This window comes from Dyella sp. (genome assembly GCF_035486915.1).
Lineage (GTDB): Bacteria > Pseudomonadota > Gammaproteobacteria > Xanthomonadales > Rhodanobacteraceae > Dyella_B.
Window position 1 is genome coordinate 1 of record NZ_DATHMR010000215.1, and the last position, 57,179, is coordinate 57,179.

The 57,179-nt window shown below is 57.6% G+C and carries 46 protein-coding genes; 25 read left to right on the plus strand and 21 right to left on the minus strand.

Going from position 1 to position 57,179, the window contains the following annotated elements; genetic code table 11:
- From VK725_RS18115 to VK725_RS18125, 3 genes are all read left to right on the plus strand, one after another.
- Positions 1-250 (plus strand): LysR substrate-binding domain-containing protein (locus VK725_RS18115; protein WP_325319461.1); only part of this gene is annotated, 250 nt, incomplete at its 5' end.
- Between the two features lie 172 nt (positions 251-422).
- A complete protein-coding gene (locus VK725_RS18120; protein ID WP_325319462.1) occupies positions 423-1,412 on the plus strand; it encodes an aldo/keto reductase in 990 nt (329 codons plus the stop codon).
- Positions 1,413-1,429: 17 nt separating this feature from the next.
- Entirely contained in the window at positions 1,430-1,756 is a 327-nt protein-coding gene (locus tag VK725_RS18125; protein WP_325319463.1) for a carboxymuconolactone decarboxylase family protein, read from the plus strand.
- Positions 1,757-1,892: 136 nt separating this feature from the next.
- Here VK725_RS18125 and VK725_RS18130 read toward each other — a convergent pair whose 3' ends face one another.
- On the minus strand, positions 1,893-3,908 hold the full coding sequence (locus VK725_RS18130) for an SPFH domain-containing protein (protein ID WP_325319464.1): 2,016 nt from the start codon (positions 3,906-3,908) through the stop codon (positions 1,893-1,895).
- Between the two features lie 634 nt (positions 3,909-4,542).
- On the opposite strand from VK725_RS18130, the gene VK725_RS18135 reads away from it, so the two are divergent.
- Entirely contained in the window at positions 4,543-5,922 is a 1,380-nt protein-coding gene (locus tag VK725_RS18135) for a M28 family metallopeptidase (RefSeq protein ID WP_325319465.1), read from the plus strand.
- A 13-nt stretch (positions 5,923-5,935) separates the two neighbouring features.
- On the opposite strand, the gene VK725_RS18140 is transcribed toward VK725_RS18135, so the two are convergent.
- The 8 genes from VK725_RS18140 to VK725_RS18175 all read right to left on the minus strand — a co-directional run bounded on the left by VK725_RS18140 (position 5,936) and on the right by VK725_RS18175 (position 13,471).
- A complete protein-coding gene (locus VK725_RS18140) occupies positions 5,936-7,105 on the minus strand; it encodes an AAA family ATPase (RefSeq protein ID WP_325319466.1) in 1,170 nt (389 codons plus the stop codon).
- 94 nt (positions 7,106-7,199) lie between these two features.
- Entirely contained in the window at positions 7,200-8,501 is a 1,302-nt protein-coding gene (locus VK725_RS18145) for an MFS transporter (RefSeq protein ID WP_325319467.1), read from the minus strand.
- 77 nt (positions 8,502-8,578) lie between these two features.
- The gene (locus VK725_RS18150) at positions 8,579-8,815 is read right to left on the minus strand and encodes a 4-oxalocrotonate tautomerase family protein (protein ID WP_325319468.1); all 237 of its coding nucleotides are present in this window, start codon (positions 8,813-8,815) and stop codon (positions 8,579-8,581) included.
- Positions 8,816-8,845: 30 nt separating this feature from the next.
- Positions 8,846-9,556 (minus strand): SDR family NAD(P)-dependent oxidoreductase, encoded by a 711-nt coding sequence (locus VK725_RS18155; protein WP_325319469.1) that lies wholly within the window; start codon positions 9,554-9,556, stop codon positions 8,846-8,848.
- Positions 9,557-9,710: 154 nt separating this feature from the next.
- Complete coding sequence (locus VK725_RS18160) at positions 9,711-10,634, minus strand: LysR family transcriptional regulator (RefSeq protein WP_325319470.1); 924 nt, start codon at positions 10,632-10,634, stop codon at positions 9,711-9,713.
- A gap of 142 nt (positions 10,635-10,776) precedes the next feature.
- Entirely contained in the window at positions 10,777-11,853 is a 1,077-nt protein-coding gene (locus VK725_RS18165) for a nitronate monooxygenase (protein WP_325319471.1), read from the minus strand.
- A gap of 141 nt (positions 11,854-11,994) precedes the next feature.
- Positions 11,995-13,260, minus strand: coding sequence for a hypothetical protein (locus tag VK725_RS18170; protein WP_325319472.1), 1,266 nt, complete (start codon positions 13,258-13,260; stop codon positions 11,995-11,997).
- Between the two features lie 25 nt (positions 13,261-13,285).
- Positions 13,286-13,471 (minus strand): hypothetical protein, encoded by a 186-nt coding sequence (locus VK725_RS18175; RefSeq protein WP_325319473.1) that lies wholly within the window; start codon positions 13,469-13,471, stop codon positions 13,286-13,288.
- Between the two features lie 359 nt (positions 13,472-13,830).
- On the opposite strand from VK725_RS18175, the gene VK725_RS18180 reads away from it, so the two are divergent.
- The 4 genes from VK725_RS18180 (at position 13,831) to VK725_RS18195 (ending at position 17,413) form a co-directional block, all read left to right on the plus strand.
- Complete coding sequence (locus VK725_RS18180) at positions 13,831-14,946, plus strand: hypothetical protein (RefSeq protein WP_325319474.1); 1,116 nt, start codon at positions 13,831-13,833, stop codon at positions 14,944-14,946.
- 123 nt (positions 14,947-15,069) lie between these two features.
- Complete coding sequence (locus VK725_RS18185; protein WP_325319475.1) at positions 15,070-15,456, plus strand: DUF2946 domain-containing protein; 387 nt, start codon at positions 15,070-15,072, stop codon at positions 15,454-15,456.
- Positions 15,457-15,753: 297 nt separating this feature from the next.
- The gene (locus VK725_RS18190; RefSeq protein ID WP_325319476.1) at positions 15,754-16,782 is read left to right on the plus strand and encodes a transporter; all 1,029 of its coding nucleotides are present in this window, start codon (positions 15,754-15,756) and stop codon (positions 16,780-16,782) included.
- 79 nt (positions 16,783-16,861) lie between these two features.
- Positions 16,862-17,413: a TlpA disulfide reductase family protein gene (locus tag VK725_RS18195; RefSeq protein WP_325319477.1), complete on the plus strand. Its 552-nt coding sequence runs from the start codon at positions 16,862-16,864 to the stop codon at positions 17,411-17,413.
- An 81-nt stretch (positions 17,414-17,494) separates the two neighbouring features.
- On the opposite strand, the gene VK725_RS18200 is transcribed toward VK725_RS18195, so the two are convergent.
- From VK725_RS18200 to VK725_RS18220, 5 genes are all read right to left on the minus strand, one after another.
- Entirely contained in the window at positions 17,495-18,817 is a 1,323-nt protein-coding gene (locus VK725_RS18200) for a histidine-type phosphatase (RefSeq protein WP_325319478.1), read from the minus strand.
- A gap of 29 nt (positions 18,818-18,846) precedes the next feature.
- A complete protein-coding gene (locus tag VK725_RS18205) occupies positions 18,847-19,842 on the minus strand; it encodes a YncE family protein (protein WP_325319479.1) in 996 nt (331 codons plus the stop codon).
- Between the two features lie 119 nt (positions 19,843-19,961).
- On the minus strand, positions 19,962-22,856 hold the full coding sequence (locus tag VK725_RS18210) for a TonB-dependent receptor (RefSeq protein ID WP_325319480.1): 2,895 nt from the start codon (positions 22,854-22,856) through the stop codon (positions 19,962-19,964).
- A gap of 166 nt (positions 22,857-23,022) precedes the next feature.
- Positions 23,023-24,372 (minus strand): HAMP domain-containing sensor histidine kinase, encoded by a 1,350-nt coding sequence (locus tag VK725_RS18215; RefSeq protein ID WP_325319481.1) that lies wholly within the window; start codon positions 24,370-24,372, stop codon positions 23,023-23,025.
- Positions 24,359-25,036: a response regulator transcription factor gene (locus VK725_RS18220; RefSeq protein WP_325319482.1), complete on the minus strand. Its 678-nt coding sequence runs from the start codon at positions 25,034-25,036 to the stop codon at positions 24,359-24,361. The genes VK725_RS18215 and VK725_RS18220 overlap by 14 nt, the downstream gene beginning before the upstream one ends.
- A 268-nt stretch (positions 25,037-25,304) precedes the next feature.
- Between VK725_RS18220 and VK725_RS18225 the strand changes: the two genes are divergently transcribed.
- The 3 genes from VK725_RS18225 to VK725_RS18235 all read left to right on the plus strand — a co-directional run bounded on the left by VK725_RS18225 (position 25,305) and on the right by VK725_RS18235 (position 29,359).
- A complete protein-coding gene (locus tag VK725_RS18225) occupies positions 25,305-25,985 on the plus strand; it encodes a response regulator (protein ID WP_325319483.1) in 681 nt (226 codons plus the stop codon).
- Position 25,986: 1 nt separating this feature from the next.
- Complete coding sequence (locus VK725_RS18230; RefSeq protein ID WP_325319484.1) at positions 25,987-27,432, plus strand: heavy metal sensor histidine kinase; 1,446 nt, start codon at positions 25,987-25,989, stop codon at positions 27,430-27,432.
- Between the two features lie 196 nt (positions 27,433-27,628).
- Complete coding sequence (locus VK725_RS18235; RefSeq protein ID WP_325319485.1) at positions 27,629-29,359, plus strand: glycosyltransferase family 39 protein; 1,731 nt, start codon at positions 27,629-27,631, stop codon at positions 29,357-29,359.
- Between the two features lie 32 nt (positions 29,360-29,391).
- On the opposite strand, the gene VK725_RS18240 is transcribed toward VK725_RS18235, so the two are convergent.
- Positions 29,392-29,766 (minus strand): DUF427 domain-containing protein, encoded by a 375-nt coding sequence (locus VK725_RS18240; protein WP_325319486.1) that lies wholly within the window; start codon positions 29,764-29,766, stop codon positions 29,392-29,394.
- Positions 29,767-30,002: 236 nt separating this feature from the next.
- On the opposite strand from VK725_RS18240, the gene VK725_RS18245 reads away from it, so the two are divergent.
- Together VK725_RS18245 and VK725_RS18250 are read left to right on the plus strand one after the other, a co-directional pair.
- Positions 30,003-31,091 (plus strand): aromatic ring-hydroxylating dioxygenase subunit alpha, encoded by a 1,089-nt coding sequence (locus tag VK725_RS18245; RefSeq protein WP_325319487.1) that lies wholly within the window; start codon positions 30,003-30,005, stop codon positions 31,089-31,091.
- Positions 31,088-32,389: an amino acid permease gene (locus tag VK725_RS18250; RefSeq protein ID WP_325319488.1), complete on the plus strand. Its 1,302-nt coding sequence runs from the start codon at positions 31,088-31,090 to the stop codon at positions 32,387-32,389. Before VK725_RS18245 ends, VK725_RS18250 begins: the two co-directional genes overlap by 4 nt.
- A gap of 143 nt (positions 32,390-32,532) precedes the next feature.
- Here VK725_RS18250 and VK725_RS18255 read toward each other — a convergent pair whose 3' ends face one another.
- From VK725_RS18255 to VK725_RS18265, 3 genes are all read right to left on the minus strand, one after another.
- On the minus strand, positions 32,533-33,207 hold the full coding sequence (locus VK725_RS18255) for a DUF4142 domain-containing protein (protein ID WP_325319489.1): 675 nt from the start codon (positions 33,205-33,207) through the stop codon (positions 32,533-32,535).
- 171 nt (positions 33,208-33,378) lie between these two features.
- Positions 33,379-34,155 (minus strand): sulfite exporter TauE/SafE family protein, encoded by a 777-nt coding sequence (locus VK725_RS18260; protein ID WP_325319490.1) that lies wholly within the window; start codon positions 34,153-34,155, stop codon positions 33,379-33,381.
- A gap of 83 nt (positions 34,156-34,238) precedes the next feature.
- The gene (locus VK725_RS18265) at positions 34,239-34,991 is read right to left on the minus strand and encodes a dienelactone hydrolase family protein (RefSeq protein ID WP_325319491.1); all 753 of its coding nucleotides are present in this window, start codon (positions 34,989-34,991) and stop codon (positions 34,239-34,241) included.
- A 251-nt stretch (positions 34,992-35,242) separates the two neighbouring features.
- Between VK725_RS18265 and VK725_RS18270 the strand changes: the two genes are divergently transcribed.
- The 8 genes from VK725_RS18270 to VK725_RS18305 all read left to right on the plus strand — a co-directional run bounded on the left by VK725_RS18270 (position 35,243) and on the right by VK725_RS18305 (position 47,883).
- A complete protein-coding gene (locus tag VK725_RS18270) occupies positions 35,243-35,629 on the plus strand; it encodes a hypothetical protein (protein ID WP_325319492.1) in 387 nt (128 codons plus the stop codon).
- Positions 35,630-35,930: 301 nt separating this feature from the next.
- Entirely contained in the window at positions 35,931-38,024 is a 2,094-nt protein-coding gene (locus VK725_RS18275) for a phosphocholine-specific phospholipase C (protein WP_325319493.1), read from the plus strand.
- Positions 38,025-38,151: 127 nt separating this feature from the next.
- Entirely contained in the window at positions 38,152-38,982 is an 831-nt protein-coding gene (locus VK725_RS18280) for an AraC family transcriptional regulator (protein ID WP_325319494.1), read from the plus strand.
- Between the two features lie 87 nt (positions 38,983-39,069).
- The gene (locus VK725_RS18285; RefSeq protein WP_325319495.1) at positions 39,070-39,213 is read left to right on the plus strand and encodes a hypothetical protein; all 144 of its coding nucleotides are present in this window, start codon (positions 39,070-39,072) and stop codon (positions 39,211-39,213) included.
- Entirely contained in the window at positions 39,210-40,091 is an 882-nt protein-coding gene (locus VK725_RS18290; protein WP_325319496.1) for an alpha/beta hydrolase, read from the plus strand. Before VK725_RS18285 ends, VK725_RS18290 begins: the two co-directional genes overlap by 4 nt.
- 243 nt (positions 40,092-40,334) lie before the next feature.
- Entirely contained in the window at positions 40,335-43,013 is a 2,679-nt protein-coding gene (locus VK725_RS18295; protein ID WP_325319497.1) for a beta-mannosidase, read from the plus strand.
- Positions 43,014-43,043: 30 nt separating this feature from the next.
- Complete coding sequence (locus tag VK725_RS18300) at positions 43,044-44,483, plus strand: glycoside hydrolase family 125 protein (RefSeq protein ID WP_325319498.1); 1,440 nt, start codon at positions 43,044-43,046, stop codon at positions 44,481-44,483.
- Positions 44,484-45,417: 934 nt separating this feature from the next.
- On the plus strand, positions 45,418-47,883 hold the full coding sequence (locus VK725_RS18305; protein ID WP_325319499.1) for a GH92 family glycosyl hydrolase: 2,466 nt from the start codon (positions 45,418-45,420) through the stop codon (positions 47,881-47,883).
- Positions 47,884-47,983: 100 nt separating this feature from the next.
- Here the strand turns inward: VK725_RS18305 and VK725_RS18310 are convergent, their stop codons facing one another.
- Positions 47,984-48,577: a hypothetical protein gene (locus tag VK725_RS18310; protein ID WP_325319500.1), complete on the minus strand. Its 594-nt coding sequence runs from the start codon at positions 48,575-48,577 to the stop codon at positions 47,984-47,986.
- 84 nt (positions 48,578-48,661) lie between these two features.
- On the opposite strand from VK725_RS18310, the gene VK725_RS18315 reads away from it, so the two are divergent.
- Genes VK725_RS18315 through VK725_RS18330 form a run of 4 tightly spaced genes read left to right on the plus strand, consistent with a single transcriptional unit; the run spans position 48,662 to position 54,150 of the window.
- Entirely contained in the window at positions 48,662-49,657 is a 996-nt protein-coding gene (locus VK725_RS18315) for a YafY family protein (protein ID WP_325319501.1), read from the plus strand.
- A gap of 3 nt (positions 49,658-49,660) precedes the next feature.
- Positions 49,661-51,154 (plus strand): oligopeptide:H+ symporter, encoded by a 1,494-nt coding sequence (locus VK725_RS18320; protein ID WP_325319502.1) that lies wholly within the window; start codon positions 49,661-49,663, stop codon positions 51,152-51,154.
- A 21-nt stretch (positions 51,155-51,175) separates the two neighbouring features.
- Positions 51,176-52,699, plus strand: a complete 1,524-nt coding sequence (locus VK725_RS18325; protein WP_325319503.1) for an FAD-dependent monooxygenase — start codon at positions 51,176-51,178, stop codon at positions 52,697-52,699.
- Between the two features lie 50 nt (positions 52,700-52,749).
- Complete coding sequence (locus VK725_RS18330; RefSeq protein WP_325319504.1) at positions 52,750-54,150, plus strand: ectonucleotide pyrophosphatase/phosphodiesterase; 1,401 nt, start codon at positions 52,750-52,752, stop codon at positions 54,148-54,150.
- A gap of 79 nt (positions 54,151-54,229) precedes the next feature.
- On the opposite strand, the gene VK725_RS18335 is transcribed toward VK725_RS18330, so the two are convergent.
- Both VK725_RS18335 and VK725_RS18340 read right to left on the minus strand, forming a co-directional pair.
- Entirely contained in the window at positions 54,230-55,960 is a 1,731-nt protein-coding gene (locus tag VK725_RS18335) for a S53 family serine peptidase (protein ID WP_325319505.1), read from the minus strand.
- 614 nt (positions 55,961-56,574) lie between these two features.
- Positions 56,575-56,901, minus strand: coding sequence for a nucleotide pyrophosphohydrolase (locus VK725_RS18340; RefSeq protein ID WP_325319506.1), 327 nt, complete (start codon positions 56,899-56,901; stop codon positions 56,575-56,577).
- Between the last annotated feature and the right edge of the window lie 278 nt (positions 56,902-57,179).

Here is a 57,179-nt window from a genome sequence, read left to right on the forward strand (position 1 = left end):
GAAAGTGCGTGTCGATGGACAACTGGTCTTGGGTAACAATTCGCAAATCGAAAAGGCTGTGTTGGCCGGCATGGGGCTGGCATGGATACCGGAAGATGTTGTGCAAACGCATGTCGCAAAAGGGCGTCTCAAGAGAGTGCTCGAGGCGTGGTGCCCTCCCTTCCCCGGCTACCATCTCTACTATCCGAATCGTCGACAGCATTCGCCTGCTCTGAATGTACTGGTCGAAGCGCTGAAATATCGCGGTTGAAGGTTTTGTCGCCGCCCACCCATCTCTCGCATTCATGAATACTATTCATAGGTTCATGCGCTTTACCCTACTTAATTCAATGCTCCCATAGCGCTAAGGTGTGTACTCCCCCTGGCGCCTCGCGCAAGCGACACGCCATGTCCTTGTTCCAATCATTTTGAAGGCGAACGTCATGAAGAAGCGCACCCTTGGAAAGAGCGGTCTGGAAGTATCGGCCATGGGTTTGGGTTGCATGGGCTTGAGCTATGCATACGGTCCGGCCACGGAGAAGCAGGAAGCGATCTCGCTTCTGCACGCGGCGGTAGATCGCGGCGTCACGTTCTTCGACACCGCCGAGGTCTACGGCCCCTATACGAATGAAGATCTCGTTGGCGAAGCGCTCGCACCGTTCCGCAAAAACCTGGTGATCGCAACGAAGTTCGGCTTCAAACTCGATTCCGAAGGAAAGCAGGTGGGTCTGGATAGCAGCCCGGCGCATATTCGTGAGGTAACGGAAGCCGCGCTGAAACGTCTGAGGACAGACCACATCGATCTGCTGTATCAACACCGCGTCGATCCGAACGTTCCGATCGAAGACGTGGCCGGTGCGGTGAAGGATCTGATCAAGGAAGGCAAGGTCAAACACTTCGGCTTGTCCGAGGCCGGCGTGCGAACTATTCGGCGCGCGCACGCGGTCCAACCGGTGACGGCACTGCAGAGCGAATATTCGCTGTGGTGGCGTGAGCCTGAAGAGGAAATACTGCCGGTGCTCGAAGAACTTGGCATTGGCTTCGTTCCTTTCAGCCCGCTCGGCCGCGGGTTCCTGACCGGCGCTATCAACGCGGACACGAAGTTCGGCGCCAACGACTTCCGCCACAACGCCCCACGTTTCGCCCCGGACGCTCTGAAGGCCAATCAATCGCTGGTTGATGTGATCGGGCGTATCGCGGAGCAGAAGCATGTGACACGTGCGCAGATTGCCCTGGCTTGGCTGCTTGCACAAAAGCCATGGATCGTGCCGATTCCGGGAACCACAAAGTTGTCTCGTCTTGAAGAAAATCTTGGCGCAGCGAACGTCGAGCTGACGACAAGCGATCTTCACGATATCGACGGTGCGCTGTCTGCTGTGACGGTGCAAGGCGAGCGTTATACGGAACGCATGCAGCAGTTGGTCGATCGCTGAGCCGTGGAGACGATGTAATGGCTGACACACCTTCGACGGCGCACAAGGCGTTTGGCGATATTGCACCTGCTCTGGCCGACATCACCGACAATGTTCTGTTCGGTGATGTGTGGCAACGTCCGGGGTTATCGCCACGCGACCGCAGTTTGATTACCGTTTCAAGCCTTATCTCGCTCTATCGCGTCAACGAACTTCCTTTCCATCTGAAGAAGGCGCTCGAGAACGGCGTTACCCGCGATGAATTGATCGAGGTCATTACGCATCTCGCCTTTTATTCGGGATGGCCGACCGCCAGCACGGCGCTTTCCATTGCACGTCGTGTTTTTGAGGAAGCGGCCGTTTGAAAGTCGTATGGCGGTGGCGTCGGAATCCGGATGCCGCCGTCGCAATGACGCGGAGATAAAAAAACCGCGCCCTTTTGGAGCGCGGTGCCACTTCCTTGTGATTCACTCCCTGTGAGTACGGCTTCCTTGTTCGTTGCTAGAGGCGATCCGCATTACCCGCCGTGCTTGTAGGAGCAGTAAGAGCCGTCGCACCCGACTCAAGTTTCTCGGCCATAAAAGCGTTGGCCAGTTGCGCAAGCGTCGAAAGCGCATTGCCACCCTCCGCACCCAGCGCAATCTTCGGAACGATGGCGATCTGGCCTTCACGCAACGCATCGGCAAACTGCTTGCCAAGATCGTTGATGATCTGCATGCGGGCACCCTCGCCCGTCAGTGCCTCAGCTTTTGCCCGAATGGCATTGGCTTCGGCCTTACCCACGGACTCGGTTGCCGCCGCCTTACCTTCGCCTACTGCGATCTGGCGCTTGCGTTCGGCTTCGGCGTTGATGTTGATCACCTGGGCATCTTTGGACGCCACAGCGATGGCTGCATCGCCTTCGTTCGTCTTGATCTTCACGTTGATTTCGGACTTAGTGAGTTCCGTCTGGATTTGCGTCGTTGCTTGCGCCTCGCGCAAGGTCCGTTCCTTCACGGCTGCCTGTTGCTGTTGGTCATAGGTTTCCATTTGTTCTTTGGCGACCTGGCGATCGCGCAGCTGGTTGAGGATCGTGTCGATGCGCTGACCCGATGCGTCACCCGTATTGCCATGCGGCGTACCAATCAGCACCTCCTGAAGCTCAAGGTTGTAAGCGGCAAAGCGTCCCTGCATATCCACGCTCGCCTTTTCCTGAATCGTCGAACGTTCTTGCAGAAGCTCGATCAATGTCTTGGTCTGTCCCGTGTTCTTGAAGTACGCAGAGACCATCGGGTCGAGCGTCTGATCGACCAGGCGCTTGATATCGCCGAAACGTTGCACGACCAGGGGCGCCTTGCGGTAATCGATGTGTACGACCACCGACAACGGCATCAGCGGTTCGAATGCATCCTTGGTGATCAGCGCGACTTCGGAAAGGTTCTCGTCATATTTGTGCGAATTGGTGACCTCCTTCGACCATTTCAAAATGAAGTTGGTGGTCGGTACCAACATGATCTTGCCGGCGTAGGTATTGAAGGCGTACTTGCCCGGCAGCAATGGTTCTTTCCACACACCGCGGCAACCGTTGTCGACGAGTTCGCCGTGCGAGTAACCATCGCCTGAGCGGTCGGCACCCGCCTTGCCAAAATACGAAACTACGACGCCGACACTGCCCACCGGAACGACTGTCTTGCGAATGAACTCCACCGTGGCGAACAAGCGGTTGATGTAGTACGTACCTTCCACCAACACCTGATGCTGACGGCCACGACGGCCTCCGGCACGCAGGAATGCGTTGATGTTTTGGAAGTTGTTGTGGAACGTGGCCCTGTCATTGGCATCGTCACCGACGCGCGGTGCGACGATTTCATCCGGCGCGAGTACCGGGCCGTCGTGAATCGTCACAACGCCGAGAACGTCGCTCGCGTTGTCGTCCACTTGATCGGACTTCTCGGCCTGAACGACGCGCGACGCAACGCCGCCGATCACCACAGGCGTGAAGCCATTCCGGTCGCGCAACACCTGACCCATATGATCGATCGTGTTTTTCTCCTCATCTGACAACAACAAGCCATGCACGCGCGAAGCGGTGATGATGACGAACTGCGCAACGTTGATCGCATGCGTACCTTCGCGGACGATCGCGCGTTGCGGACCTTTCTGACCACCGGCCTTGAGGAACGCCGAAACGTCTTCGATGCCCGCATCGACCAACACGCCGAGCGCCTGGCCATCCGTCAGTTCACGGCCGTCACGCGCAAAGATGTAACCGATCTCTCCTTGCGGAATCGTCACGAGATCGACCTTGTGCACGCGATACTGGAATGGAAAGAAGTAATGAATGCCACCGCGAACGACCTGCGGCTGGAAACCTACTTCGCCATTCAATGCAATCAGGCCATGGGTCAACGACGAGGCACCCCACAACCTTTCCACAATACCGACGCGATCGTTGGGGATGTAAACGATGGCGTTGGACATGTAGGTCAGTAACAACAGCACGACGATGCTTACGGCTACTGCAATAAGAATGATCATTTCTTTCTGTCCCTGATGGAAAAAGTGCCTGACCGAAAGTCAGGGCCGAGATAAAAGTCGATTGGAGTTAGGTCATAAAGACGACTCTTGCGAGTTCCCCCGTTGTTTTTGGACGCAGTTCGCCTTCGACCGGCGATCGACGGCCGATACGTAGTCGGTTCGTTCTGACTGTGTGCGGCGTTAGCTGTCTGGCGCGCTGCTATCCAGACGCGCGCGGAACCCTGGCGACCGCGCTTCGCCGCTTAGTACGAAAAACGCATGATTGAAGGTGCGCATGGCAATGACCCCGAGCGCGTACGCTCGCGAAGTCCTCATGGACTCAGACGTGGGAAGGATGTCGGGAATTTGTCCCTGCTAGAGGGGGCGCGTGTTCGTGGCTGTCTTTCGCGGCACGTCGTAACGAGCAGGACACTGAAAGATGCGAATCATGTTGGCGGGTCGGTTGACCTTGGGTGCGTGTATTTTACTCCCGCTTTTTGGGAGTGTGGGTGACGTTATAACAATCGCTGTAACGGACACTTCGCATAAGCTTGCGATGGCGAGGCGTTATGCAATTCATTCCTGTTTGCATTGTTGTACCGCGCTTCTAAGTCACTGTATAAGCTTGCGGTTGACCCTTCAGGTGAGATGACCCATGCGCCGCACCCTGCTATCGCTGTTGGCACTCGTGAGTTTTACCTGCGGCATTCATGCCGATGAAACAATCGTGGCGCCGCACGAACAACCAGCATTGCTTGAATTGGCCTCGGCACCCGATCAAGCCCAGTTGCGCGCGACCATCACGAAACTCGTCGGTTTTGGTACGCGGCACACCCTGTCCGACACGACCTCCGACACACGCGGCATCGGTGCCGCGCGTCGCTGGGTGAAATCGCGTTTTGATGCCATCTCGCACGATTGCAATGGCTGTCTTGATGTAGAAACGCCAACGCAAATGGTGACGGGCGAGCGCATCAAGACACCCGTCGAAATTATGGATGTGTTTGCGATCAAACGCGGCGATACCGATCCGGATCGCGTCATCGTCATCAGTGGTCATCTTGATTCGCGTGTAACCGATGTAATGAACAGTCACAGCGATGCGCCGGGCGCCGACGACGATGGCTCTGGCGTTGCGGCGGTCATCGAGGCAGCAAGACTGCTCTCGAAACAGGGCAATCACGCCACATTGGTGTTTGCCGTGCTTTCCGGCGAAGAACAGGGACTTTATGGCGGCAAATTGCTTGCCGATTACGCCGTGGCGCATAACTGGCAGGTCGAAGCGCAGCTCAATAACGACATTATCGGAAACAGCCGCGGCATGAACGGCGTGACCGACAGCACAACCGTGCGTGTCTTTTCCGAAGGAACACGCAGCACCGAAACGGCTGCGCAGGCGAAACTGCGCAGCTATCACGGCGGTGAAGTCGATTCGCCCTCGCGAAATCTCGCGCGTACGATGGCTACCATCGCCGACACGTACCTGCCCGACTTCCACGTTCGCATGGTCTACCGCACCGACCGCTTCGGCCGCGGTGGCGATCAGGTCCCCATGCTGGAAGCAGGCTTTCCCGCCGTACGCCTTACGGAAGGTCACGAGGACTACACCCATCAACATCAGGACGTGCGCGTTGAAAACGGCGTGCACTACGGCGACACGCTGGACAATATCGACTTCCGTTATCTCGCCCGTGTAACAGCACTCAATACGCTGACGATGGCGCAATTGAGCCGTGCGCCCGCCCCGCCCACGGATGTGTCCATCGAAGGCGCTGTCGCCACCGACACCACGGTTCACTGGAAAAAGATTCCGGGCGCCGCGGGCTATCGTGTCTATTGGCGCGACACCACCGCACCGCAATGGCAATACAACCGCGATGCAGGCGATGCGACGCAGGCCGTCATCAAGGACGTCGTCATCGACGACTGGTTCTTCGGCGTGTCATCCATCTCCAGCGATGGATATGAAAGTCCGGTGGTATTTCCGGGCGTCACCGGCAGCTTTACCCGTTTGCCTCCGGCGGCGGGTCACTGACGCGGATGAGCCGTCACCTTTCCGGCCAATGCCACGCCGGTTCGTCCAACATACCTAAACCAGCCACTTCTGTTTGACTCAAGTTTTTTTCCAACTGGATGGTGTTGCAGTCCGGAGAACTTTCCAGATCGGCGATCAATCGCGGCGCATGGGATATCACCCAGATCTGACTGCGCTTTGAGGCGTGCACGATCAATCGCGCCAGCGCGGGCAAGAGATCCGGATGCAGACTTGTTTCAGGCTCATTCAAGACCATCAGCGGCGGTGGCCGTGGCGTGTGGAGTGCGGCGATCCACAAGAGATAGCGCAACGTACCGTCGGATAGCTCGGCCGTGGACAGCGGTCTCAACAGTCCATGTTGACTGAAGTAAAGACTGAAGCGACCGCCATCGGCGATCACTTCGACTTTTGCGCCGGGGAAAGCATCTTGCACCGACGCGTTAAGCGACTGATCGTCGCCAATCTCACGGATGGTTTGCCATGCAGCGGCGAAATCGCGCCCATCGTGACTCAGTACGGGCGTGCGCGTGCCTAGTTGCGACAAACGCGCCGGCGCATCCGCATCCGAACGAAAGTGATCGTAGAAGCGCCAGCCCCGTATGGACTCGCGCAACGCCATGACTTCCGGAGCGCGCTCCGGATCGGCCATTTGCGAGAAGATGCTTTCGAAAACGCTGAGATGTTCGGCGATAACTCGCCAGCTGCGTCCATCCCGAACGCGCGCCATAGCTCCACGCCGCTCCACCAGCGTGTTTTGCAGCCGCAGAAACGGGCCTGCCCAGATCGACTCGCATTTGATTTCCGGATCAAACCGGAAGGCCGTCGGAAAGTCTTTGGGTGGTGGCGGAAATCCGAAATCGATCGCGTAACCGAAATCCTCGCCAGCGAATCCGAGCTTGAGTGCGGCGGGTTCTTGCCGAGCGGTACCCTGTATGGGCACCTCCCCGCGTTGCGTGCGCTGCGTTATGTGTTCTGGACCGGCCCACAGCGTCGAGAGCAGGCCGCCCTCGCGAGCCAACGCGCCGACGACATTGCCCTGCGCCGTCTCCGCCAGCAACCGCAATGCGCGATACAGGTTCGACTTTCCGCTGCCGTTGGCGCCTGTGATGACATTCAAACGTCCGAGCGGCAACGTTATCGAGCGCAACGAACGATAGTTGGCAATCGCGAGTGTGCTGAGCATGTGCAGAAACCTCCCTTTTTTCGTTACATGCTTCCGATAGTCGCCAGCGATGCTCTCACGGCTTGAGATTAACTATAGCGCTTCGGTAGAACGCTTACGCGAGCTGTCCGACATCGCGTAACTGCTGCGCTTTGGTTTGACGGGACTTTGCCCACTGATTCACGACAGCACACAGGATCAGTAGCGATCCTGTAACAAAGAAGACCTCGTGCAAACCCACGCGCGCGCCGATCTGGCCGCCGATCAGTGGCCCGATGACTTGTCCGCTGAATTGCGCTGACTGCAAATAGCCCAGTGTTTTACCCGTCTTATTTTCGCTGACGGAGTGGCGCACGAGCTTGGCGATGGCGGGAAGCAAACCAGCAATCGTCATCCCCATCAACACGCGCAAGATGGCCAATTGCCACCATTGCGTCACGAATGCCTGCGGCACCATGGCCAGGCCCGTCGCAATAAGACAGCCGATAATAACGTTCCAGCTGCCGATACGGTCCGCAAGTGCGCCGAGCTTCGCAGCGGTCAGCATGCTGCCTAATGCGGAAGCCGCCATGACGATGCCTGCGATGCGCGCGAGGTGATTCGTGGGCACATCCAATTGACCGATATAGACCGTGATGATGGGCTCGATGGACATGTTGGCCAGAAGCACCATCATCGCGGTGACAAGCAGCGCAAATAGAATCGACCCGTTCGACGTCGACTGCTTTTCTGCATTCAACGTAACGTGACGTTTCGCATCCGACTGGCGATCGAAGTCTTCCCGAATCAGAAAGATGGTGGCTGCGGCGGCGGCGACTGCAATCATCGCGCCACCGACAAAGAACGTACCGCGAATGCCCACCCATGCCGGCAGAAATCCGCCAACCAACGGGCCAACTAGGTTACCTGTCAGTGCGCCCGTAGATAAAACGCCCAACGCCCAACCCGCGCGATCCCGCGGTGCCTGTGTGCCGATCATCACGATGGATGCCGATGCGTAGCCACCCACGAGTCCGGCAATGAATCGCAGGACAACAAGTTCGACCACGCTGTGCGCCACGCCGATCAGTGACATCACGATCGCCATCCCAATTGCCGCGCGCACCAGCATGGGTTTGCGGCCATAACGATCTGCCAGATGTCCCCACATGGGTGCGGTAATGGCCGTACCAAAAAATGTCGCCCCGAACGCCACGCCGGACCATTGGATAACCGACGACGACGACGTCACGCCAAGCTGCTGTACGTATAGGGGCAGAAATGGCAACAGCATGCTCAGGCTCACCAGTGTGGTGAATGAGCCGAATACGCACACGATCAGGTTGCGCCGCCAGTGAGCCGTGTTGCGCTCGGCATAACTGGCACGAGCCGGTTTATTGTCCACCTTGTACACACCTGCATTGGCTTGCACCGACATACATCTACCTTCTCGATGCTGTGTTCGCGAACGTGGGCTGCGCGGATTACCGCGCAGCCCATATGCTTACTTCTTTCTTACTTCTTTCCAGCGCGTTGTAGCTTTCGATACTCGGTAATGCTCATGCCCTCCCATCCCCAGTTGTCGGTGTCGACTTCCTCGATCACGACAAAGGTGGAATTGAGCGGTTTGTTGAGCACGTCCAACATCAGTTGGCTGGCACCTTTGATAAGTGCGGCCTTTTCTTCCTTGGTCGTTGCATCGCGACCTGGACCCGAACCTTCGCGCGTAATCTGGATGGTGACGACAGGCATGATCGATCTCCTTACTACACAGTGACGTTATTAGTGACCCGCACTCTGACCGCCATCGACATGCAGGATTTCACCCGTCACGAAGCCGGCAGATTCGAGATAGAGAATGGCTTGCACGATGTCGCTGATCTCACCCATGCGATTGACCGGATGCAAGCCGGCCAGCGCGGCGTGTGTTTCCGCGCCATGCATCGGCGTCTTGATGATGCCGGGCGACACCGCGTTGACGCGAATGCCTCGCTTGGCATATTCGATGGCCAGCGATTTGGTCGCAGCATTGAGGCCGCCCTTGGTGAGAGAAGCGAGCACTGACGGCACACCATCCACCGCGTGTTCGGCGAGCGTCGTGGTGATGTTCACGACGTGGCCACTGCCCTGCTTTTCCATCTCGGCGATTGCGGCTTGCGTGATGTGGAAGAAGCCATCGAGATTGGTGGCCAGTGTCTTGACGTAGTCGTCCACCGTGAAGGCGGTAAACGGCTTGGCGATAAAGTTGCCTGCATTGTTGACCAACGTGTCGACGCGGCCGAAACGCTGCATCGCTTCCTTCACGATGCGCTCGGCAACGGCGCGGTCTCCGATATCGCCAGGCACCGTCACCACATCGGGATCGCTCGAGGGCTTGATGGAACGGGAGTTGGCGATGACGCGGTAATCGCGATCGCGGAAAGCCTTGACGAGACCTGCGCCGATACCTTGCGAAGCACCCGTAATAATGGCAACTTTTCGTGGACTGTTCATGATGTTTATCTCTCGAAGGGAAAGGGGATTGTCGTTGTGATGCCGAACACGTTGGCGGCACCGACAGCGCGTAATCTAGGCCTCTAGAGCACCGAAGCGAATCCCTGCTGTTCGGTAGACATTCTTCCGCGTAGCGGCAGAATCCCCTGAGAAATTATTTCGATGCGTCCTTTGCGAAGCACGCAAATTGCGCGCGCAGACGTGGGAGGGCGAAATCCACAAAAGCGCGTACTTTGGGCACCGATAGGCGACCGTACGGTGAGACAAGATGCACAGGGATAGGACCTTGCTCCGCATCCGCAAGGATCACGCGCAGCAAACCCTCCTTGATTTCCGTCGCGATGTGATACGAAAACAGGCGTGTTACACCATGAGCATCGACTGCCGACGATGCGGCGGCACGAACGCTATTGACGACGAATCGGGGCGTAAACGATACGGCGCGCGGAATGGATGAACCCGCCACGGGAGGAAAACTCCACGATTCCAAGCCAAAGTGTGTCATGGCAATGATCTGGTGCTTGCCCAGATCCGCGGGTTCCACGATACGCGGATGCTTCGATAGATAGCGTGGCGATGCTGCCACGACGCGTCGAACGTCACCGACATGATGTGCGACGAGCGTCGAATCGGCGAGGTGCGAAATGCGCAGTGCGATATCGATACCTTCGTCGATCAGGTTGACGGGCCGGTCGAGCAGATACAGACGTATAGTGACCGTCGGATACTCTTCCATGAAGTCGTCGACAATGGCCCGCAAGAATTCAACGCCGGCGACGACGGGCGCAGTGATGGTCAAGGTGCCGCGCGGTACGGATCGTTCGCCTGCCGCCTGTCTGTCGGCTTCTTCCAGGTCCTGCAGTACTTTTCGGCATGCCAGCGCATAGCGCTCGCCCGCTTCGCTCAGCTTGATGGATCGTGTGGTTCGGTGAAGCAGCGGCACGCCCACATGTGCTTCGAGAAATGCGATGGCTCGGCTCACTGCTGCCGCGGAGCGGCCTGTTTTGCGGCTGGCACCGGCAAGGCTGCCTTCGTCGAGTGCCGCGACGAAGACTTTCATGGCGTCAATGCGATCCATAAAGCATGCTCCGTTCGCTGCCGTCCGGCGTCAATGCGGATCGCCTTATTCTGGACCTTCGATTTGCCAATGCAAAATGAGAGCTGGGATCTTTATGTCCCAACCCTCCCCGTCTTCGGCACTGCCTTACATTGCCGGCGATTTATGACAGCGCCTGATCCAGCTCGTTTTTCAAGGCTTGCATCAATGCGTGCGCGGATAGCGCACGTGCGAGCGGTGCGCCCTGACCCGCCCATTGCGCGCCGTAGCCGGTCTGCCCGGCTGCCTTGCCTGCGGCATTCAACGATTTGCCCGCGTCATAGGCAATGGGGTAGTCGGGAATGCTGTCGTCTGACACGCTGCTGCCCAGTCGCGTAAAGTCGTTGGCGAGACTGCGCGCGGGACGTCCGGAAATGGCGCGCGTCATGATCGTGTGGCGTGCCGCATCGCTGAAAAGCAGCTTGCGGTAGCCCGCGTCCGCCAACGATTCATCGGTCGCGACGAACGCCGTTCCCATTTGTGCAGCACTTGCGCCTAGCGACAACACTGCCGCAATACCTGCGCCATCCATGATGCCGCCGGCGGCAATCACCGGAAGATCGACTTCCTGCACCAGCACCCGCGTCAGCGCGAGCGTTCCGAGCCGACTGTCTTCCACATCCGGATCGAACATGCCGCGATGACCACCTGCTTCATAACCTTGCGCGACGATGGCATCGATACCCGCCGCCTCGATGGCCTTCGCTTCTTCAAGATTGGTCGCGGTGGCTAGCAGCACGATACCTGCATGGTGCAACGCTTCAATCTGTGGCCGCGTCGGCAGACCAAAATGAAAGCTCACTGCTTTGGGCTTTTCTTCAACGAGCATGTCGAGCATGTCGGCGTCGCTGAGGAACGACGTGTAGATCTCGTGCAAGGCATCGGGCGGTACAGCGCCCATGCGCTCGAACTGTGGACGCAGACGTTCAAGCCACGCCAATTCTTTCTGCGTGTTTGCGCGTGCAGGCCGGTGAGTAAATACGTTGATGTTGAGCGGCCCGGTGCTTTCTTTGCGAAACTGATGAATTGCTTCGCGGGCCTTGGCGGCGTTCATCGCACCGACGCCGAGCGAACCCAAGCCACCGCTTTCACTAACGGCTGCTGCCATGGCAGGCGAGGATGTGCCCGCCATCGGCGCCTGGATGATGGGCACGGTAATACCGAGCCGAGCGAGCAAACGATGGGAGTGGTTCGTCGCCATACGCTTTATCTCCTACTACTTCGTGCGAGTGGGAGTCACTTTAAGCGTGTCGCCTGCACGAGCGAAGACCTATCGTACGGGATTCAGTCTTCCGATTCGCGAAAGAATGCAGGCAGCGCGTGAACAACGCAGCATGCGCTCTTACGGGGCCTCTTTGTTATCCGCCCATGGCGCATAGATCCAGCAATTGTCGTAGAACCGCTGCAGCGATTCCTTGACGCCGGTGACTTCGTACGCAAAACCGTAGCGGAATGCACTGTTGCGATCAGCCACCCAGGCACCGAGTGCTTGCGCGCGCACGATGTTCGTGAGCTGGTTGGCCGGATACGTGCGATTGAGAACCACGGTGTCGTTATCGAGCGTCAGACTCGTCGTCTGTGCCGGCAAAAGTTCTTTCTGATTGAGCTCGAAGTAGGAACGAACGCCATGCGAAACGATCTGTCTGGCCTGAACCGCGCCCACGGTGCTGTAGGCAGCAAGTTCGATGTTGCCGCGCTTGCAAAGCATCGTGATGCGGTGCTCGCCGTTGCGGTCGGTCTGCTTGAGTTCCAGGAAAGGCGCGCCGGACTCGAGTCGATACGTTGCCCTGAGAAAAAGACGGCCGTTGTTGGCAAGTCCTGTCGCCAGCATCTGATCGGCGTTCAACCAGACTTCGCCGTTGCTTGTCGACGACGACGATTGCGCGAGCACTTTGGCGTTGATGTCCATGTCCTGCAAATAGGATGCTACCTGGTCTGGCGCCTGCGCTGTCTGATTTGCGTCGCCGGGTTTGGGATCGGCGATGTAATGCATGGGAAATCCGATGCGATCGCTGCCCGCAGGCGCCCAGCGATAAACACCGCCCAGATAGGCATATGCACATGCATCGGAGCAGACCGCGGTTTTGACGACGGACGATGCCGAGCGAAGTTTCGGCCTTGGCGTACCCAGATGCGTCACCATCGAAGTGGATCGGAACAACCTGCCGAGCGCGATGCCGGCGCTTATGTCTCCGCCTATCGAATTCAAATAGATGTCCGAACCGTTCGGAATCTTGCCCGACTTCACCAAGGCGTCGAAGCGACTTGGCGCATTCGCATCGATGGTGCCGTAGATGTAAACCTGCGGCACCTTCGTTACCTGGAGCGTCAGGCGATCATCGTTGACCTGGATGGATAGCGCACCCGAGGCCTGTCCCTGCAGCACGTTATTACTCGCACTCACGGCGTGTGCCGGACCTACACATGCCAGCAGCAGCATGGCCGCATAACCGATGGCTGAGCGCCAGCCAGTGCGCCAGCGGAAGCGTTCGTGGGTGTAACGGTGCGGCACAGCCAATCCTTCATTTAAGACTGCGAAGTTTCCCTTGCGCTGGATGTCCTGCAGGTGAATACAGCCCGAATCGGGCGGCGTAACCTTGGCGTTCAAAGACTTAGGAACGGGGGCTGCGCTTTCAGCCGTGGCGCTGGTATCGGTCAAAACCGGAGAATGCCTTCCTTCGCGAGCGCACTTGAACAGAAACGCCCTCGGCAATTTCTTTTCGGAGGAAGCGCTGGCACGGCAGGAATTCGTTTTCAGGCTTCGCCATGCCGCTGCCTGCAAAGATTCGCAAACCGTAACGACGGCTCACCCGACGCATCACCTCATCCTCACATTCGCAGTGACATCGCCGAAGGTACAGATCGAACGGTGGCCGAGATCACAGACAGCAAACGTCAGTTTGAGGACAAGTAGTATTACTCGTCGACTTATAAGCAGATGGCTGTCGCGTTGTCGTCGGGAAGGACCAGCTGTGTCGACATACGTCGTGATCGTGCTCTCACATCAGCGTCATGAGTGACGCACCACGCACTTTTTTCAAGCACGAATCATGCCCCAAATACGAAAGATCGTGCACGAGTTTCTCAGGTTAAGAAATGCATCACAGTTTTTCTCGTCTAGAATGTTCATCGTAGTAAGGACAACTTATCTCACCAGCATCGAAGACAGGGGGGCCTGATGATCGAGCTGGAAATTCAGGGTCTCTCAGAGTCGCGAGAGGGCCTACTTATTGACGTCGGCAGGTCCGTCGTCGCCAGTGGTTTTACCTTGCAGCGTCAACGTCTGACGCAGGACGTCAACGGCATCTTGCTGACCATGGTCGTGCGCGGACCGGAGCGCAAACAGCGTGCGCTCGAAGCCGCGCTGGATGCGAATGAGCGTCTTATCAGCTTCCACACGTATCCGTTCGAAGACGGCTCATCGAAGCCGCACTACGCAGCAGCGGTCAAATTTGCGCGGCCACCGGTTGCGCCGGCACCCGTACCCGTCGCCGAAACGGTTGCCGTAGCGGCAGCGGCTGCAGCGCCCAAACAACCTGCTATCCCTGCAGTTGCCGCGGCCGAGACGATCGCGGCTGTCGCAACGGTAGCGCCTGACATGTCGCACGCTGCGATGGCATCCGCGGCTGCTCCGGCACCACGTGCCACGTCGGTGGCAAAACTTTTTGCCGACACGCCTGTTCTTCCTTCCGTACCTGAAAGGGTCAAGCCGGAAGCGGCTCCCGTGGTCGTGGCGGCGGCTGCACCGCAAGAAGAAGCCGAGCCGGAATTCGTCTTCTACACACCGCGCGCGTCGGCACCGGCAGCCGCTCCGGTGGTTGTCGATCCGTATGTCGAAGTGATTCCGCTGGGTCCGGATGAAGACGCTGTCGAAAAAATCGTGCCGAAGTTGTTGAACGGCTATCCACAGATTTTCCATTGCCTGCATTCATTGGAAAGCTCCGTGGCGCCGGGCGCGCGCGAATCGTCGCTGCAGCTGGCGGGCCAGCGCACCGGCGCGTGGGTATTTGAACGCGATTACCGACCCAGCGCGAAACTCGGCCTGGAGGAAGCGATGGAGCGCATCGGCATACCTGCGTTGCGCGCGCTGGCGGAAGTCGAATACGTCGGCGGACAGCTGCGCATTCGCAACAGTCCGTTGTGCAAGGAAGGCGGTCGCTCCAGCTGCCAGTTTTTCATCGGCTATCTGGAAGGATTGCTTGGTCCCATTCTCACCTCGAGCAGTCTCTCGACCTTTCCGCTTGGTTGCTGCAGTTACGGCGGCGATGCGTGCGTGCTCGCCATATCTGACTAAACCTGTCCGATTGAGCCTGCAGTCTCCCCGCACTCGCGACGTATGGCCACATTGACCGCGCCTGCCGCCTGACGAACTGGTAAGATCGGCGTTGCGGGTATGCCCGCATGGCCGGGAAAGGTTGTGGTTCGTCTGAGGACTTCACGTCTGTATGTCGCGTGGCTGGCAATGCTGGCCATGGCGCTTATTGTCGTGATGCCCGCGATTTCGCGGGTCATGCCGATGACGGGCGCGATGCCCGGCATGGATGCGTCCTGTCCTTATCACGATCATCAGGCATCGACGCGCCATCCTGATGCACCCGGTACGCCTGCCGATCCGACGGAGCGTTGCGGTTACTGCGTTCTGCTGAGCCACACGCCACTCCTTACCGCAAACGTCATCGTCCATGTCGTGCCGGCAGCGCCGAATGTCGCCGCTCCGGTTGTTGCACTTCCAGCCGACAGGTCTGAAACGCCGCAGCTAAGTGCCGATCCGCGCGGGCCACCTTCTCTCACGCCGACAGCCTGACGCACACACCGCGGCGCATTCGCCGTGACTGTTTGTCGTTTTCATCTCGGCATCTATCTGTGCGAGTTCTTGCCGCGCGTGGCCTTTGGCGCCATGGCGCGCGTTCTTGGCGATAGGCCGTCCTAATGCGCTTGGCGAGCGATCCATATCGATGGAGCGCTACCAATTCTGGAGTTTGTGTTCATGCGCGCCATGAATCGGTTGGACATGTTTGTTACACGATGCAAGTGCTCTGCGGGATGTTCGTCGTCCCGATGCTCTAAAGTTTCTCGCTCAATCCCCACGATCGCGGCCATCATGGGTTTGTCCGCCATCGGCCTGCTTCCACAAGCCGCACACGCCTGTGCGACATGCGGTTGCACCTTGAGCACCGACGCCGCGACCGGTTATTCCGCCGCATCCGGCTGGCGCATCAATATCGATTACACCTTCATCAATCAGGATCAGCTGCGTACCGGCAGTAGCAGAGCGACGCCGCAACAGGTGGTCAATCGGCCATCCGACCCATCGCTCGGCGGCGGTGAAATCGAGAAGGACACCATCAATCGCTACATCAACGTATCGGCTACGTATCGCTTCAACGCGGATTGGGGCGTGACGTTTCTCGTGCCCTATGTCATGCGCGACCACGAGACATACGGCACGCAGCTTGCGCCGTACACACCCTCCGAAACGGCACCCGATCAGATCAGCGGCGCGCATGTCTCGGGTATTGGCGATGCAAAGATCCTCGCCAGTTATCAGGGTTTTCTGCCCACGCACAATCTGGGTGTGCAATTTGGCGTGAAGCTTCCGACAGGCAACTACGGTGGTCAGGCAGAAGACGGAAATCTGGTCGGCCATCCGGTGACCTTCAACACCGGACCCAATCTCGGACAATCGCTCGACACCAGTTTGCAGGCTGGCACGGGTAGCACCGATCTGATCGTAGGCGGCTACTACTTTCAGCCTGTGAGCCAGAATTTCGATGCGTTCGTGAACGGGCAATTCCAGGCTGCCGTGAAAGAGAATCTGGATACGCCAGGCGCGGATTATCGCCCGGGCAATCTGGCTACCGTCAGTTTTGGTGTGCGTTACGAGGCACACGCCAACTGGGTGCCACAGCTTCAGATCAACTGGCTTCACAAAATGGCGGACCAGGGCTTTCTGGCCGACAGACCCGATACCGAGGGCACCGTGGCGTATCTCAGCCCCGGCATCAGCGGCAGCCTGAGCAAGAATTTACAGGTTTATGCCTTCGTGCAGGTGCCGATTTACAGCCATTTGCAGGGATATCAGCTGTTTCCAGGCTGGACCGGAACGGTGGGCGTGAGCATGAAGCTCTGACCCACCGCAATCGACGCGTTACAATGGACGTTGCCGTTTAGGCGGCAACGTCGTCCAAAAACTCATAGAGCTTTTCACGATGTTCAGACAGCCCATCCACACATTGCGATACCTGCTTGTTGCTTTGGCGATAGCACTTGCCAGCACATCGCTGTACGCAAACGATCTGGCCGTCGGGCAGCCTGCTCCGCCGATCACGATGACGACGCTGGACGGCAAGCACATCGACTTGACGGATCTGCGCGGCAAAGTCGTCATCGTTACGTTCTGGGCGACATGGTGCGATCCGTGCCGCGAGGAATTGCCGCTGCTTTCGCACTACGCACGCGAGCACGCCAAAGATGGTCTCGTCGTACTCGCTTTCAGTCTCGATACGCCCGATCAGGTCGATCAAGTACGCGCCGTTGCAAGCAACCTGAGTTTCCCGGTGGGATTGCTGGGCGATCCGCACGTGCCCGGTTACGGCCGCATCTGGCATCTCCCGGTGAGCTTCACCATCGATCGCGAAGGACGACTGGTCGATAACGGCTGGAAAGACAAAGAGCCGGAGTGGACGCAGGAACAGCTCGATAAAGTTGTCACACCGCTGCTAAGCGAACAGCGTGAAACGTCAGCCAACTATTCGCCTTGATATGACGCAAGGTTGAATTGCGGCTCGCGCCAGCGAGCAACCCCGCCTGCCAGCACGAGCCGCCTTGCACGTTGGTACCGATCAATGGGTGCTCGTTGACGTGACGCGACTTACCAGACTAACGAAGCGATCGAGCGGACAGTCGTATCCCGGTGTTGACTGACTGCAGCCCGGAATAAAAACAGCAGCTTTCTCCGGCGAATGTTGCAGGTCCAACGGCGTGCTTTGGCGCATCTGCTCCAGACTTTGACTGACGTAAAACGCGCGCACAGTGTATTCATTTGTCATGGCAGCGCGACGCAGCTCGAACACCAGCGCGCCACCCGTGAATGTCGGATCGACAGGTTGCTCCGATAACATCCAGTGCATATCGAGCAAGCCGGCCAATGTCTCGATATTCGTATCGTGCCCCACCAGGAACATGAACTTCGTACCCGGTTTGCCGATCGCTCCGGCCACGGGCTTTGATCCCGCACCTTGCTGGAGAGTAGCCGCAATGCGCGTTGCCAGATTTCCAGCATAAGCTCTTGCCACCACCGGCGTACGCTCGCTTATATCGCTGTAGCTGGAATGCAAGGTGAGCAGTTGTCCAAGCTTGGTAGGCGTGATGTTTCCCCACGCCACGTCGGACATGGGCATGCCTTCGACGTATTCGAGAAAGAAGTTTTCCGCGAATGTCGAAGCGACGTGCAACGGAGACTTGATGCTTATCAAGCCGTCGGCATTTGACGGTGCGATGGAAGAATTCTGATCCATCAACATTTTCTTGCCCGTCGTTTGTGCCGCCGTGCAGCTGCCAGGCGCACAACCGAGCAACACACTTTGCATGTCGGCCAGTAATCCTGCGTTAGCCGCTGCCAGATGAGCAGAGTCGTTGCCGATGCGACCGAGGACCGCCGCCGCCGCCAGATTTCGATCTGCATCGCTCGCGTTTGAAAAATCATGCGAGAAAAGCGCATCAGGCCCGCTCTTCATGGACGCATGAACATCCAGCGCACAATGGGTATCGAAGCCATCCGCAAGACCGCGCGCCGATTCCAGCGTGCGCTCTTCGTCGTCAGCCGTCACGTAGATCGACGCTGAATTCAGGCACCCATTCGCAGGCAACAACCCAGCATCTGCGTAATAGGCGCGATACCAGCCACCCATCATCGTCATCAATTGCTTGCCATGCGGCGTGAGATAGCCCGGGTCTACGGGCCACTTGGGCCACGGCTTGAATGAATAGACATCCAGTGCGCCCGGTTTTGCGGTGGGCGATCGCACGCCATGACGGCTGAGCACAATCACCATCTGAAGATCGCCATCCGCTGGCGCGGATGCTGCCGCATTCCCGAATACTCCAAACGCCGCGATCACAACGACGTAAAGCGCGCGAGCACCCCAATGCCTAAACATCACCATAAGCGTTGATCTCCGCGACTCATTTCGTCTCAATGCGTACCGACGACTAGCACGCCAAACGTACCTTGTGCTGCTTTTGCACCAGCGGCGACATCCGGTGCCGCCAGATAAACGCGATGCGTACCGGTATCCACCGCCAGCGTTCGCGCACCCGCAGCCGTGGCGAGATTGGCGACGATCGCATAACGATCGGCATCATCCTGGTGAATGATCGTCAACGTGCCATCCGCATTGGAGCTGAAGACGCTAGACGTTCCCGCATCGTAACCGGCCGCATCCGGATCGCTACCGATAGTTTGTACCGATACGTGATGACCGTCCGTCGCATCCAGCACAACCATCTTCCGATTGGCGCAGACTGAGAAGAGCCGCTTGTGCGTCACGTCGATGGCCAGCCCTGTCGGGCCTTCACACGGCGCAAGCGGCCACGTTGCCAACACCTTGCCCGCTTTTGCATCGACTTCGGCGATTTGCGCAGTGTCTTCAAGATTGACGTAAATGCGACCGCTATCGTCGGTCACTGCAAATTCCGGTTTGCCGGGCAGTGCGACGGTGCCGGTTTCCTTTTTGGATATCGGGTCGATCATGCTGGCGCTGTTGCTGTGGCCGTTGAAGGTCCAAAGCTTCGCAGTCGCCTGGTCAAAGAGCATCGCATCCGGCCCCTTACCGCTGATGGCAATGGCGGGAAGCGGCTTGAGCGTTGCCAGATCGAACGGCATCACGCTGTTGGCGTGACCGTTTGTGACATATCCCTGGTGCTGATCGGGCAGGATGACAATGCGATGTGCGCCGTTTGCTCCTGTCACTTCGCCGACGAGCTTGCCTGTTTGCGCATCCATCACCATCACACGATTCCCGCGCGCGATATAGAGGCGCTGTGCGGCGCTATCGAGCGTCAGGTAGTCCCACTTGCCTGCACCGCCGAGTACGTAACTATCCAGAACCGCATAGTTCGTTGACGATGCAGCGGCCGAACATGCCGCCGCTGCAGCCAACGTCATGGCGGTGACGAGAAATCGCTTCATGGTGCGTCTTCCTTTTCGATTATTTTGACGTGATAGCAGGCGTGTACCCACGCCGAGGCCCCGTCCGAGCCGTTGCATGCGCAATTGTCGTCGGTCGAGGCGCCCTGATACAGCGCAGATCAGAAGTGGAGGCGAACGCCAGCGGTGAAGGTTTGATCGTAAAATTCGCGCTGGATGGGACGATTGTTCGCTTCGGTTTCGGTGAATCGGAGCTTGGTATTGGTCAGGTTCTTCACCGCGAAGTAGACCGACATCGATTCGTTGATGGCATAGCTCGAACCGAAGTCCAGCGACGTGCGTGCCGACGACCACTGATCCGCGTAGATGTCCGATGGCGAGCCGTCTGCATTGGTGTAAAGCGGACCACCCACGGTAAAGAGATTCTTGCTTTCGTAATACGCACCGACATCGAGGCGAAGGCCCATGTAGTCATAGGTCAGTGTCAGGTTTGCCGTGTCGCGCGATGTCGATGGGAGCGATGAGTAGAGGCCGGGATGTATTTGAATGCGCGAATCGACATAGGTGTAGTTCGTATTGACACCCAATCCACTCAACAAACCGGGCAACCAGCGGAAACGGTCGACGTATACGAGCTGCACGCCGCGTGCAAACGCAGAAGAAATGTTTTCAAAGCCGCTGAAGGTGACCTGCGTGCCCGGCGCGAATACATCCAATGCGCCCGTCGGGTTGGTGATCGTCTCGATGTTGCCGGTCTGAACGATGTAATTGCTCAACTGCTTATCGAACAGTCCTGCATAAGCAAGGCCACCCTCCGGCAAGTAATATTCCAGCGAGAGGTCGAAGTTGTTGCTATAAGTCGGCTGTAGCGCCGGATTGCCCTGGGTGACCGTGTCATTCACGTCGTCGATCTGTGTGGACGGCGTGACCTGCTGGAAACCAGGACGAGCGATCGTTTTGGAATACACCGCGCGAAGCAGGAAGTCCGGATCGATCTCGTAACGAGCCTGCAACGTTGGGAAGAAGTTCCCGTAGTTCCTGTTGAAGATGTTTGGCGAATAGCTAACGAGATTGCCGTTGTTGGTGATGATGCTGAGGCCCTCGTACTGCGCGTTTGTTTCTTCGTAGCGCGCACCGCCAAGCAGGCTCAGCTTATCGATCGGCTGAAACTCATACTCAAAGTAGCCAGCATAGATGTCCTCGCTGTCATGGCCGTACGCTTGCAGGTCGGCGAGGAAGTCGCTCGCGGTGTTTTCCGGGAACAATGCAGGGTTGCTGTTGAACTGGTTGACGACGGACTGCGTGTTGATGTTGGGGCCGTTGTTATAGAAACCGTCGTAATACGTGATCGGCGATCCCGCACTCGCCTGCGATAGCGGGATCGCCGGCGGGTTGTAGTCGTAGTTCATCTGGCTGTTGTTACGCACGCGCAGGCGCGCGCTGATGCCGAACTTCACGTACTCATCGTCATTCTGCGTGAACCAGTCCGTCGGAATGGTGACATTGTCGACCGCGCTGTACTCCATGTCGTGGTCGTGCTCGGTACCGTTGCTGAAATCCGACAAAGCATAGCCAGCCGGACTTGCCGGGTTCGAGCCTTGAACGACGTTGTAAGTTGGATAGTTGGGGTTGCTGATGTTGTCGTAAGCAACAATCGCCTGACCCGATCCATCCGGATTGTTCGGATTGGGGGTGTTGTTCTGGAACGTGGTGCCGTAATCGAATGGCTTGTTGTAGGAGCCAATCGAAAGCGCCAGGTGATAATCCGTCTTCCAGCTTCCGAAATTATTTTGTCCACCCACCGCCGCTACACGTGAATCGATCATTTCCTTTTCGAGTGTTGAAGCCTTCTGATAGGTCGCATCGTCGATCAATCCGTTGGGATTGTTCGGATTTACGACCGGTGCGCCAGCGAACTCGAGATAGAGCTTTTGCACGTTCTTCGATTCGGTGTATCCGGCGTCGTAGTAACGCGCGTACCACTTATTGTTGTCGTTCGGTTGAAAGTCCAACTCGAAACCGTAGCCGTGGCGCGTGCGCTGATAGTTGTAGTAACGCTGGTTGAGATCGCCGAGCGCCTTGTCGGGAATACCCTGGCCTTGCTGATCGACGTAGCCCTCTTCCAGATCGTCGATGCCGCGGCGGTCCTGGTAATACTCCACGGTTCCGATAAAGCTGAAAGGCTTGTAATTGGCGCCCGGTCCGAAGCGAAAGCCGCCCGTCATCTCATAGTCTTTGACCGGTGTGTCGCGCAGGTTTTCGAAACCCGTTCCCAACTGCAGATCGATGAATTGATCGCGATCCTTTGGCATCTGCTTGGAGCTGATTTCGATCGTGCCGCCCAACGCTTCGGCATCCTGCTCGGGAAGATTGGTGTTGGTGACAGTGATCGCACCCACGAGTCCCGCTGGAATCGAATCGAACGCCACCGCGCGACCGCCGCCCGTGGGCGTGGAAACGTTGCTAGGCATCATGCGCACGCCGTCAAACGTGGTGCTGTTGAGGTCGGCGTCCAGGCCGCGAATGTTGACGAAACGGCCTTCGCCCGTATCGGTTTCCAGTGAGATACCCGGCAAGCGGCGCACGGCTTCGCCGGCGTTGACGTCCGGTAGACGCTCGATCGCCGCGGCTGGTTGCACAAAGACCATGTTCGGCGCTTGTTGCTGGATGGCGCGTGCCTCGGCATCCGCGGTCACGGCGGCCGTCACATTGACCTGATCGAGCGACTTTACTTCCGTGCCCAGTGCAAAGTTTTGAACAGCCGGAGTGTCGGCCTCGACGATCACTTTGCGTTGCAGCGGCCGTTGCCCTTTTATGGTCAACACGACGGTGTAAACGCCCGGTGCGACATCCGACAACGTGTAGTTGCCGTTTTTGTCCGTCGTGGTGACGCTTTTTGTTTCCTGAATCTCAACGCGGGCACCCACGATCGGCTGATGCCCCGTGGCCACCTCGACATGTCCAGTCAGCGCCACCGGATCGGCCGCCGCCGCGAGCAGCGGCACGGAGAGCACGACCAAACCCAGTCCCAACCTGCAGGCGCTTGCGAGTGACATTTCCGGAACCCTCGAATCAAGTGAAGTTATTCGTTGGCGTGATGCGTTAGTCGCTCACGCGTGTTCGAGGAAAACTAGGCATGCGGCATGACAGCGAGAATGCAGCGGCCATACGGATTGGTAAGCTTCGCGTTTATTGCGTCGGATCGGCCAATAGCAGCGCCTTTCACGCAAAACGCAGCGTCACGGAAAGGCCGGGGTCACGATCTCTCAAGGTGACGGGAATGCGGTGCAACTCGGCAATGGCTGCGACAAGGGAAAGTCCAAGACCGCTGCCTGGCGACGTTCTGCTGCTATCCAGGCGCACAAAGCGATGAAACACGCGTTTGTGCTCATCCGTGGGAATGCCGGGCCCGGTGTCTTCGATACATCCGACAACCCCTTCCGGCAACGCGTTGAGCGAAAGGTTGATACGCGTGCCGGCCGGTGTGTGATGAATCGCATTTTCGATCAGGTTGGAAAGCATTTGCGTCAGAAGCATTCGATCGCCTTTGAAGCCAAGGCCCGTTTGCACATGGGCTGTGACAATGTGGCCAGTGTCTTCGGCAACAGGTCCGTAGACTTCCGCCATCGACGCGAATAGTTCGGAAAGATCCAGAGGCGCGAATCCGGCTTGCCGCTCTCTCGCCTGAATGCGCGAGATGCGCAGTAACGCGCTGAATGTGGCCAGCACATCGTCCACATCTGCGATGGAGCGTTCAATCGATATGCGCTGAAACTCGATGTCTTTTCCGGGTGCCGACGCGGATTCCAATCGCTGTCTCAATCGCGTCAGGGGCGTTCGAAGGTCGTGCGCGATGTCGCTGGAAACCTGGCGCATGTTTTCCATCAGGGTGTGGACGCGCTCAAGAATGCGATCGAGCCGGCCTGCGAGCCGCACGAACTCGACACCGCCCCTGTCGAGCTGCAACGGCCCGGGCTCCTCCCCCGTGACAATGCGTTCGGCGCGCGCAGTGAGGCGATCCACCGTTTTCATGAAGAAGTGGCCGGCGATACCACCCGAGAGCAACGCGAACAACATCGCCACACCCACGCTGAAGAAGAAGTACCGCGTGAGGTTTTCGTCCAGTTCGCCGATATCGCGATTGTCGCGCCCCACCGTCAACCATCTCCCGTCGCTGAGTGGTATGACGTAGAGATCGACCTGATTGGCATGCCCCTTATGTCGACCGTGCGCACCGTGAATGGGCACACGTTGCCAGCCGGGTACTTGCGGCTTGAAAATGAGATTGCCAACCACGCGATGCCCATTCGCGTCGGAAAGCAGGTAATAGTCCGGCCCCACCGGAATCACGGCGAGCCGCTGGCGAATTTGCGGCTCCAGCATGCCAGCCTGTGCCGCCTCGCGCAGACTGGCCGTTTCCACTTCGACCGCTACGCGAAGTTGGTCGGCGACATACGTGTGAATCTCTTTCCAGACCAGCCCGAAGAGCGCAGCCACCACCACTGCAAACAGCAATGCCTGCAATATAGCGACGCGAAATGTTGCCGTTTGTATGAAGTTAGCCGGGCGCACGCAAGCAATATCCCGAGCCGCGGATGGTTTGAAGAAGCGGCACGTCGTAGCCGCGATCGATCTTTCCACGCAACCGGCTGATGTGCGTCTCGACGATGCTTGTTTGCGGATCGAAATGAAATTCCCAGACGTGTTCCAGTAGCATGGAACGCGTCACCACTTTACCGGCCTGCATCATCAGATATTCGAGCAGGCGAAATTCGCGCGGCTGCAATTCGATGACGTGCTGCCCGCGCGTTACTTCGCGGCTGATCAGATCCATGTGCAGATCCGCGACACTCCATCGCGTGCGCGCTTCAGCCAACGGCGGTCGGCGTGCGAGTGCACCGACACGCGCCTTCAGCTCGTTCAAAGCAAACGGCTTGCCGAGATAATCATCGGCACCGGCATCCAGACCTTCCACGCGGTAATCGGCTTCGCTAAGCGCCGAGAGCATCAGCACCGGCATCCTCTTGCCTTCCGCGCGCAAGTTTCGGATAAGCGAAATGCCGTCCGTGTGCGGCAGCATACGGTCCACGACGAGCAAGTCGTAATCCCCATTGCTCGCCATGCGCAAGCCGGACGAACCGTCGGAGGCACAGTCGACGAAATGTTCGGCACCCGAAAGACTGGCTTTCAGGTAGGTCGCCGTCTCGTGGTCGTCTTCCACCACTAGGATTTTCATTGATCTCCCGCCTGACTCATGCCGCTCCGAGCCACGTTTTGGCTGGCCGCGCATAGCCGTAGCGGAGAAGTGTCACGCCGCCAAGACTGCAAACTGATGACAACGGACTTTACAAATAACGTAATAAACCGCGGCAATAGCGCCATGCGCAGCAATTTGTTAAAGGATCATGGGGTAGCGTGCGGCAATTTCTGCGGATTTGCGCCGCTAAGCCAAGCGAAAGTTACGATTTGGATACTGCAATCTCTGTATATGGCATTCTGGACGTATGCGTATTCTCGTTGCAGAGGATGAAGTCAAAACGCGTCGTTACCTGTTTCAGGGCCTCCACGAGCAGGGATTCACCGTGGATGTCGCCAAAGACGGCAACGCGGCGCTGGCTCTGCTGCGCGAGCATGTTTTCGATGTGTGCGTCCTGGACGTGATGTTGCCGGGCCGTGACGGCTGGTCGGTACTGCAGGCATTGCGCAAAGAATCCATTCTTACGCAGGTCATCTTTCTGACAGCGCGCGATCACGTCGAAGACCGCGTGCGTGGGTTTGAGCTGGGTGGCGACGACTATCTCGTCAAGCCTTTCGCATTCGCCGAATTGGTCGCTCGCATCAAAAATCTTGCTCGACGCGGCCCGCATGCAAGCGAAACGAAAATCCTGCAAGTGGGCGGTCTCCATTTCGACCTGCTGAGGCATCACGTTGAACGCGACGGGCGCGTGCTGTCGCTGACGCCGAAGGAATATTCATTGCTCCTGCTGCTGGCGCGCCAGCCGGGGCGTGTGCTCAGCCGCACATTGATTGCGGAAAGCGTGTGGGGCGCCTGTTTCGATACGCAAACCAATGTCGTCGACGTTCTTGTCGGACGACTGCGTATCAAAGTGGATACGGGATTTCCAAAGCCCATGCTTCATACCGTACGCGGTGTCGGCTACATGCTCGACACGCCGGACGAATAGCGTGCCTGGGCGACACTCACTTTCGCTGGGTGCACGACTGACACTGCTCTACACCGCAGTCGTACTGATCGCCATCGGCCTGTTTGCAACCGTTGCGTATTGGCAGATATCGGAACGCTTCCAGGAAAACCATCTGCACTTCCTGCGGGCGAAATTCGCCGAACAGCAGACCGACCTGCGGGAAGCAGGAGGCGATCCGCATATATTGGCAAAGGAAATTTTCGAGGAGACGGCCGAGAGCAAACCGCGCCAATACCTCGCCCGGCTTTATGACGCCACCGGTCATGTGCTGGCTGAAACACCCGATATGCAGCGCAAACTTTCTGTCGCGCGCTTCCCTCCGCCAGCCAACGGCCCGCTAGCAGTCAGCGACGTGCGACGAGACGTTGTCTTCGATCCCGACGACAACGACCGCGATGTCTTCGCACTCGCGACGACTCGCATGGAGTCCGCCACTTTTCCGCACCCGCTTTACGTGCAGATCGCTTTGGGCATTACGGGCGACGACAAGCTTTTGTCGCATTTTCGTCAAGCGCTCTGGTTTTCCTTTCTGCTGCTGGCGCTGTTGCTGCTGATCGCGGGTCGATGGATAGCTGCGCTGGGATTGAGACCACTCCGGCAAATCGTGCTTACCGCGCAATCTATTACACCCTCGCGATTGTCCGAACGCATACCATCGGCAACATCGTGGCCGGCGGAACTTCACGAAGTCGTTATTGTTTTCAATGCGATGCTGGCAAGACTCGAAGAAGCGTTCAGCCGTCTATCTCGTTTCTCATCCGATCTGGCGCACGAGCTCAGAACGCCGATCAACAACATGATGGGCGAGCTCGAGGTCTGTCTGATGCGTAAGCGCAGCGAGGATGAATACCGAAACGCACTGCTCTCCAATCTGGATGAATGTCGCCGATTGAACGTGCTGGTGGAAAATCTGCTTTTCGTTGCACGAGCAGAAAGTGCCGAGTTGGCGTTGCGCCGGGAGCCCTTTGACGCCGCAGAGCTGTGCGGCTGGATCATCGCGCAGCTGGACCCGGCCAGTGCCGAGCGCGAGGTTCGTATTGTCCTGCAAGGTAACGTTCGGGTTTACGCCGACCCGCAGCTGTTCCGGCAAGCTGTTACCAATCTCCTGACCAACGCCATACGACATTCGAAATCCGGCTCAACGGTTTCCGTCCTGCTCTCTCAGCTGTCCGCCGGTGCGGCGAGCATCGCCGTGAACGATGAGGGGGAAGGCATCGACCCCGAGCACATTCCCTATATTTTCGATCGCTTTTATCAAGTCAGTGCCTCACGAAGTCGCGAAGCGGGTCAGGGAACCGGCCTGGGGCTTTCCATCGTCAAAACAATTATGACGTTGCACGGTGGAACTGTGGAAATTGCGAGTGTTCCCGAGAAGGGTACGACTGTCACGCTCACTTTTCCCGCGGCGGATATTCATCACCACTGAGCGGTACACCCGTTGTCGGAACTTTATTTTCGCGAAGCGCCAGTGTCACGCCGGCTTCGCCCCCGTAGCACTTGCGAACGATGCGCATTCATAAAATGCACCAAACGCTTCATGACAGAAATGACATCTGACTGAGCGAATTTCGTCATGGATGTTTCTCTAGCGTACGACGCGATCTTTCATAGCTGCGCGCAAGATGAATGTAGAGAAGATTCGTGGTTCGTTGCTCTGGTTTTCCATCACAACCGTCGAGAGGCGCATTGCTCCTTTAGTGGGTTATACGTTATGGATCGTCGCGTGGTTCTGCGCCTTATCGGCGCGTCCCTTAAGCGAACCTGACGAAGGGCGATATGCGGAAGTGGCTAGAGAGATGTGGGTCAGCGGCGATTGGCTGACACCGCGCCTGGATGGCTTTGACTTCTTCGACAAACCGCCGCTGCATTACTGGGCAAGCGCAATCGCGTATTCGCTTTTTGGAGCGAACCCTTTTGGCGCGCGCCTGTGGTGTGCATTGACCGGCTTGATGAGCATGGCTGCCGTTCACTGGGCGGGCTCTCGACTATTCAGTCGGGAGGTCGGAACGTCCGCCGCGCTGGTTTTGGGAAGCTCCCTTCTTTTTATGTTGGGCGCGCACATCAACACCCTCGACATGGGTGTTTCTGCGTTCCTCACGGTGGCCATTGCGTTGTTCCTGGTCGCACAGTTCGATGCGTCAGCGGCCCGCTACCGCCTGGGGTTGACGTTGGGCATGTGGGTGGCCATCGCGTTGGCCGTTTTGTCGAAAGGCCTGATCGGCGTTGTGCTGCCCGGCGCGGCGCTCGTTGTCTATGCATGCTGGCAGCGTGATTTTGCAATCCTCCGCCGGGTATCGCCGTTGACGGGCGCAGCGGTTGTGTTGCTCATATGCGCTCCATGGTTCGTGGAGATGTGTCGTCGGCATCCGGAATTCTTCGATTACTTTTTTATCCGGCAGCACGTCACCCGCTTTCTTACCAATGAAGACAACCGCAACAAGCAGATCTGGTTTTACGTGCCGGTGGTCTTGCTCGGCCTGTTTCCGTGGTGCCTGTTCATACCGCTGAAAAAAAATGCATTCGCCGCAATCATTCATCGCGAACCCGCTCAGGTTTTCCTTTTGTCGTGGGTCGCCATCGTTTTCTTCTTCTTCACGGTTTCACACTCGAAGCTCCCGTTTTACATCCTCCCTCTATTCCCCGCGTTGGCTTTGATCATTGCGCTTTTTTTGGCGAGCCTTTCCGCACGAGCACTCATTGTTCGGTTGTGGGTGACGGCAACGTTGTTGCTCTGCTTCTACGCGTTCGCGCAGCTCGCCGCACCATTCATCACGCCGAGTTCAAAGAGCGAACTCGTTAGTCATGGTTTGCACACATTGGCCTCTGCGCTGCTTCCCATTCTGATAGCGACCATCGTAAGCATTGCGCTTGCGCACGCCGGACGCCGCCAGCTGATTGTTTGGGTGATTGCGCTGGCAAGCCTGACCGGCTGGCAGTGGGCGCTTCATTCCTATGCGGCGGATGCCGACTTCAACTCGGCAAAGCAGGCTGCCGATTTATTGAGGCCTTCGATCGACGCCAATACGAAGATCTTCACCTTCCAACGCAATCTGCGCGGCTTGCCGTTCTACCTGGGCCATTTTGTGGTTGTGGTCGGTCATGCCGATGACGATATATCGCCGTCATTGCCGTCAAGTCCGTCGCATTACGTGGCCGATCCCGCGCAGTTCGAAACGATGTGGAAAAACGATAGCAACGCGGTGGCACTGATTCCCGTAGAGGACATGCCGACGCTCAATAAGAGCGGCCTGCCTTACTACACGCTTGGAAAAACCTCGTCGCTGATTGCGATCAGCAGAACGCCGCCTGCCGATGCTCGCGGCCATGAAGACCGTTCCGCGCAAATGCAGTGATGTAAACCTCTTCACCGAATTTGGCGGCCCAATTACGATTCGGATATCGCGTCGACACGATTGGGATAGAACGCGACGTAGCCTGCAATCTCCGCGACGGCGTCATAGGGCTTCTCGTAGGTCCATACCGCGTTGACCGAGCGCTCGCCGCCTGCCGGAATGCTGTAGTACGAACACTCGCCTTTATAGGGACAATAGGTCGCGTGCTCGGTGCGTTCCAGCATCGACATCATCACGTCGCTGCGTGGGATGTATTGCACCGGGGGATAATTGGCCTCGCGCAAGGTCAACGCGTTCTTCGTATCCGCAATGACGGTGCCCGCGACGCGAATGACGATCCTTTTCGCGTTGCGCTCGATCGTAATGGGGTGATCGGCACCTGGAATCCTGTGTTCTCGGCTGCTCATGTTGGCGATGGTTACCTCGCGTGGTGTCTTTGGCAAAAGCCTGAGTGCCTGCCTTCAAGCACTCGTCCCTGCGTTATGAATGGCGCCGGATGGCGGGCTTTCAATGCTTCCGAAGGGCCATGCCGCACTGCAATGGCTGCAGTGCACAAGCAGCAGGTTTCGATCTTGACGCACCCCCTGTTCAGCATCCCTCATTCGATGAATACTCGAATCCATTGTCCAGATCGCCTAACACCATGACTGAGTTACTTACTACCGCTGCATTGGCGCCGCAAGCGCTCGATTACGCACTGACGTTGCCGGCACGGTTTTACACCGATGCGCGCATGCCCGCGCTGGATGCCAAAGCTATTTTTTCGCGCAGCTGGCAGCTGGTTTGTCATCGATCGCAGCTTCTGGGTGTGGGCGACCACGTCGTTACCGAGATTGCAGGCCTGCCGCTGCTGATTGTACGGAGCGATGAGTCGACCATTCGCGCGTTCCACAATGTATGCAGACATCGCGCCGGACCGATAGCCAGTTGCGACGGACGCGGTGCAACGTCGTTGCGTTGCCGCTATCACGGTTGGACATACGGTCTGGATGGCGTGCTACGTGGTGCGCCGGAAATGGGCCGCACGCCCGACTTCAATCCCGCGGATATCCGGTTACCGGAAGTGCGCGTGCACGTTTGGCAGGGCCTCGTGTTTGTCGCGATCGGCGACGCTCCTGCCTTCGAGAATTTTGTTGCAGGCATCGATGCGCGCCTTGGTCCGCATCGCTCGTTGCACGATTACCAGTTCCACCACCGTGCAAGCTATGACGTCGCGTGCAACTGGAAGGTTTACATCGATAACTATCTGGAAGGCTATCACGTCCCTCATATCCATCCGGGCCTGAACAGCCTGCTCGATTATCGCAGCTACGTCACGGAATCCGCCGAGTGGTATTCCTACCAGTACAGCCCGCTGGAAAGCGGCGCCGATCTATACGGTAGCGGTGAAGCGCTGTACTACTTCCTGTATCCGAACGCGATGCTCAATATTCTTCCCGGCCGCCTGCAAACCAATCGCGTGTTGCCGATAGGCGTCGATCGTTGCCGCGTGGAATTCGACTTTTATTACGCACCTGACGATAGCCAAGAAGCCCACGCACGTCGCGCGAAAGATTACGAGTTCAGCGATGAAGTGCAGGATGAGGACGTGACAATATGCGAAGACGTGCAGCGCGGTCTCGCATCCGGTTCGTATGAAGCCGGCCGTTTGAATCCGCTACGCGAGAACGCAGTGCATCACTTTCACGAGATTGTTCGTCGCGCGTATCGTGAATCGCTGGCCGACGTATGAGCGGCAACCCGCAGGGGCTCGGGCAATGGATGCTGATCGCGCTGGTCATCGGCAACATCATCGGTTCGGGCGTGTTCGTGTTGCCTGCCGCGCTGGCGCCTTACGGTGCGGCCAGCTTGCTCGGTTGGGGATTGAGTCTCGGCGGCGCGTTGATGCTCGCACTGATTTACGCGTGGCTGGCGCAAATCGTTCGCAATCATGGTGGTGCGTACGCATATGCACGCCTCGCATTCGGCGATGGCGTGGGTTTTCTCGTCGGATGGAGTTATTGGGTTTGCGTGTGGTCGGCGAATGCAGCGATTGCGGTGGCTTTTGCCGGTAGCCTCGGTGCAGTGTGGCCTGCGGCAACCGCGACGCCTTTACGCGGAGCGCTATGTGCGTTGGGTGCGCTGTGGGTTTGCTCGGCGATCAGTCTTTCTGGCGTGCGCGAAGCCGGTCGAACGGCGATCGTCACGACGCTGCTCAAGCTTGTACCGCTCGTTGTATTCGGCATCCTCGGCCTGGCCTGGGTACACACGAGCGCTTACGAGCCCTTCAACCCCAGCCATGCACCCATCTTCAACGCGACGACGTCCGTCGCCGCACTGACGTTATGGGCGTTTCTCGGATTGGAAACGGCGACGGTGCCGACAGATGTGGTCGAAAATCCTCAACGCACCGTGCCGCGCGCCACCGTGATCGGCATGAGCATCGCGGGCGTGGCCACGATGCTCGCATGCACCGTGGTCATCGGCATGCTTCCGGCGGATGTTCTGCAAGCGTCTGCTGCGCCCATGGCGGAAGCGGCACGGCACGTTTGGGGTAACGCAGCGGGCACCGCCATCGGTGTGGTCGCTACGATCTCCTGTTTCGGTGCGCTGAACGGCTGGGTGCTGCTGCAGGCGCAGACGAGTCTGGCAGCAGCGCAAGACGGCTTGTTTCCCAAGGCATTTGCGCGTCTGGATTCGCGCGGAACACCGTGGATCGGCCTGCTCGTCAGCAGCGTTCTTGCCAGCACGCTGATTGCATCCAATTACACGCATTCGCTTGTCGCGCTGTTTACTTTTTCCATCCTGTTGTCGACGGCCACCACCTTGTTGCCCTATCTGGTGACGGTGCTTGCGTGGTGGCGCATCGACAAGCAGGCTCGCTGGTGGCGTCGTGCAGTGGCCATTGGTGCGCTTGTTTTCAGCGTGTGGGCACTGATTGGAACTGGGGCACAACCACTGATGTGGGGCGCCGTATTGCTGCTTGCCGGACTACCCATCTACGTATGGCAACGCCGTACCCTGATGCGCCAGCTGCCTCGCACACCCTAGTCGCGTGATGAAGTGGGCCTGAAAAATGGGTGTGGTGGAATGAGCGTAGAGGAATGGGCGTAGAGGAATGGGCGTGGAGGAATGGGCGTGGAGGAATAGGCGTGGAGGAATGCGACATACGCATCCCTCCATCGCTCCACACGTCAGTGCTTGATGGCCGACACAGCGCCCGCTTCGGCGGGTGTGTCGTTGGCGCCCGATACGGTAGGCATCGCTGCAGGCACGGCCTCCATGGGGCTTGACGTGGATGCCTTCATCGCCGTGGACATGGCGTCATCGCGCGCCGCAGGTATGGCGGCGATGGCTTGTGCGGACTTCAAGTGGTCGTTCATGCCGGGCAACGCGCCCTGCGCGAATTTCTTCACGTCCGCGTCTTTCGCATCTTTTCCTTCCTGGGTGAATGCTTTTACCGATTTCTGATGATCGCTCACGATGGCTTTTGACCATGCTTCGTCAAACACACTGCCGGATTCTCCTTGCAGCTTTTTGTTCTGCTTTTGCGCGTCCGAAGTCACATCAGTGGGAAGCTTTACCTGTTTCGCTTGCGCAAGCGACGTGAGCTGATCGTTTGTCTTGTTCTGGTCGTCGACGAGCTGCTGCGCGAGTTGTTTGACCTTGGGGTCGGACGACTTGCTCAATGCCATCTGGCCGAGCTGCGTAATCGCCATACCATTCTGCGCAGCCTGCTGCAGAAATGTGCTGTCGCTATCGCTGAGTTTGCCGTTGCCGGCAGAGGTGTCGGCATGGGCGAGTGCGAAACCGCTTGCTGCGAAAAGCAGTGCAGTGGCAAGCGTCTTGTAACCGTGTCGCTTGGACATGATCAAACCTCCCTACGTATGTCGTGAAGCGAATGTGATGCCTGGGCGATATCGTTATTGCGCCGCGTGTCGGGGTGTCGCCACAAACATCTGTATAGATCGTCTGGGGAGTTTACTGACGCGAGATGAACGGTTTGCCGCTCGCACTATCTCGCCAGCCATGCGACGCAGTCAGAACGTTCGAATGGCGATTAATACCGCAGCGATGAGACCGCATATGCCAATCCCCATGCGTAATGGTTTGGCGGGAATACGGCGTGCCAGCATCACACCAATGGGGCCGCCTATCAGGCCGCTTATCAGCAGGACAATGGTGGCCGGCCACGAAACTGGCGCAACAAAGCAGAACAGAAGTCCTGCACAACCGTTCGACAAGGCCTGCAAAACGGATTTGACGCCATCGAGTTGATGCACCGAACTATCGATAAACCACAGGCTGAGCACGGCGAAGAACAACAAACCGATGCCGCTGCCGAAGTAACCACCGTAAAGCGCGATCAGAAAGATAAGGACTTGAAATGTGAAACCTTCTCCGCGATGGGTGGATTGCGCGCGCTTTGCTGTAATGCGCTTTACCAACCATGGCTGCAGCAGCGTCAGAACGGAGCCGAGAGCCACCAGCAATGGCGCAATGAAGTTGAATACGCTGCTTGGTAGCGCGAGCAGAATGATGGCTCCCACGACGGAGCCCGCCGCTGCCGGCAGCAGCATGCTGCGAATCGCCGGCCATTGGCCATTCAACTCGCGACGAAAAGCAACGGTAGCGGAAATATTGCCGGCCGTAACGCCAATGCAATTGCTCACGTTGGCAACGAGGGGATTCAGACCGAATGCAATCAGCACCGGAAAGGTAATAAGCGATCCTGCACCCGCAATGGCGTTCAGTGCGCCGACAACAATACCGACGACAGCCAGCAATGCCAGTTGTAGAACGCTGAAGTGCGCCATGCGTGCAGTCTGCCGCACTTGCTGGTGGTTGTGTTGCCGCGGCAGAGGCCAACACTGGCCTCCGCCTGGAAAAAACGGCCCGCTTAGGCGGCGCGCGTCAACGTCTCGTCAAGAAGCTTCGTCAAAGCATGCCAGTGATGGTCGGCTGCACCCGCGTTGAAGGCAGGATGGTCCGGCACGGCAAAACCGTGATGAGCACCGGCATAGGTGACAACTTCGTGGCGCACGCCGTCTTCGGTAAGCGTCTTGTCGAGCAGCGCTTTCTGCTCGTCCGTGAAGTGCGCGTCTTCAATGGCACCTGCCACGTACACGCGTCCCTTCACGCCCTTCATGAAGCGATGTGGGCTATCCGGCTGGTCCGAAGCCAAACCACCGCCATGAAACGAAGCGATGGCGGCGAAGCGATCGGGATAGGCGCCAGCCGCGATCAACGCGACGTTGCCGCCCATACAGTAACCCGTGCACCCAAGCTGACTTCCCTTGACTTCGCCGCGCGAGGCCATGAACTGGATAAATGCGTCCGTATCGGAAACCTTTTTCTCGCGATCGAGACTTCCGATGAATTTCATCAAGGTGTCTATCTTTCCCTGATCGGCGAAAACCTCGGCGGGAACCATCGGCGCATACTTGCCGGAGCGGTAATAGAGGTCGGGCAACAGCACGGCAAAACCATGATCGGCCAGTTTCTGCGCCATCTCATCCAGCGTGGGACGAATGCCAAGGCCATCCATGTAGAAGATGACGCCTGGCCACGAACCGGTCTTGCCGGCGGGCGTGAAGAGCGAAGCGGGGCAGCTTCCGTCGCGGGTTTTAATGGTGATATCGACGCGGGACATGGAACGAGCCTCCAGAGGCTGGATCAGTGAGATGCCCATTATAGATACATGAGGGTATCCTCATACAACGAAAAGTTCTTTCGCCGCACGCATTTGCGGTCTTTTGTCGCCTGAAGATGTACCACAGCGCATACGTCGCCTAGCCGTGCGCCTTTCGGGTCCCTAACGATGCATGAACCGTCATACGCCCCGTCACGCTCGTTTCAGGTTCGCGGCCTGAGGATGGTGATCCCGACCATGAGGGAATACGTATGAAGATTGTGACGAGTCTTGCATTGACCGCTGCAGCTGCTTTGTCGTTTGCCGTTATGTCGCCACGTGCCGACGCACAGGTGGCAGTTGGCGTAAACATTGGTCCGGCGCCCGCATGTCCGTATGGTTACTATGACTATGCACCGTACTCATGCGCACCTTACGGCTATTACGGACCGGAGTGGTTTGTAGGCGGCGTGTTCGTTGGCGCGGGTCCCTGGTATCGCGGCCCGGCACACTTCCGTGGTCACGTGGATAATCGTTTCGACGCGCGCGGCGGTTATCACGGCCCGTTCCCGAATCACGGCGATCATCCGGCGCCGCATCCGCAAGGCGGATTCCACGGCAATGAAATGCGCGATGGACGCGGTAACGTCGTGCACTGATGCATTCACATTGAGTGCTTGAACGAAGGGACTTGTGCACGTGCACAAGTCCCTTTTCTTTAGGTGCTGTTGTACACGTCGTACAGTGTACTTATGCGTGTCATCGAGCGTCGCGACACATGCACCAACAACTGCGTCGCCTATGGAACATCGCAAGATGCGTGAAGTTCGTTGACACAAACTTCATTTCGCTTAATTGTGATGCGCCACGCACAACACCAAACGGACGTCCAAATGACTCACGCCTGAAACGTGACAAACCTAGATTCGGCATTCACTTTCATCGCGTATAGGGATCGTCATGACATCGATGGATCGCCGGAGATTTCTGCAGCTCCTGGGTAGCACCGCCGCCGCGAGCATGCTGCCCGCGAGCATTACCCGCGCGCTGGAAATTCCCGCCAATCGGCGCACCGGCACGATCGAAGACATCGAGCACATCGTGATCCTGATGCAGGAAAACCGGTCCTTCGATCACTACTTCGGATCGCTGCGCGGCGTCCGCGGATTCGGCGACCCCCGTCCGGTGAACCTCTCGACCGGCAATTCGGTGTGGTATCAGCCGAATGGATCGAACGCGTACGTGCTGCCGTTTCATCCCACCGCGCCCGATATGGGCCTGCAGTTCCTGGAAGATCTCGCGCACGACTGGACCAGCACACATGGGGCGTGGAATCAGGGCAATTACGATCAGTGGGTGCCTAACAAAGGCTCCACGACGATGGCGTACCTCACGCGCGACGACATTCCGTTCCACTACGCGCTGGCCGATGCGTTCACCATTTGCGATGCCTATCACTGCTCGGTGTTGGGGCCGACCGATCCCAATCGCTATTACATGTGGACCGGCTGGGTGGGCAATGACGGCGCCGGCGGCGGCCCGGTCATCGACAACGCGGAAGCGGGCTATTCGTGGTCCACGTATCCGGAAGTGCTTCAGAGCGCGGGCGTGTCCTGGAAGATTTATCAGGATAGTGGCACCGGCCTCAATGCCGCTGGCTTTTGGGGCTGGACGGATGATGCCTACATCGGCAACTACGGCGACAATTCGTTGCTGTACTTCTATCAATACCGCAACGCGCTGCCAGGCAGTCCGCTGTATCAAGGCGCGCGCACCGGCACGAATATTTCCGCAAGCGGCACGCTGTTCGACACGCTGCGTAGCGACGTGCAAGGCAACACGCTTCCGCAGGTGTCATGGATTGTGGCGCCGGAAGCCTATACGGAACATCCCAATTGGCCGGCCAATTACGGCGCATGGTATGTCTCACAAGTACTGGACGCGTTGACCAGCAATCCTGATGTCTTCAGCAAGACCGCGCTCTTCATCACCTTCGATGAGAACGACGGTTTCTTCGATCACATGGTTCCGCCATGCGTTCCGCCATCGAGCGCACAAGGCCAGTCGACGGTATCGATCGAGAATGAAATTTTCCCTGGCAGTTCGGAATATGAAAGCGGCCCGTATGGCATGGGGCCGCGCGTGCCGATGATTGTGGTATCGCCGTGGAGCAAAGGCGGTTGGGTTTGCTCGGAGGTATTCGATCACACTTCGCTGATTCGCTTTATCGAGCGACGCTTCTCATCGAGCTATCCGAATCTGCAGGAACCCAATATCACGGCGTGGCGCCGCGCTGTTGCGGGCGATCTGACATCCGCATTCGATTTCTCCAAGCCGGACGGTGCACAGCCTTCGTTGCCGAGCACCAGCGCGTACGTTCCACCGGATGATCAGCGTCATCCCGACTACGTTCCTACGCCACCCACCACGCAAAGTCTGCCGCAGCAGGAGGCGGGTTTGAGGCCTGCGCGCGCCGTGCCGTATACCTTGCACGCGATCGGCCGCGCTGCCGAAAACGGTAATTTCCTGATCGACTTTTACAACGCAGGTCACAAGGGCGCGTGTTTTCATGTGCGCTCCGCGACTGCAACAAATGGCCCGTGGTACTACACGGTCGAAGCCGGCAAATCGCTTTCTGCTTCATGGCCGACGCACGGCGCGTACGACTTTAGTGTGTACGGCCCCAACGGTTTCATGCGGCATTTCAAGGGTAGTGTCGTGTCTGCGCAAACGACGTTGAATATCACCAGCCGCTACGACATCGATAGCGGCGGTATTGTGCTGGCGCTGGCGAACGAAGGCCATGCGATCTGCACCATCTCGGTCGAGAATCTCTACAACGGCGAATCGATCTCGTACATGCTCGCCGCCGGACAGCACGTGGAGAAGCTCTGGTACCTGAGCGATAGCTATGGCTGGTACGACTTGGTCGTACGCGGCAATGCGGAAACAGGTTTCGAGCAACGCCTCGCCGGCCATGTGGAAACCGGACAACCCAGCGTGAGCGACCCCGCCATCGGACAAGCTCGCTGGCGCAAATTCCAGGCGTATTGAGAGTCCGCTCAGGACGACTCGGGGGCCAAGGATGGCCCTGGGGCTGTGAAAGCATGATGGCGAGCCGGGGAGCATAATAGGTCGCACTGTCGCCTCGATAAGGCTGTGTTGACCCAGTCCGCCTGACATGCCGGAATTTGACGTTCGCCGCCTGCTGGATACCGAAACCGTGACGTTGCAGAACGTCCACTGTGTCGGCGAGTGTCGCCACAACAGTGCGGAAGAATGCGTCGCGACGACGCATCTGGTTTTTCCCTATCGCGGCGTTTACATCCGTCATGTAGGCAGCGACCAGGCGGTGGCGGATGCCAATCATGTGCTGTTTTTCAATGCGGAAGAAGGTTATCGCGTCAGTCATCCCGTCGATGGCGGCGATGCGAGCATGTCGCTCAGTTTGTCCGAACCGTTGTTGCGCGAGCTGGCACCCGCATCGCTCTTGAGCAACAGCGGACGATTGGGATTCCGCCGCCAGCATCTGCGCATCGATCCGCGTGCGCAGGTATTGGTCGCGCTTTTGCGACACGGCCTGGAGAACAACGCCATCGAACCGCTCGAAGCCGAAGCGCTGCTGCTGACGCTCGTATGTCGCAGCCTGGGTCCGCGTTCTTCGCATGAGCCGGGATCGACCCATGCGCGTCGCCGACTGGCCGATCGCGTGAAGGTACTCCTCACCAGCGATGTGTCACGCCGCTGGACGCTCGCCGACATCGCTGCGGAAATCGGCGGATCGCCGGTTTATCTGACGCAGGTGTTTCAGCAAGTGGAAGGCATGCCGCTGTATCGCTATCAATTGCAGCTTCGCCTCGCCCGCGCACTGGATCTGATCGAAGACTACGACGACCTGTCGGCCCTGGCGACGGATCTGGGCTTCTCCAGCCACAGCCATTTTGCTGCATCTTTCCGCCAGGCTTATGGGCGTTCTCCGACGGCTTTCAAACAGTCCGCCCGGCGTCTCTAGAAACGGCTAAAGATTCCGACAGCGGCCGAAAACCCCGCATGGTCTCCTTTGCCTACCCACTTATGGGTTATCACTGGAGATACGGTCATGACTGAGAAAACCTGTGCAGCGTGCGATTACGCGCTCGACGAAAACGCCATCAAGGTGAAGATCGGCGACCGCGTGGTCGAGGTCTGCTGCGAAGAATGCGCGCAGAAACTGCGTGAAGCCAATGGGAAGCAAGCGTCATGAACGGCAAGGATTTCTTCGCCGGTCAGCGCAAGGTTAAAACACCTTCCGGCGTCATCAACTATGTCGAGCACGGCAACGGCCCGGTGGCGCTGTTCGTACACGGCGTGTTGCTCAACAGCTATCTGTGGCGACATCAGCTGGAGCAACTTGGTGACGTACGGCGATGCATCGCGGTGGACCTGCTAGCGCATGGCGATACGGAAATCGCCGCGACACAGGATGTATCCGTCACGGCCAACGCGCATATGCTTGCGCAATTTATGGATGCGCTCGCGATCGACAAGGTCGACCTCGTCGGCAACGACAGTGGCGGCGGCATCTGCCAGATCTTTGCCGCACTGTATCCAGAACGCCTGCGCAGCCTCACCCTCACCAACTGCGATACGCACGACAACTGGCCACCCGAGCCATTCAAACCATTTGTCGCGATGGTCGCAGCGGGTGGTTTGCCGGACACGCTGCAGACCATGCTCAACGACAAGTCCGTGTACCGATCGCAGCAGGCACTGGGGCCGGCCTATGAGAAACCGGAAGCGGTCGCCGACGATACGATCGAAACCTACCTGCGCCCATTCCTTCGTTCACCGCAGCGCACGCGCGATATCGAGCGATTCGTCAACGCTTTCGACTGCCATCACACGGTCGATATCGAAGGAAAACTTCAGCACGTGCAAGCACCCACGTTGATTGCCTGGGCGACGGATGACATTTACTTCGACACGAAGTGGTCGCATTGGCTGGAAAAGACGATACCGGGAACACGCAAACGCATCGACGTGACCTCGGCCCGCATCTTCTTCCCGGAAGAACGTGCGCCCGAGTTCAACCGGGAATTGAAGGCGCATTGGACGGCAAGTTCCGCAGCAAGCACACACTAAGCAACACCCAAACACATGGCGCGCCGTTCCTCCGGCGCGCCATGTGTTTCGAACCTATTGCGCTGCCGCATGCACCACCGCGATACAGCTGGTACTGTCGCCTTATGGATCGATCTAAATAGGCGATTTTTGAGCATTCCGTCGTCTATGATCCTTGCATGTGTAGTGGGGATACGGCCGCGACTGTCCCGATGTCGCGGTACGTTCGGGATTGACCCAGCAAGTCCGGTGCGACCAGACAACATGATCGAACGAATCAGCCTGAGCTGTTCGGGCGCCACACGGCGCCTCCTTATCCTCGTCGTGGGCGCGCTTGTGTCCTTGCCGCTGGCGCAAGCCGCCAGCGCGCAAACGACATCGCAATCGCTCGATAGCGGCTGGCGTTTTCGCCTCGTGCAAAACGATGGCAACGCAAAAGCGCATCGCGAGGCCACGCATTGGCATACGGCAACCGTGCCCGGCATGGTGCAGTCCGATTTGCTGTCGGCCAAGTTGCTACCTGATCCCTACTATCGCGATAACGAAGCGAAAGTGCAGTGGGTCGGACTTTCCGACTGGCAGTACGAGACGACGTTTACGGTCGATCGCACAACACTTCAGCGCGATCACGTCGAACTCGTGTTCGATGGCTTGGACACGTTCGCAGACGTCTACCTCAACGGAACCAAGCTGACGTCGACGGACAATATGTTCCGCCGCTGGCACCTCCCCGTGAAACAAGCGCTGCACGAAGGCAAGAACACACTGGAAGTGCGGCTCTATTCACCTATCAAGCGCCTGCAGCCCTGGCTGCTGAAACAACCTTATGCATTGCCGGGTGAATTCGATTCGGCATTCGGCGACGAACCCAAAGGCAAGCAGACGGCCAATTACGTTCGCAAGGCGAACTATCAGTACGGCTGGGACTGGGGTCCACGTATTGTCACCGAAGGCATTTGGCAGCCCGTGCATGTGGACAGCTGGAACGCGATGCGCGTGAACGATTTTCACGTCGATCAAAAGTACGTTTCTGGCGAATCGGCGCATGTCAATGCGGACGTCGCCATTCAGAGTGATATCCGCAAGCAAATTCACGTCGTTATCGATGCTGTGGACCCGGACGGACAATCGGCGGCCCATGTCGAAACCGACTTCAACGTCGATGCCGGCGACAATCACGTCAGCGTGCCTGTTTACATCGCACATCCCAAGCGCTGGTATCCCGTGGGTTACGGTGCGCAGGACATGTATACATTCAAGGCGCGCGTACTCGACGCCGACGGCGAGATCTATAACGCCCAACACGCGACAGGATTACGTACCGTCGAGCTGCGGCGCGACAAGGATGCATGGGGCAAGAGCTTCGCATTCGTGATCAACGGTATTCCCGTGTTCGCGAAGGGTGCGGACATGATTCCGTTCGACAGCATCCCCACGCGAACGACGGATGCGCAAATGCTGCGCGTTCTGCAATCAGCTCGCGATGCAAACATGAACATGGTGCGCGTGTGGGGCGGTGGCTATTACCTGCCGGATCGGTTCTACGAAATGGCCGATCGCCTCGGCATCATGGTCTGGCAGGATTTCATGTTCGGTGGCGCGATTCCTCCGCACAACGATGCATTCTTCGACAACACGCGGCAGGAAGCGATCGAGCAGGTCAAACGTTTGCGCGATCACCCCAGTATCGTGTTGTGGTGTGGCAACAACGAAGTGCAGACCGGTTGGGAATCGTGGGGAGACCGGCAGGCATTCAAGACATCGATTTCCGCCGACGAACGCGAAAGCCTCGTCACTGGCATGGTGAATCTCTTCAGCAACGTACTGCGCAATGTCGTTACGCAATACGACAATGCCGTGCCTTATTGGGCCAGCTCACCGAGCACGGATTACGACGGCGCTGCCAATGTGCTCGACGATGGCGACTATCATTACTGGGACGTCTGGTCGGGCGAAGCAAAGCCTCTCACCGAGTACCTCAACGTCACGCCGCGCTTTCAGTCCGAATATGGCCTGCAATCGTTTCCGGAAATTCGTACGATCCAGGCGTTTGCCGAGCCCGGCGACATGCAACCGGAATCGCCGGTGATGCGCGCGCATCAGAAGTACGACAGCGGCAACGGCAACAAGCGCCTGATGCTTTACATCACGCGCAGCTATGGCGATCCGAAGGACTTCGCATCGTTCGTCTATCTGAGCCAGGTGATGCAGGCGCAAGGCATCCAGCTCGCGGCCGAGCACCTACGTGCTTCGCGGCCGCAAGCGATGGGTTCGATGTACTGGCAGCTCAACGATGTCTGGCCGGGCGCCTCGTGGGCGAGCATCGATTATTTCGGTCGCTGGAAAGCCCTGCAGTTCCACGCGCGCCGCTTCTATGCACCGCAGATCATCGCGGCGCTACGCAATAACGGTACGACTACGGTATCCGTCGTGTCGGATCACACCACACCCACCGATCTGCGCTGGCGCGTTCGCGTCATGGATTTCTCCGGCAACGTGCTCGATCAGCACGAAGCCGCTGTAACGTCGCCCGCGCTTTCGAGCAGCAAGGTCGCCACCTACGCCGATGCAGAGCTTCTGAAAGGTGCCGACCCGCGCACGTCGTTTGCCGTATTCGATCTACTGGATGGGGAAACGGTGATCTCGCAAAATCTAGTGTTCTTCGATGAGGCCAAAAACCTCCAGCTTCCCGCCCCGAATATACAAAGCAAGCTCGCTACGGCAGCGGATGGCTACACGCTTACCTTGACCGCCAGCAAGCTCGCTCGCGACGTGTGGGTGTCCTTTGGCGATCAAGATGCTGCGCTTTCGGACAACGCATTCGACCTGCTACCCGGTCAAAGCCTCACCCTGACAGTGCACAGCAAACTTTCACTCGACGCCTTGCAACATGCGTTGCACGTGCAGGATCTGGCCGATGTCATGGCTGCCACCACTCACTGATCGGTCACGTAACTCCGGAGTTTTGCTTAGATGTCGACGCGCCGAGATTTCTTGAAATGGATGGGTTCTGCTGCAGCCTCAGGCGCGCTGAGCGGTGTATTGTCAACGACGCTGAAGGCCAGCCCCCAAACGTACGTTAGCAAGCGGCCGTCCGTCGCCAAACGCAAATTTGTAAGCGAGGCCGTCGAGCGTCAGCTGTCCAGGGTCAAGGCAGCCATTGGCGACCCCAAACTCGCGTGGATGTTCGAGAACTGCTATCCGAACACACTGGATACAACCGTCGAACTGGGCACAGTCAATGGCAAGCCCGACACCTTTGTCATTACCGGCGATATCGACGCGATGTGGCTGCGCGATTCATCCGCGCAAGTGGTTCCTTATATTCCATTGGCGAAAGGCGACGCTGGCTTGCAGCGCCTCTTTCGCGGACTGATTCAGCGCCAGGCACGCTGCATTCGTATCGATCCCTATGCCAACTCCTTCATGGCCGACCCGCATGCACCGCCGCTTATCTGGGCACGCGAAGACAAAACCGACATGAAGCCCGGCGTGGGCGAACGTAAGTGGGAAATCGATTCGCTTTGTTATCCGATTCGCCTTGCACATGGTTATTGGCAAGCCACGGCCGATACGGTGCCTTTCGACGATGACTGGCGCGAAGCCATGCATCTAGTCTTGAAGACATTCCGCGAACAGCAGCGCAAACACGATCGCGGCCCGTATCACTATCAGCGCGCGTCGGATAACCCCACGGAAACGCAGTTTCAAGAAGGCTACGGCAATCCGACGAAGCCGAACGGCATGATCCATTCGATGTTCCGTCCGTCGGATGATGCCTGCGTCTATCCGCTATTCGTTCCTGCGAATATGTTTGCGGTGCTCAGCTTGCGGCAATTGGCGCAGATGAGTCGCAGCATTCATCACGACGCATCATTTGCCGCGGAATGCGAGGCGCTGGCAAACGAGGTAGAACAAGCCGTGCAGCGCGATGGACGCATGCGCGACACCCAAGGCCGCGATTATTGGGCGTACGAAATCGACGGCTTCGGCAACCAGCTTTTCATGGACGATGCGAACGTGCCCAGCCTGCTGGGATTGCCTTATCTGGGCTGCTGCCGTCTTGACGACCCGACCTATCAACGCACACGCGAACTGGTATGGAGTTCGCAGAACCCGTACTTCTATAAAGGCCGTGCCGCCGAAGGCATCGGCGGACCGCACGAAGGTCCGCGCATGATCTGGCCGATGTCGATCATGATGTACGCGCAGACCACCAACGACACAGCGCAGATTCGCCAATGCCTGAAATGGTTGCGCGACACCGACGCGGGCACCGGTTTCATGCACGAAACCTTCGATCAGGATGACCCCACGCATTTCACCCGCAGCTGGTTTGCCTGGGCGAACACGTTATTCGGCGAATTGATTATCGACATCCACCGCGAGCATCCCCAATTGCTGCGCGCGTAGTCGGTCAGACCAACACATCTCGACAACCCAACCTACAGACTGTTGAGAAAATGGCTCCGACTTTTTTGTTTTGTCGCAACAACGCCGCAAGGACATCCCAAGCGGAATGTCTGCCAGAAGCACAAAGCAATTCTCCCTCGCTTAACTAACCCAGCCCCCTTTTTTTTCACTGTCGTTTTCTTCAAACCCTACTCAAATCCCACGATTGCGCCCGTACGCCGATAGCTAAAGACGGGACCGGACCGAGCCTTGTAGCTCAATGCCTTTCCGAGGTCGGTAAGTCGCCGAGCTCGTGGACCTGCGCGCACTCAAACGCCGGTGGAGAAAGAAAATGGCAAGTTCAGCGATTACCAGTACCGGAAATAACCCGGGTTCGATATGAACACCTTCGAGGGCGCGAACCAGGCCATTCCGATGAAAACCCTTGTGATCCACTGCCTGGATGCGAATCTAAATTCTCGCTGGTGCAATCTAACTCTGGCAACGCTGTTGGAGACGCCATACTGTCCAATGGCAATTGAGCGACGGTGTCATACCTAACTGCGGCATCCCCAACACTGCGGGTCATCCGGGCTATCAGCCCAGGAAAAGTGTCTCCCGCGGCCCCCGACAGGGTTAAGTGGTCACGACAAAGTTAATAGTGACTGCCACACGGTTACGCAACACAGACACTTACGCATGAAATCACGCATTTTGTGCAACGCACCAGAATTTCATGAAAATCTATATTTATTAAATAGATATGCGTGACGCAGAAAAATTTGGATCGAGGCAAATTTTCGTTTACAGTCGTATGGCTGGCGGAGGGGGAACGCCCGATTCGTCACAGTGGTTGAGTGCGCCTGTCGGTGACCGGGGTGTAACGCTTTCCCGATGATCTGTCGTTAGCGCGTCCGCCTCGTTCAACGACAGCTTTGTAATTCGGAGAGCCCGTATGGTGTCACGTCGTCAGTTTCTGCAAGGCATGGGTGCGTTTGCGTTGTTGAGTACCGCGTTGCCCGGTGTCGCAGCTGAGTTGAGCGATACGCCCGGCATGAAGAAACGCGCGCTTGCGACGGCGATGGAAGCGCATGGCGTATCGCAATACGTCGATGTGTTTATCGGTACCGGCGGACATGGGCACACGTATCCTGGCGCGTCGATGCCGTTCGGCATGGTGCAGTTGAGTCCCGATACGAATGATGCGGGCTGGGATGCCTCGTCGGGTTACCACCAAGCCGATGGTTCGATCATGGGTTTCTCGCACACGCATCTCAGTGGTACGGGTGCGGCGGATATGCTCGATGTGCTGGTGATGCCGGCGCAGGGGCCGGTGTTGTTACAACCCGGTGATCGCGGTTTGCCGGATGCAAATTATCACTCGCAATTCGACGGCGCCGCAGGATCTGGGCCGCAGTTGACGGTGAACAATCACGCGCATCCGGGCAAGGGATATCGCTCGCGTTACGACCGTGCGTCGGAACATGCGCGGCCTGGTTATTACAGCGTGCATCTGACCGATCACAACATTCGTGCGGAGTTGACCGCGGGTCTGCGTGCGGGTCTGCACCGCTACACGTTCCACGGCGAAGGTAATGGTCATCTGCTGATCGATTTCGCGCACGGTTTTCATGACGACTACAAAGTCCCGTGCAAAGTCACCGATGCCCAGTTGCGCCTTGTTGGCAACGACACATTGGTTGGCACCCGGCGTGTGCACCAGTGGGCGGATGGTAGATACATCTATTTCGCGATGAAGGTATCGCGGCCGTTCTCGCAAGCCACGCTCTATTCGGAAGATGTAGCTGCACCCAGCGGCACCGACGAAGTGAAGGGCACGCATCTGAAAGCCGCGTTGCATATCGACGATGTCGCGCAATCGCCGGTGCTGGTGAAGGTGGGCATTTCGGGCGTGGATATCGATGGCGCTCTGCGCAATCTCGATGCCGATATTCCTGGCTGGGATTTCGACGGGCTTCAGCAGACAGCCGCCGATACGTGGGAGCGTGAACTCAGCCGCATCCGCGTGCAGACCTCCTCCAAGCGCGATCTGCGTGTGTTTTACACCTCGCTCTATCACACGATGTTGGCACCGACGCTTTTCAGCGATGCGGATGGCCGCTATCGCGGCATGGACTTGCAGATCCATCAGCTGCCGCAAGGTCAGAATAACTACAGCACGTATTCGCTGTGGGACATCTACCGCGCACAGGCACCGCTGCTGACGCTGTATCAGGCTGACCGCGTACCCGATTTCGTGAATTGCCTCGTGCGCATGGCGGCAGAAAGTCCCGACGGTCCACCGGTGTGGCCGCTGCAAGGCGTGGAAACAGGTTGCATGATCGGTTACCACTCCGCCGTGCTCATTGCCGAGGCACAAGCCAAAGGCTTCACCGGTATCGATTACGACAAGGCATGGCCGATCTATCGTAAGCGCGCGATGGATGACGATTACCGCGGGCTGCCCTACTACCGTAAGCTTGGTTACATTCCCAGCGACAAGGAAGGCGAAGCGGTCAGCAAAACGCTTGAATACGCCTATGACGATTGGGCTGTCTCGCATATGGCGGCTGCGGCGGGCGCGAAAGACGATGCCGAAGCCTTGCGTCGTCGCTCACGCAATTACCGCAACGTATTCGACACGAAGATGAATTTCGTGCGGCCGCGCGGCTCAGACGGTCAATGGCTGGAACCGTTCAATCCACGTGGCATGGGCCATTCCAGTGAGTGGCGCGATTTCACCGAATCCAATTCCTGGCAGGCGACGTTTCTCAATCAGCACGATCTTTATGCCTACATGGGTTTGTTCGGTGGCCAAGAGGTATTCGAGCGCAAGCTGGATGAGCTGTTTACCACCAGCCCGAAACTTCCGCCGGATGCACCGCCGGATATAGCAGGCATGGTCGGTCAATATGCGCACGGCAACGAACCCAGCCATCACGTAGCTTATCTGTATGCGTACACCGGTGCGCACTACAAAACGCAGGCACGCGTGCGCATGCTGACGGAAACGATGTATCCGCCGGACCCCGATGGTCTTGCAGGCAATGAAGATTGCGGTCAGATGAGCGCGTGGTATGTGATGAGCGCGCTGGGTTTGTATTCCGTCGATCCGGTCAGCACGAATTATGTGTTCGGCAGTCCGATCCTCGATCATGCGGAAGTGTCGCTGGCGAACGATCGCAAGTTGATCATTCACACGATCAACAACGGACCGGGTCGTGCGTATATCCAGTCCGTGCGCTGGAACGGAAAACCGTGGACGCGCAGCTGGATCAGCCATGCTGAACTTGCAGCGGGCGGCACGCTGGAGTTCCAGATGTCCGACACGCCCAATATGCAATTCGGCGCATCGCCGGATGATCGTCCGCCTTCGTTCGGTGTGTCAGCTAGCGAAGTTATTTCGCTCGATGCAAGTTAATCACTCCCCTCGCGGGTGACATGGCGGAGCCCGGTGCGATTCGCGGTCGCATCGGGCTTTCGTGTGTTTGGCTTGGATGGGCTCTAGTTTTAGATAGGTTTTACGAACCAATCTTGGTGAAATCCGTCACCCAGTTCGTCTCCCAGGTTTTTCCGCCGTCGCCGGAGAACGCCTGCTCCCAGCGCGCGGTGGTTGCGGAGATATGCGACCACGTGAAACGCACTTTGACGGGTTTGCCGCGTAACGTGTCATCGGCGTAGAACAAACCAATGCCGTTGACGAAGCGCCCTTTCACCGCGGGATCGAGCGGCGCCGACGGCGAGCGTCCATCCAGCCACCAGATGTTCCACTGGCCCGTCACGCCATCGTAGGAACGCAGGGTCACGCCACGATACGTACCACCGTTTGGGATGTTGAAAATACTTTCGTCGACATTGGCCCAGCCGTTCATCAGCGGGCGCACGCTGATCGTGCCGTCGAATTCAATCCAATCGTGGCTGCCCATCAGGCGTTCCGTTAACTTGCGGTGATGCGCACGCCAGGTGCCGAAATAGAAGTCGAAGGCGTGCAGCCCGGAAAGGTTCGCAGTGGGGGCCGGTGCTTTGGGGTAATCCTGCGAAGCGAAAACGGGTGCCGCAGCGCCAATGGCAAAGGCGACGCTGACGGCGGCGAGCATATTGCGGAAGTATTTCATGAATGGGTCCTCCGTCCTGTTGTGCTCGCCATCATCTCGCGCTAAACATGTCATCCGGTGTCATGTATTTTTGCGGGGTCGAAAATGCTGGCCAGCCGTCTCCTGTCGATCCTGATGCTGCTGCAGACGCGCGGCCGCATGAGTGCGACCCAGCTGGCGGAAGAACTGGAAGTGACGGTTCGCACCATTCATCGCGATATCGATCAGCTGAGCGCTGCAGGCGTTCCCGTATATGCCGATCGTGGCCGCAACGGTGGTTTCCAGCTGCAGGACGGCTACCGCACGATGCTCACGGGCCTCAATCAATCCGAGGCGGAAACCTTGTTTCTTGCCGGCCTTCCCGGCCCCGCCGCGCAAATGGGTCTGGCCGATGTACTTTCCACTGCGCGATTGAAATTGCTGGCGGCGCTTCCTTCCAACATACAGCCGAGCGCTGAACGCATTGCCGCCCGCTTTCATCTGGATACAGGCGCGTGGTTTCACAGTGTCGATCAACTGCCCTCGCTCCCTGTCATTGCACACGCGGTGTGGGGCGAGCGCATGCTGAAGATGCGCTATCACCCGTCGGGAGAAATCGATGCGCGTGTGCGCAAGGTCGCGCCGTTGGGGCTCGTGCTGAAAAGCGGTATCTGGTATCTCGTTGCGCAGAACAGTCGATCGGTGTGCACGACTTATCGCGCTGCAAACATCTTCGACGCCGAGATTTGCGATGAAACATTCACGCGACCGAAGCAATTCGATCTCGTAGCGCATTGGGAAAATAGCGTCCGTGAGTACGAGGCAAACGTCTATCACGATTACGCGGACGTGCGGCTCTCGCCCATAGGTTTGAAGCGGCTGAGCTTGCTGGGTCCTTATGTGACCACTGAAGCGTCAAAGACTGCCGGCAAACCGGATCGAAAAGGCTGGGTGCGCTGCCGATTGCCGATTGAATCGATCGACTTCGGCGTGCGTGAATTGCTTCGGCTCGGCGATCAAGTCGTTGTGCTGGGGCCACCCTACCTGCGCGCGGAACTCGCGCAGACAGCCGAGCGCATTGCAAGACTTCACGAAGGTCGCGCCTCGCGGCGCGAGCGTTAAACCGTGAACCGCATATCGCACGCCGCACGAACGCGCCCTTTCCTCACGATTTTGCTGTTCGAGTTTTGGGAACGATTCGGTTATTACGGCACCGCTTCGCTGATGGTTCTGTTCATGGTTCAGCGGCTGGGCATTCGCGATGCCGATGCCAACCTCACATGGGGAACATTTGGCGCGTTGCTGTTTGCAGCACCCGCGGTAGGAGGCTGGATCGGCGATCGCGTACTCGGCGCAAGGCGCAGCGTCGGGCTTGGCGCGTGCATGTTGGCACTCGGTTACCTTTTGCTCACGGTATCCGGTGCTACCTTGCAGGGTATGTATCTGGCACTTGGCCTGATCATAGTCGGCAGCGGCCTGTTCAAACCGAATGCCGCGAATATCGTGCGCTGCGTCTACGAAGGCCTGGATGCAAAAATCGACAGTGTCTTCACGCTCTATTACATGACCAACAATATAGCGGCCAGCTTGTCCGTGTTGCTGACACCCTGGATCGAGGAACGGTGGGGTTGGCGCATTGCGTTTGCCGTCTGCCTTGCGAGTGTGATCATCGGTTTACTGAGCTACGCGTTCATGAAGCAAGCACTGGCTGGCATTGGCTCAATACCGGATGCGCGCCCGCTGCGATGGAACGGGTTCATCGCCGTACTCGCTGGAGGTTTGCTGAGCGCATTTGCCATCGCGTTCGTCATACAAAACAACGCCGTGGCACTGGCCTGTGTCTGGATGGGTGGCATCGTCACGCTTAGCGTCTTTGGTTACATGATCGTGAACGGATCTCGTTCCGAACGCGCGGGGCTGATCGCTGCACTGGTACTTGTTGTCGAGGCATTGTTGTTTTTTATTTTCTATCAGCAGGTGGGAACCTCGCTCACCTTGTTTGCCTTGCACCACGTCGATTGGAATCAGACGTTGTTCGGCCGCCATATGTTCACGTGGTCGCCTGCGCAGTATCAGGCGGTCAATGCCTTGTGGATCATCGTTCTTTCTCCGCCACTCGCGTGGATCTATCGGCAACTTGGCAAGCATCGGGGCGATCTGCCTGTTGCTGCGAAATTCGTGCTCGGTTTTCTGGCTGTGGCGGTGGGCTTCTTTATTTTTGGGTGGAGCGAGCACGCCGCGGCGAACGGTAGGGTGTCGTCCTGGTTCATGATTGGCGGATACGGTTTTTATTCACTGGGCGAATTGTTGGTCGCCGCGCTGGGGCTGGCAATGATCTCGCGCTACGTCCCCGCGCGCATGGCCGGCTTCATGATGGGCGCATTTTTCGTTGCCGCGGGTATCGCCCAATATCTGGGCGGTGTGATCGCCAATTTCGCGAATGCTCCGAAGAATGTGGTGGATATCGATGCGGGTCTCACCATGTACACCCGACTGTTCAATCATCTGGGTATGCTCGCACTGGCGGGAGCGATCGTAGGGATCGCGCTACTACCCTTGCTGAAGCGATTGTCCATCGCACACGAAGCCGCAACGTCACCCCGAAAGCCACCTGCCTGATCAGGCGACGAGGTCATCATTATGCGTACTGACGTTTTGATTATTGGCGCAGGACCGACCGGTCTTGTTCTAGCGCTGTGGCTCACCAAGCTTGGTGTAAAGGTTCATATCGTCGACAAGACGTTGGAGCCGGGAACGACGTCGCGCGCGGTGGCCGTTCAAGCGCGAACCCTTGAACTCTACCAACAACTGGACCTCACCGATGCGTTGCTCAATGGCGGGCACAAAGTGCCGGCGGTCAACTTGTGGGTGAAGGGTGAACAAGCCGCGCGCGTTGGATTTGAGACGGTTGGCTCCGATCTCACGCCGTATCCGTTTTTGAATATTTTCCCGCAGGACAAGCACGAGCGACTGTTGATCGACCGGCTGGAAAAACTCGGGGTGACAGTCGCACGCAACACGGAGCTGATCGGCTTCACGGATGAAGGCGGAAGCGTTACCGCACGTTTGCGCGAACCGGATGGCACGCAGACCGATTGGGAAGCGGCCTATATCGCGGGCTGCGACGGCGCTCGCTCGCTGGTACGCGAAACACTTGGCATCGGTTTTCCAGGGGGTACCTATAGACAAGTGTTCTACGTCGCCGACGTGGAAGCCACCGGGCCTGCCTTTAATGGCGAGTTGCATATCGACCTGGACGAAGCCGATTTTCTCGGCATTTTTCCGATGGCCGGCGAGGGTCGTGCACGGTTGATCGGCACCGTGCGCGACGAGCGGGCGGAACATCCCGAATCATTGAAGTTCGAGGACGTCAGTGACCGCGCCATTCAACACCTGAAGGTAAATGTAGAGAAGGTGCACTGGTTTTCTACGTATCGTGTGCATCATCGCGTTGGCGAACATTTTCGACATGGCCGCGCTTTTCTGCTCGGCGATGCCGCGCATATTCATAGCCCAGCGGGCGGCCAGGGCATGAATACCGGTATTGGCGATGCGATCAATCTGGCGTGGAAGCTGGCAGCCGTGTTGTCAGGGCAAGCGCCGGATGCGTTGCTCGAAAGCTACGAAGCGGAGCGGATTGGCTTTGCGCGCCGCTTGGTGGCGACGACCGATCGCGTCTTCACTTTCGCAACGGCCGAGGGCCCTATCGCGAATGTCATACGTACGCGCATAGCGCCGCTGGTGGTTCCCGTGCTCGCGCGCTTTGATGCCTCGCGTGATTTTATCTTTCGCACGGTGTCGCAGATCATGCTCAATTACCGGGGCTGCCCGTTGAGCATTGGATCCGCGGGCCAGGTTCATGGCGGAGACCGTCTGCCCTGGGTCGGCAGCGATACCAACAATTTTGCTAGCCTGTCGCAGATGCGTTGGCAAGTTCATGTCTATGGTGAAGCAAGCCAAGCGTTAACCGCCTGGTGCACGGAGCACGATCTGCCGCTACACGTCTTCGCGTGGCGGCCGGGTTTCGAATCCGCAGGACTCGCGCAGAATGCGCTGTATTTGCTTAGACCCGATACGTACGTAGCGTTTGCCGAGGCGTCCGGCACACCGGAATCGCTGGAACAATATTTCCGATCTCGCGGCCTGAGGTTTTCAAACAAGTGAAATCACGCGATCTTTTTCTTTCTTTCTACACAAAGCATTCAAGGGACGTCATGCGTAAGGTATGTGGTCTGGCATTTGCGTTGGCCGTGTTGTCGGGTTGTGCGAATGTCGATACACATGGTGGAAACGCCAAGGTCGCGCCCACCACAGCGAACAACACGCCAAACGACGGCACGGCGGCAACGCACGGACCGATTGTGGTGCTCATCACCATCGACGGCTTTCCCGCACGCGCACTCAATGACCCGCGCTTGCCCATGCCGACGTTGCGTATGCTTGAAACCAACGGCGCCCATGCAGAGGGCATGAAGCCCATCAATCCGACGATCACCTGGCCCAATCACACGACGCTTATCACCGGTGTGAATGCAAGCGAGCATCACGTGATGGCCAACGGCTTCATCACGCCGTCGGACAGATCGACGCTGCAAGTCGATCCGTGGGTACCCAAGGACGAACTCGTGCACGCGCGAACGCTTTACGACGCGGCGGCAGAACAAGGTATGTCGACCGGTCAGGTGGATTGGGTGGCGATCTCAGGCGCCAAAAATGTGCGCTGGGTATTTGCCGAAGTACCCGATGCCGATGGCCCCATTGCGAAGGATCTGATCGATCAGGGCCTGGTCACTCATGATGAGCTGGCTGATTTCCACAAGAGCAATCCCGCATGGACCGACGAGATATGGACCGACGCCGCGATCGACATCCTCACGAGACACACGCCTAACCTGCTGTTATTCCATTTGCTGCAGACCGACACCTTGCAGCACAAATACGGCACGTTGACGCCCGCGGCGTACGCCGCCTATGCCTATGCCGATGCGTGCCTTGCACGACTTATCGACGCCGCGCGCACGGCAGGCCTGCTCGATCGCATCACGCTCATCGTTGCATCGGACCACGGTTTTGCAAACTACACGCATGTGATCCATCCCAATGCGGCGCTTGTCCAGATGGGCCTGTTGCGCAAAAAGAACGGTGATTATGCTGGCGATGTGTGGTTTCTACCTGAGGGCGGTGAGACATCGCTGTATATCAACAATCCCTCCCTGCGTTCGACGCTGGTGCCGAAGCTGAAAAACTACTTCGCGAAGGCTCCCGGTGTAGCAGGTGCTTACACCAACGCGGAAGCACAAGCGTTCGGTATTGCTGCGCGACAGGCGACGCGTCAAGGTCCTGATCTTTATGTTGTGGCAAAGCCGGACTACGCTTTCATGAGTGGCACGGATGAACTCCTGGTGGAGGACATCACACCTGCACGCGGCAGTCACGGCTATCTCAATAGCGACCCGGATATGCAAGCGCTTTTTATTGCGTACGGTGCGCATATAAAGCACGGCGTGGATCTGGGCCCGATTACGAATCTTTCCGTCGCTCCGACGATTGCCAAGCTTCTGGGCGTATCGCTGCCCGCCGCCAAACAGTCGCCGCTCCTACAGATGTTGCAGTGATGACGTCGTTTGGAAAAAAACAGGCCCGGCGAAAATCGCCGGGCCTTCAAACGCGATGTCGTATCTATGTCGTGGGCGCTTAGGGAACCAACGACGTGATAAGCGCCGGCTTCGGACTACCCCAACCCGTGACAAGGTCATAACCCGTCACAGCGGAATAGCTGCCCGACTTGCCGCTAGTAATGTCGTGGAAGTCGGCGGAGTACGTGCTGGTAAGCGAACCACCGGACTCATTTTGAGCGTAGACAGTCGGATTGAAGAATCCGACCAGCGGCTCGCTTTCCGATGTCGCCTGCTGATTGGCCAGCGCAATAAAGGCCGCCCACATCGGCGCTGCGAAACTGGTGCCGCCGTAATCGTTGGCGGTACAGGTGGTCTGATCGGCACATACGTAGAAGGTGAAGTTGGCGTTCGCTGCTACATCCGGACCATTACGATACGTCGTCGAGCCCTTGTTGCTGGAATTGATCACGCCACTGATCTGCTGCCAGCTCGGGATGGCGATCTTGTCAGGCGAAATGCCGCCTCCGGAATCGGTCCATGCGGTTTCCGACTTCCACGGACCCGCTGCACTGCTGGTCGTCAGGTCGGTGCCGCCGACGGAAATGACATAAGCCGCATCAGCCGGCCATGCTTCATTCCGCTTCGACCAGGTGGAATCATCACCCGAAGCTGCGAAGAAGCTTTGACCTTGCGCAGCCATCTTCTCCCAATAGGGATTCAGCGTTGAGGGATCATCGGGTGTCCAACCCCATGAACAGCCGATTGTCGTCGGCAACGGACTATGCGTCGTCATCGCGCTGATGATGGCGGTATCCGTCGAACCGACGTACATCACAAGGCTGTTCAGACCCGGTGCCATGCCGAGTGCCTGCGTCATATCGAGCGTCTGCTCGGTGTCGTCGCAACCCTGCGAATCCAGGCACGATGTGCTGGTGCCGTCGACCGACAACAACGTAACCGGCACGTTGTTCGTTTGACCAACGTTCTTGTAGTACGTGGTCAAGTCGGCCAGATCGGTACCGTAGTATTCGAACAAGCCAAGGTTCTGTCCTTTGCCGGTCAATGCGGTGCCCTGGTAATAAGCGGCGCGCATATCGCTGCCGAGGAACGAAGCCGAGGGACCCGAACCCGTCGTTGCATGCTTGACCACTTCATCGGGGCTGATACCCATCGCCTTGGCGTAATCGCTCTTCTTTACATACAGCGGGTGCGGGAGCGAATAATTATTCAAACCCGATACGTGCCACAGAGCAATCGCTAATGATGTTGTCGGTTCGCGATCCGGGCTGTAGAACGTGCGGTTTTCCGTTGGATGCTGATAGGAATGCATCTTCACATTGAAGGCCGCTTCCACGGCCGATACGGGACCGGCGACCTGGATGTCCATCCCATCGCGGCTGCCGCCAACGACGCTGAAGCCGTTCCGCACAAGGTATTGCACAACAGTGTCGTAATCGTTTTGCGTCGGACCGAACCGTGCCGTGAACTCGGCAGGAGTGATGTAATGGCGGAAATTGGGGCTCGACGGATTAGTTACGTCGGCGACGAATGCATCAAGGCCTGCCTGATCGCGCAAAGGCAGAACGACGTCGAGATTCATAATCTGACTGGCCGGCAGATTGCCCAGCTGTTTTGCCGCTCCGTTACTCACCGCGTCGCGCACGTGATGAGTGGAAAATCCTGATGCCTGCGCTGCGGTGACTGCGCCCAATGCCATCGCGATGGCAAACGAAACACAGCACACTTTGCGCGTCAGGCCGTTAATTCCTTTTCCTGAATTTATTCCCGTCGAATCTGTTCTATTCATGGAGACTACTCCTCAAGTAGACAGTGACAATGGAAAAAGGATTTAGAGGAATCTCACGAGATACTCCCCACTCCCCTCCCCAGGGGCGCCGATTGGCCGCGGGAGCGTAGGATGATGTTTGTGGTTTTGCAGTGAACTTACGTGATGTCAGTATGTGGTGCGCGTCACACGATCACGTCCTCACGCGATGCACGCAATTGCCGCACACGCGCATAAACTTTCGCATGAATCACCCAACCTTCACCGCAATGTCGCCGTTTTGCGCGCAATGCGCGCAAGCATCTTTTTTAGATCGTGACGAAGTGCTAGATGTACCGCGAGAAATAGCGGTCGACGTTGCCGGAAGAAAAGGGGGACAGAGTCGACTTTATTGAGCGCTTCAGTGCAAAGATGTGACTCTGTCCCCGTTTTCTTTTGCAGTGACAGATGTCGCATGTGATTGACTTATCTCTTACAGGTGAATGTCTGCGGACCGTAAGGCAATCTCTGCTCCGGGTCGAAAGCGAACACTCGAAAGTCCGCAGCGTGGTTTGATCATGGCGCCTAACGCCCTAGTTCACGCGCGAGTTTGGCGACGCAAAGCGGCGCTGAATTTGTCGCTGTGTAACCTTTTGTTATGTGCCAAGCTCGCTAGATACATATTCGGCTAGCTCTCTGGTGTTTCTGACAAACTCCGCCTCCAAATCAATGCCACACTTATTTGCAAGAACAATAATCGACCATAAACAATCCGACAATTCATGGCCAAGTTTAGCTTTGCAGTCATCAATATCTCGGATACCGGCGTTTGCCTGGATCAGTTTTGCTAGATCGCCTACGTCCCCTACGAAACCAAGCGCAAGTTCTTCTGTGGTCCAGATGCGCCCATACCTCTTGATCTCAAGCTGTTCGTAGAGCTCGTTTAACTGGAGTGCCGACTTTTCAAGATCACTGAGTTTCATGTTGATTGCACCTAACACTGGTTATACGGCGCGGTGATGATGACGTTCTACGCGTTTACCAAATGAGTTACATGTGCGCTTTGGGTCGAAAGCGTACGTTATTCGCTCAGCCGTAACTTAGTAAAAGGATGCGACCGACTATCCACGATAAGCCTTTCGTCAATACGCAAAAAGCCAACTTTTAGGGTTGGCTTTTTTGTTTTCGAACGTCTACTAACCTGACGTCATCAAACCACGGTGTCGACAAACACTCCGCGCAGTCCGGAGACGCCGCTTTC

Coding starts and splice junctions, on each gene's coding strand:
- VK725_RS18160 (WP_325319470.1), bottom strand. CDS start 10,634: ATGGATCGCATTGACGCCATGAAAGTCTTCGTCGCGGCACTCGACGAA.
- VK725_RS18175 (WP_325319473.1), bottom strand. CDS start 13,471: ATGCGTCGGGTGAGCCGTCGTTACGGTTTGCGAATCTTTGCAGGCAGC.
- VK725_RS18305 (WP_325319499.1), top strand. CDS start 45,418: ATGGTGTCACGTCGTCAGTTTCTGCAAGGCATGGGTGCGTTTGCGTTG.
- VK725_RS18270 (WP_325319492.1), top strand. CDS start 35,243: ATGAAGATTGTGACGAGTCTTGCATTGACCGCTGCAGCTGCTTTGTCG.
- VK725_RS18335 (WP_325319505.1), bottom strand. CDS start 55,960: ATGAATAGAACAGATTCGACGGGAATAAATTCAGGAAAAGGAATTAAC.
- VK725_RS18325 (WP_325319503.1), top strand. CDS start 51,176: ATGCGTACTGACGTTTTGATTATTGGCGCAGGACCGACCGGTCTTGTT.
- VK725_RS18280 (WP_325319494.1), top strand. CDS start 38,152: ATGCCGGAATTTGACGTTCGCCGCCTGCTGGATACCGAAACCGTGACG.
- VK725_RS18135 (WP_325319465.1), top strand. CDS start 4,543: ATGCGCCGCACCCTGCTATCGCTGTTGGCACTCGTGAGTTTTACCTGC.
- VK725_RS18125 (WP_325319463.1), top strand. CDS start 1,430: ATGGCTGACACACCTTCGACGGCGCACAAGGCGTTTGGCGATATTGCA.
- VK725_RS18255 (WP_325319489.1), bottom strand. CDS start 33,207: ATGTCCAAGCGACACGGTTACAAGACGCTTGCCACTGCACTGCTTTTC.
- VK725_RS18190 (WP_325319476.1), top strand. CDS start 15,754: ATGGGTTTGTCCGCCATCGGCCTGCTTCCACAAGCCGCACACGCCTGT.
- VK725_RS18180 (WP_325319474.1), top strand. CDS start 13,831: ATGATCGAGCTGGAAATTCAGGGTCTCTCAGAGTCGCGAGAGGGCCTA.
- VK725_RS18220 (WP_325319482.1), bottom strand. CDS start 25,036: ATGAAAATCCTAGTGGTGGAAGACGACCACGAGACGGCGACCTACCTG.
- VK725_RS18145 (WP_325319467.1), bottom strand. CDS start 8,501: ATGTCGGTGCAAGCCAATGCAGGTGTGTACAAGGTGGACAATAAACCG.
- VK725_RS18120 (WP_325319462.1), top strand. CDS start 423: ATGAAGAAGCGCACCCTTGGAAAGAGCGGTCTGGAAGTATCGGCCATG.
- VK725_RS18330 (WP_325319504.1), top strand. CDS start 52,750: ATGCGTAAGGTATGTGGTCTGGCATTTGCGTTGGCCGTGTTGTCGGGT.
- VK725_RS18225 (WP_325319483.1), top strand. CDS start 25,305: ATGCGTATTCTCGTTGCAGAGGATGAAGTCAAAACGCGTCGTTACCTG.
- VK725_RS18315 (WP_325319501.1), top strand. CDS start 48,662: ATGCTGGCCAGCCGTCTCCTGTCGATCCTGATGCTGCTGCAGACGCGC.
- VK725_RS18150 (WP_325319468.1), bottom strand. CDS start 8,815: ATGCCTGTCGTCACCATCCAGATTACGCGCGAAGGTTCGGGTCCAGGT.
- VK725_RS18195 (WP_325319477.1), top strand. CDS start 16,862: ATGTTCAGACAGCCCATCCACACATTGCGATACCTGCTTGTTGCTTTG.
- VK725_RS18265 (WP_325319491.1), bottom strand. CDS start 34,991: ATGTCCCGCGTCGATATCACCATTAAAACCCGCGACGGAAGCTGCCCC.
- VK725_RS18235 (WP_325319485.1), top strand. CDS start 27,629: ATGAATGTAGAGAAGATTCGTGGTTCGTTGCTCTGGTTTTCCATCACA.
- VK725_RS18205 (WP_325319479.1), bottom strand. CDS start 19,842: ATGAAGCGATTTCTCGTCACCGCCATGACGTTGGCTGCAGCGGCGGCA.
- VK725_RS18200 (WP_325319478.1), bottom strand. CDS start 18,817: ATGGTGATGTTTAGGCATTGGGGTGCTCGCGCGCTTTACGTCGTTGTG.
- VK725_RS18310 (WP_325319500.1), bottom strand. CDS start 48,577: ATGAAATACTTCCGCAATATGCTCGCCGCCGTCAGCGTCGCCTTTGCC.
- VK725_RS18240 (WP_325319486.1), bottom strand. CDS start 29,766: ATGAGCAGCCGAGAACACAGGATTCCAGGTGCCGATCACCCCATTACG.
- VK725_RS18165 (WP_325319471.1), bottom strand. CDS start 11,853: ATGGCGACGAACCACTCCCATCGTTTGCTCGCTCGGCTCGGTATTACC.
- VK725_RS18210 (WP_325319480.1), bottom strand. CDS start 22,856: ATGTCACTCGCAAGCGCCTGCAGGTTGGGACTGGGTTTGGTCGTGCTC.
- VK725_RS18300 (WP_325319498.1), top strand. CDS start 43,044: ATGTCGACGCGCCGAGATTTCTTGAAATGGATGGGTTCTGCTGCAGCC.
- VK725_RS18140 (WP_325319466.1), bottom strand. CDS start 7,105: ATGCTCAGCACACTCGCGATTGCCAACTATCGTTCGTTGCGCTCGATA.
- VK725_RS18275 (WP_325319493.1), top strand. CDS start 35,931: ATGACATCGATGGATCGCCGGAGATTTCTGCAGCTCCTGGGTAGCACC.
- VK725_RS18250 (WP_325319488.1), top strand. CDS start 31,088: ATGAGCGGCAACCCGCAGGGGCTCGGGCAATGGATGCTGATCGCGCTG.
- VK725_RS18290 (WP_325319496.1), top strand. CDS start 39,210: ATGAACGGCAAGGATTTCTTCGCCGGTCAGCGCAAGGTTAAAACACCT.
- VK725_RS18285 (WP_325319495.1), top strand. CDS start 39,070: ATGACTGAGAAAACCTGTGCAGCGTGCGATTACGCGCTCGACGAAAAC.
- VK725_RS18130 (WP_325319464.1), bottom strand. CDS start 3,908: ATGATCATTCTTATTGCAGTAGCCGTAAGCATCGTCGTGCTGTTGTTA.
- VK725_RS18340 (WP_325319506.1), bottom strand. CDS start 56,901: ATGAAACTCAGTGATCTTGAAAAGTCGGCACTCCAGTTAAACGAGCTC.
- VK725_RS18260 (WP_325319490.1), bottom strand. CDS start 34,155: ATGGCGCACTTCAGCGTTCTACAACTGGCATTGCTGGCTGTCGTCGGT.
- VK725_RS18295 (WP_325319497.1), top strand. CDS start 40,335: ATGATCGAACGAATCAGCCTGAGCTGTTCGGGCGCCACACGGCGCCTC.
- VK725_RS18155 (WP_325319469.1), bottom strand. CDS start 9,556: ATGAACAGTCCACGAAAAGTTGCCATTATTACGGGTGCTTCGCAAGGT.
- VK725_RS18245 (WP_325319487.1), top strand. CDS start 30,003: ATGACTGAGTTACTTACTACCGCTGCATTGGCGCCGCAAGCGCTCGAT.